Origin of the sequence: Brevibacterium sp. NPDC056726 (genome assembly GCF_042790515.1) — a bacterium.
In the GTDB taxonomy this organism is placed as follows: domain Bacteria; phylum Actinomycetota; class Actinomycetes; order Actinomycetales; family Brevibacteriaceae; genus Brevibacterium; species Brevibacterium sanguinis.
The window spans coordinates 57,672-115,342 of record NZ_JBHTYZ010000006.1 but is presented as its reverse complement, the minus strand read 5'-3'; the positions used below and the strand labels follow the sequence as shown (position 1 = coordinate 115,342).

46 protein-coding genes (2 of these 46 cut by a window edge) are annotated in these 57,671 nt (G+C 64.1%); 33 read left to right on the top strand and 13 right to left on the bottom strand.

Annotation, left to right across the window (positions count from 1 at the left end; all coding sequences use genetic code 11):
• The 6 genes from ACFQ91_RS13590 to ACFQ91_RS13565 all read right to left on the bottom strand — a co-directional run.
• Positions 1 to 1,133, bottom strand: the 5' portion of a protein-coding gene (locus ACFQ91_RS13590) for an FAD-dependent oxidoreductase (protein WP_198500411.1). 427 nt of this gene lie to the left of the window's left edge; 1,133 of the gene's 1,560 nt are visible here — the first part of the coding sequence; its start codon is at positions 1,131 to 1,133; its stop codon lies off the left edge, out of view.
• The gene (locus tag ACFQ91_RS13585; RefSeq protein ID WP_376870181.1) at positions 1,130 to 1,477 is read right to left on the bottom strand and encodes a (2Fe-2S)-binding protein; all 348 of its coding nucleotides are present in this window, start codon (positions 1,475 to 1,477) and stop codon (positions 1,130 to 1,132) included. Before ACFQ91_RS13585 ends, ACFQ91_RS13590 begins: the two co-directional genes overlap by 4 nt.
• Positions 1,474 to 2,811, bottom strand: a complete 1,338-nt coding sequence (locus ACFQ91_RS13580) for an NAD(P)/FAD-dependent oxidoreductase (RefSeq protein WP_376870179.1) — start codon at positions 2,809 to 2,811, stop codon at positions 1,474 to 1,476. Before ACFQ91_RS13580 ends, ACFQ91_RS13585 begins: the two co-directional genes overlap by 4 nt.
• A gap of 13 nt (positions 2,812 to 2,824) precedes the next feature.
• A complete protein-coding gene (locus ACFQ91_RS13575) occupies positions 2,825 to 3,607 on the bottom strand; it encodes a GntR family transcriptional regulator (RefSeq protein WP_376870177.1) in 783 nt (260 codons plus the stop codon).
• A gap of 35 nt (positions 3,608 to 3,642) precedes the next feature.
• Positions 3,643 to 4,650, bottom strand: a complete 1,008-nt coding sequence (locus tag ACFQ91_RS13570) for a proline racemase family protein (protein WP_137827052.1) — start codon at positions 4,648 to 4,650, stop codon at positions 3,643 to 3,645.
• A 72-nt stretch (positions 4,651 to 4,722) separates the two neighbouring features.
• Positions 4,723 to 5,655 carry a dihydrodipicolinate synthase family protein gene (locus tag ACFQ91_RS13565; RefSeq protein WP_137827053.1) on the bottom strand — a complete coding sequence of 311 codons (933 nt, stop codon included), beginning with the start codon at positions 5,653 to 5,655 and terminating at the stop codon, positions 4,723 to 4,725.
• A 110-nt stretch (positions 5,656 to 5,765) separates the two neighbouring features.
• Here ACFQ91_RS13565 and ACFQ91_RS13560 point away from each other — a divergent pair, with 110 nt between their 5' ends.
• From ACFQ91_RS13560 to ACFQ91_RS13545, 4 genes are all read left to right on the top strand, one after another.
• Positions 5,766 to 7,280 carry a sodium:alanine symporter family protein gene (locus tag ACFQ91_RS13560; protein WP_137827054.1) on the top strand — a complete coding sequence of 505 codons (1,515 nt, stop codon included), beginning with the start codon at positions 5,766 to 5,768 and terminating at the stop codon, positions 7,278 to 7,280.
• Between the two features lie 390 nt (positions 7,281 to 7,670).
• Positions 7,671 to 8,999: an FAD-dependent oxidoreductase gene (locus ACFQ91_RS13555; RefSeq protein WP_137824752.1), complete on the top strand. Its 1,329-nt coding sequence runs from the start codon at positions 7,671 to 7,673 to the stop codon at positions 8,997 to 8,999.
• Positions 9,000 to 9,070: 71 nt separating this feature from the next.
• Entirely contained in the window at positions 9,071 to 9,928 is an 858-nt protein-coding gene (locus ACFQ91_RS13550) for an ABC transporter permease (protein ID WP_137824753.1), read from the top strand.
• Positions 9,921 to 10,691 (top strand): ABC transporter ATP-binding protein, encoded by a 771-nt coding sequence (locus tag ACFQ91_RS13545; protein WP_137824754.1) that lies wholly within the window; start codon positions 9,921 to 9,923, stop codon positions 10,689 to 10,691. Before ACFQ91_RS13550 ends, ACFQ91_RS13545 begins: the two co-directional genes overlap by 8 nt.
• 90 nt (positions 10,692 to 10,781) lie before the next feature.
• On the opposite strand, the gene wecC is transcribed toward ACFQ91_RS13545, so the two are convergent.
• A complete protein-coding gene (gene wecC, locus ACFQ91_RS13540) occupies positions 10,782 to 12,041 on the bottom strand; it encodes a UDP-N-acetyl-D-mannosamine dehydrogenase (protein ID WP_137824755.1) in 1,260 nt (419 codons plus the stop codon).
• Between the two features lie 352 nt (positions 12,042 to 12,393).
• On the opposite strand from wecC, the gene wecB reads away from it, so the two are divergent.
• The gene (wecB, locus tag ACFQ91_RS13535; RefSeq protein WP_249356664.1) at positions 12,394 to 13,533 is read left to right on the top strand and encodes a non-hydrolyzing UDP-N-acetylglucosamine 2-epimerase; all 1,140 of its coding nucleotides are present in this window, start codon (positions 12,394 to 12,396) and stop codon (positions 13,531 to 13,533) included.
• A 32-nt stretch (positions 13,534 to 13,565) separates the two neighbouring features.
• On the opposite strand, the gene ACFQ91_RS13530 is transcribed toward wecB, so the two are convergent.
• Positions 13,566 to 15,458 (bottom strand): glycosyltransferase, encoded by a 1,893-nt coding sequence (locus ACFQ91_RS13530; RefSeq protein WP_137824756.1) that lies wholly within the window; start codon positions 15,456 to 15,458, stop codon positions 13,566 to 13,568.
• Between the two features lie 373 nt (positions 15,459 to 15,831).
• Between ACFQ91_RS13530 and ACFQ91_RS13525 the strand changes: the two genes are divergently transcribed.
• The 11 genes from ACFQ91_RS13525 to ACFQ91_RS13475 all read left to right on the top strand — a co-directional run bounded on the left by ACFQ91_RS13525 (position 15,832) and on the right by ACFQ91_RS13475 (position 33,567).
• Entirely contained in the window at positions 15,832 to 17,748 is a 1,917-nt protein-coding gene (locus tag ACFQ91_RS13525; RefSeq protein WP_171006982.1) for a polysaccharide biosynthesis protein, read from the top strand.
• 128 nt (positions 17,749 to 17,876) lie between these two features.
• Entirely contained in the window at positions 17,877 to 18,782 is a 906-nt protein-coding gene (locus ACFQ91_RS13520; RefSeq protein WP_376870174.1) for a hypothetical protein, read from the top strand.
• A complete protein-coding gene (locus ACFQ91_RS13515; protein ID WP_171006984.1) occupies positions 18,779 to 20,047 on the top strand; it encodes a glycosyltransferase family 4 protein in 1,269 nt (422 codons plus the stop codon). The genes ACFQ91_RS13520 and ACFQ91_RS13515 overlap by 4 nt, the downstream gene beginning before the upstream one ends.
• Positions 20,038 to 21,786 (top strand): glycosyltransferase family 4 protein, encoded by a 1,749-nt coding sequence (locus ACFQ91_RS13510; RefSeq protein ID WP_376904160.1) that lies wholly within the window; start codon positions 20,038 to 20,040, stop codon positions 21,784 to 21,786. The genes ACFQ91_RS13515 and ACFQ91_RS13510 overlap by 10 nt, the downstream gene beginning before the upstream one ends.
• Positions 21,787 to 21,794: 8 nt before the next feature.
• Positions 21,795 to 22,667 carry an ABC transporter permease gene (locus tag ACFQ91_RS13505; RefSeq protein ID WP_137824761.1) on the top strand — a complete coding sequence of 291 codons (873 nt, stop codon included), beginning with the start codon at positions 21,795 to 21,797 and terminating at the stop codon, positions 22,665 to 22,667.
• Positions 22,654 to 23,919 carry an ABC transporter ATP-binding protein gene (locus tag ACFQ91_RS13500; protein WP_137824762.1) on the top strand — a complete coding sequence of 422 codons (1,266 nt, stop codon included), beginning with the start codon at positions 22,654 to 22,656 and terminating at the stop codon, positions 23,917 to 23,919. Before ACFQ91_RS13505 ends, ACFQ91_RS13500 begins: the two co-directional genes overlap by 14 nt.
• Positions 23,916 to 24,782, top strand: a complete 867-nt coding sequence (locus ACFQ91_RS13495; RefSeq protein WP_249356666.1) for a DUF6270 domain-containing protein — start codon at positions 23,916 to 23,918, stop codon at positions 24,780 to 24,782. The genes ACFQ91_RS13500 and ACFQ91_RS13495 overlap by 4 nt, the downstream gene beginning before the upstream one ends.
• A 169-nt stretch (positions 24,783 to 24,951) precedes the next feature.
• Positions 24,952 to 26,886 carry a hypothetical protein gene (locus ACFQ91_RS13490; protein WP_137824764.1) on the top strand — a complete coding sequence of 645 codons (1,935 nt, stop codon included), beginning with the start codon at positions 24,952 to 24,954 and terminating at the stop codon, positions 26,884 to 26,886.
• A gap of 343 nt (positions 26,887 to 27,229) precedes the next feature.
• The gene (locus ACFQ91_RS13485; protein ID WP_376870173.1) at positions 27,230 to 30,106 is read left to right on the top strand and encodes a polysaccharide pyruvyl transferase family protein; all 2,877 of its coding nucleotides are present in this window, start codon (positions 27,230 to 27,232) and stop codon (positions 30,104 to 30,106) included.
• Positions 30,107 to 30,110: 4 nt separating this feature from the next.
• Positions 30,111 to 31,919, top strand: a complete 1,809-nt coding sequence (locus ACFQ91_RS13480; protein WP_137824766.1) for an FAD-dependent oxidoreductase — start codon at positions 30,111 to 30,113, stop codon at positions 31,917 to 31,919.
• A 193-nt stretch (positions 31,920 to 32,112) separates the two neighbouring features.
• The gene (locus tag ACFQ91_RS13475) at positions 32,113 to 33,567 is read left to right on the top strand and encodes a hypothetical protein (protein WP_249356667.1); all 1,455 of its coding nucleotides are present in this window, start codon (positions 32,113 to 32,115) and stop codon (positions 33,565 to 33,567) included.
• Between the two features lie 70 nt (positions 33,568 to 33,637).
• Here the strand turns inward: ACFQ91_RS13475 and ACFQ91_RS13470 are convergent, their stop codons facing one another.
• Positions 33,638 to 34,540, bottom strand: coding sequence for an LCP family protein (locus tag ACFQ91_RS13470; protein WP_137824767.1), 903 nt, complete (start codon positions 34,538 to 34,540; stop codon positions 33,638 to 33,640).
• A gap of 272 nt (positions 34,541 to 34,812) precedes the next feature.
• Entirely contained in the window at positions 34,813 to 36,336 is a 1,524-nt protein-coding gene (locus ACFQ91_RS13465) for a cation:dicarboxylate symporter family transporter (RefSeq protein ID WP_376870172.1), read from the bottom strand.
• 166 nt (positions 36,337 to 36,502) lie between these two features.
• Between ACFQ91_RS13465 and ACFQ91_RS13460 the strand changes: the two genes are divergently transcribed.
• Together ACFQ91_RS13460 and ACFQ91_RS13455 are read left to right on the top strand one after the other, a co-directional pair.
• Positions 36,503 to 38,269, top strand: a complete 1,767-nt coding sequence (locus ACFQ91_RS13460; RefSeq protein ID WP_376870171.1) for an ATP-binding protein — start codon at positions 36,503 to 36,505, stop codon at positions 38,267 to 38,269.
• Entirely contained in the window at positions 38,253 to 38,963 is a 711-nt protein-coding gene (locus ACFQ91_RS13455; protein WP_137824769.1) for a response regulator, read from the top strand. The genes ACFQ91_RS13460 and ACFQ91_RS13455 overlap by 17 nt, the downstream gene beginning before the upstream one ends.
• A 58-nt stretch (positions 38,964 to 39,021) precedes the next feature.
• Here the strand turns inward: ACFQ91_RS13455 and ACFQ91_RS13450 are convergent, their stop codons facing one another.
• Complete coding sequence (locus ACFQ91_RS13450) at positions 39,022 to 40,464, bottom strand: trehalose-6-phosphate synthase (RefSeq protein ID WP_376870170.1); 1,443 nt, start codon at positions 40,462 to 40,464, stop codon at positions 39,022 to 39,024.
• Positions 40,465 to 40,834: 370 nt separating this feature from the next.
• Here ACFQ91_RS13450 and ACFQ91_RS13445 point away from each other — a divergent pair, with 370 nt between their 5' ends.
• The 6 genes from ACFQ91_RS13445 to ACFQ91_RS13420 all read left to right on the top strand — a co-directional run bounded on the left by ACFQ91_RS13445 (position 40,835) and on the right by ACFQ91_RS13420 (position 46,713).
• Positions 40,835 to 41,107 (top strand): GlsB/YeaQ/YmgE family stress response membrane protein, encoded by a 273-nt coding sequence (locus tag ACFQ91_RS13445; RefSeq protein ID WP_137824771.1) that lies wholly within the window; start codon positions 40,835 to 40,837, stop codon positions 41,105 to 41,107.
• 285 nt (positions 41,108 to 41,392) lie between these two features.
• Complete coding sequence (locus ACFQ91_RS13440; protein WP_376870169.1) at positions 41,393 to 41,953, top strand: TetR-like C-terminal domain-containing protein; 561 nt, start codon at positions 41,393 to 41,395, stop codon at positions 41,951 to 41,953.
• Between the two features lie 141 nt (positions 41,954 to 42,094).
• Positions 42,095 to 43,147 carry a hypothetical protein gene (locus ACFQ91_RS13435; RefSeq protein ID WP_137824773.1) on the top strand — a complete coding sequence of 351 codons (1,053 nt, stop codon included), beginning with the start codon at positions 42,095 to 42,097 and terminating at the stop codon, positions 43,145 to 43,147.
• Positions 43,147 to 44,523, top strand: coding sequence for a PIG-L family deacetylase (locus ACFQ91_RS13430; protein ID WP_376870168.1), 1,377 nt, complete (start codon positions 43,147 to 43,149; stop codon positions 44,521 to 44,523). Before ACFQ91_RS13435 ends, ACFQ91_RS13430 begins: the two co-directional genes overlap by 1 nt.
• Entirely contained in the window at positions 44,523 to 45,287 is a 765-nt protein-coding gene (locus tag ACFQ91_RS13425; RefSeq protein ID WP_232623824.1) for a glycosyltransferase family 2 protein, read from the top strand. The genes ACFQ91_RS13430 and ACFQ91_RS13425 overlap by 1 nt, the downstream gene beginning before the upstream one ends.
• Before the next feature lie 229 nt (positions 45,288 to 45,516).
• Positions 45,517 to 46,713, top strand: coding sequence for an NADP-dependent malic enzyme (locus tag ACFQ91_RS13420; RefSeq protein WP_198500448.1), 1,197 nt, complete (start codon positions 45,517 to 45,519; stop codon positions 46,711 to 46,713).
• 131 nt (positions 46,714 to 46,844) lie between these two features.
• Here ACFQ91_RS13420 and ACFQ91_RS13415 read toward each other — a convergent pair whose 3' ends face one another.
• On the bottom strand, positions 46,845 to 47,267 hold the full coding sequence (locus tag ACFQ91_RS13415) for an organic hydroperoxide resistance protein (RefSeq protein ID WP_198500449.1): 423 nt from the start codon (positions 47,265 to 47,267) through the stop codon (positions 46,845 to 46,847).
• Between the two features lie 379 nt (positions 47,268 to 47,646).
• On the opposite strand from ACFQ91_RS13415, the gene ACFQ91_RS13410 reads away from it, so the two are divergent.
• From ACFQ91_RS13410 to ACFQ91_RS13370, 9 genes are all read left to right on the top strand, one after another.
• On the top strand, positions 47,647 to 49,281 hold the full coding sequence (locus ACFQ91_RS13410) for a hypothetical protein (protein WP_376870167.1): 1,635 nt from the start codon (positions 47,647 to 47,649) through the stop codon (positions 49,279 to 49,281).
• Positions 49,282 to 49,614: 333 nt separating this feature from the next.
• Positions 49,615 to 50,529, top strand: coding sequence for a SpaA isopeptide-forming pilin-related protein (locus ACFQ91_RS13405; protein WP_376870166.1), 915 nt, complete (start codon positions 49,615 to 49,617; stop codon positions 50,527 to 50,529).
• Between the two features lie 110 nt (positions 50,530 to 50,639).
• Positions 50,640 to 52,028, top strand: coding sequence for a SpaH/EbpB family LPXTG-anchored major pilin (locus tag ACFQ91_RS13400; protein ID WP_198500451.1), 1,389 nt, complete (start codon positions 50,640 to 50,642; stop codon positions 52,026 to 52,028).
• Between the two features lie 119 nt (positions 52,029 to 52,147).
• Positions 52,148 to 53,104 (top strand): class C sortase, encoded by a 957-nt coding sequence (locus ACFQ91_RS13395; RefSeq protein WP_198500452.1) that lies wholly within the window; start codon positions 52,148 to 52,150, stop codon positions 53,102 to 53,104.
• A gap of 51 nt (positions 53,105 to 53,155) precedes the next feature.
• The gene (locus tag ACFQ91_RS13390; RefSeq protein ID WP_198500453.1) at positions 53,156 to 54,235 is read left to right on the top strand and encodes a glycosyltransferase family 2 protein; all 1,080 of its coding nucleotides are present in this window, start codon (positions 53,156 to 53,158) and stop codon (positions 54,233 to 54,235) included.
• Positions 54,232 to 55,152 (top strand): hypothetical protein, encoded by a 921-nt coding sequence (locus tag ACFQ91_RS13385; RefSeq protein WP_232623826.1) that lies wholly within the window; start codon positions 54,232 to 54,234, stop codon positions 55,150 to 55,152. Before ACFQ91_RS13390 ends, ACFQ91_RS13385 begins: the two co-directional genes overlap by 4 nt.
• 103 nt (positions 55,153 to 55,255) lie before the next feature.
• Complete coding sequence (locus ACFQ91_RS13380; RefSeq protein ID WP_198500454.1) at positions 55,256 to 55,717, top strand: DUF3151 domain-containing protein; 462 nt, start codon at positions 55,256 to 55,258, stop codon at positions 55,715 to 55,717.
• A gap of 289 nt (positions 55,718 to 56,006) precedes the next feature.
• Complete coding sequence (locus tag ACFQ91_RS13375; protein ID WP_198500455.1) at positions 56,007 to 56,678, top strand: DUF998 domain-containing protein; 672 nt, start codon at positions 56,007 to 56,009, stop codon at positions 56,676 to 56,678.
• Positions 56,679 to 56,744: 66 nt separating this feature from the next.
• A complete protein-coding gene (locus ACFQ91_RS13370; RefSeq protein WP_198500456.1) occupies positions 56,745 to 57,320 on the top strand; it encodes a MarR family winged helix-turn-helix transcriptional regulator in 576 nt (191 codons plus the stop codon).
• A 71-nt stretch (positions 57,321 to 57,391) separates the two neighbouring features.
• On the opposite strand, the gene ACFQ91_RS13365 is transcribed toward ACFQ91_RS13370, so the two are convergent.
• Positions 57,392 to 57,671, bottom strand: partial view of an efflux RND transporter permease subunit gene (locus ACFQ91_RS13365; protein ID WP_344258442.1) — the 3' portion only. Its footprint extends 1,955 nt past the window's final position; the window shows 280 of its 2,235 coding nt (coding positions 1,956–2,235); its start codon lies off the right edge, out of view; its stop codon occupies positions 57,392 to 57,394.

Below are 57,671 nucleotides of genomic sequence, written 5' to 3'. Positions count from 1 at the left end.
ATCTCGGCGGCGGCCTGGGCACCGGCGAGGCGCCCCTCGGCCGCGGCGAGCACGGCACCCCCGACCCCGGTGACCTCACCGGCGAGGAAGAGCCCGGGCACCGACGACCGCTGGGACTCGTCGACGACGGCGACGAGCGAGCCGTCGACGTCGACGCGAGTGCGCGCCCCGAGCGCGACCGGCAGCTCGAGCTGCGGAGTGAACCCCCAGCCCAGACCGACAGCGTCGATGTTCTCAAGCGTCGCCTCGGTGCCGGGGACGACCGCGCCGAGGCGGTCGATCCGAGCCGTGGTCACCGCCTCGACCCGGCCGTCGCCGAGGATCTCGGTGACGACCGTGCGCGTCCGATAGGGGATGCGGTGGCGGAGGAAGGCCCACGCGTACTCGGCTCCCTCGAGCGCTTTGGCGGGGACCCCGGCCGCCCGGTGGGCGTGAGCCAGCCAGCCGGTGAGGGACGAGGATTCGAGGACGGCGGCGACGTCGCCGCCGAGGTCGGTGATGTTCGCGGCGACGGGCAGGAGGAACGGTCCGGTGCCGGCGATGACGAAGCGCGAACCCGGCAGCATCCCGTTCTGCTTCGCGAACCCCTGGATGCCGCCGGCGGCCATGACTCCGGGCAGATCCCACCCGGGGATCGGCAGCTGCCGGTCGTAGCCGCCGGTGGCGATGATGAGGCGGCGGGCGTGCAGAACGGGGGACCGGTCGCCGGGCTCCGAGGCGGTGGGGCCGTGGCTCGGGGTCGTGCAGACGGTGAACCCGGCGCGTGTCCGGTCGGGTGGTGCCTCGACCATCCACACCGAGGTGGCCGGCCGATAGTCGATGATGCCAGCGGCGATGCCCGCATCGAACCCGGCCCGCAGGGCGAGGTAGTCGTCCCATCCGTGGTGAAGGCGACCGTCGTCGGTGCCGGCGGTCTCCGTGCGGTGGCGCCAGAACTGGCCGCCGGGCTGGTCAGCGGAATCGATGACGACGATGCGCGGGCCTGAACCGTCCCCACGCTGACCCGCTCCCGCACTGCGTCGGGTCGAGACGAAGCGCGGTTCCGCGGCGAGCTCATGGAGTGCGGCCTCGGCGGCGGCGAGGCCGGCGGGACCTGCGCCGATGATGACGAGGTCGACGGTCGGGACACTCATGAGCGCTCGCCTCCGACAGCCGCCCCACCGGTCTCATGGGCTCCCGCCCCACTGGCTCCCGCCCCACTGGCTCCCGCCGCACCGGCCTCGCCGGCACCGCGGTGGCTGCGGACGTCCATCCCGTCGGCGAGCGTGACCAGGCACGCGCGCTGCCCGGTCTGCCCGTCGATCTCGACGAGGCAGTCGAAGCACACTCCGATCCCGCAGAACAGTCCGCGCGGCCGGCCGGTGCGGGTCGTCCGCCAGCTCGTGCGACCGGAGGCGAGGAGCGCGGCGGCGACACTGGCTCCGGCCGGGGCGGTGAGCGGCGCGTCATCGAAGCGCGCGGTGACGGTTTCGCTCATGCTGATTCCTCCTGGGCGGCTGGGGTGAGATGGACAGGGTCGCCCTCGCGAGCGGGGGCCGGGGCAGGTTCAGTCGCGGGCCGCCCCGGCGCGAATCGCTCCGGGGCGAACGGCGTGAGGTCGAGGTCCGCCTCGGCGCCGGTCATCGCCTGGGCGAGCAGTTTGCCCGTGCCCACCGACAGCCCGATGCCCGCCCCTTCGTGACCGCACGCGTGCCAGAGCCCCGGTGCCCGGGGATCGGGGCCGATGACGGGCAGATGGTCGGGGCTGTACGGGCGGAATCCGTGGTAGTGGCGCAGGATGCGGGTGGTCGCGAGGAACGGGAAGAGCGCGGCGGCGTTGCGGGCGATGAGGCCGAGCGCCTCCGTGCTCACGGTCGCATCGAAGCCGACGCGCTCCCGGCTCGAGCCGATGAGGATCGTGCCGGCCGGGGTGCCCTCGACGACGGGGCTCGCCTGGAGGCCGTCGCTCGAGGAGCCGACGTTGTCGATGTACTCGGCGGCGTAGACTTTGTGGCCGATCATCGGCGGCAGCGGTTCGGTGACCATGACGAAGCCGCGGCGCGGCAGGACGGGCACGTCGACATGTGCGAGGGCCGCCACCTTGGGGGCCCAGGTGCCGGCGGCGTTGACGACGTGCGCGGCGGCGAAGTCCCCGGCCGGGGTGCGGACTCCGGTGACCCGGTCGCCGATGCGGACCACCTCGGTGACGGGGGCGCCGGTGACGACGGCGGCCCCGCGGTCGACGGCGAGGGCGAGGAGATGCCCGGCGGCGAGCATCGGTTGGACCTGGGAGTCCTCGGGATAGTACGCGGCCCCGAGTGCGGCCGGGGTGATGTGGGGTTCGTACTCGCGCAGCTGGTCGGGGTCGAGGGCGATCGCGTTGATGCCGAAGGACCGCTGGGCGCCGGTGACCCGGTTCAGGGAGGCGACACTGGACTCCTGGGAGGCGACGATGATCCCGCCCTTGGCTTCGAACTCCCAGCGGGCGGCGAATTCGGCGAGCTCGCCCGTCCACAGTCCCAGCGAGTACTGGGTGAGAGCGAGTTCGGGGCCGAGCTCCTTGTCGGAGACGAGGAGGTTGCCCTCGCAGCGCGACGACGTTCCCGAGGCGGGCAGGTCGCGGTCGATGACGGTGACGCTCAAGCCCGCCGTGGCCGCGAAGTAGGCGACCGCGCAGCCGACGATGCCGGCGCCGATGACGATGACATCGGAGGTCCGCACCGAGGTGGTCCGCGCCGAGGTGGCTCGTGACCGAGCGCTGCCGGCCGCAGTCGCCGAGGTGGTCCCTGCCGAGGTCTTCCGCGCTGATGCAGTGGCCGTCGCCGCGCTCACGTGCCCACACCTGTCATGTCGCCCCGGAACTGCTGGTTGCAGACGACCCACCAGCTGCAGACGACCCACCAGCCGCCCCGGACCCACCAGCCGCAGACGACCCACCGGCCGCTGCCGAATCGTGCGCCCCAGCCGCCTCGGTGCTCCCGGTCGCCCAGATCGAGCGGGCATGGCCGATGTGGGCGCGCAGGAGCGCCTCGGCGCCGGCCCCGTCGCGGTCGCGCAGCAGCCGGATGAGCTCATGGTGCTCCTGGGCGGAGTCGACGAGCTTGCCCTCCTTGGCAAGACCCGCGATGCCGTAGAGGCGGGTGCGCTGGCGCAGCGAGGTCGCGAGCTCCGTGAGCTGCGGGTTGTCGGCGAAGGCGAGCACCTGGGCGTGGAACTCCCGGTCGTTGGCGAGGTAGGCGGTGAGGTCCTCCTCGGCGGCACCGCGGGTGCACGCATCGGCGATGCGCATGAGCTCGGGGAAGGCCTCCTCGGTGATGTTCGCGGCCACCGCGTGCATGACCGGGGGCTCGACGAGGAGGCGGATCTGGGCGAGGTCGTCGAGGTCCTTCTCCGTCATCGTCGTGACACGGAATCCCTTGTTCTTCACGGTCTCGACGAGACCCTCGCGCGAGAGGTCCATCATCGCCTCGCGGACCGGGGTCGCCGAGACCCCGAGCTGTTCGCCGAGGACCGGTGCGGAGACAAGCTGCCCTTCAGCGAGCTCACCGGTGATGATGGCTGTCCGCAGGCTGTTGAGCACGGACTGGCGCAGGTTCTGGGGACGGTCGAGGCGGGGGAGGGAGGCCATGGGGGATTCCTTTCGTGGGCTGCCTATGAGGATACTCATAGCAGGAATCCCGCCGGGAAGGGATCGCTCGGATCAAGAAAGTACTGTGCCGTGCCCGTCACCCACGCCCGACCCTGGACGGTGGGCACGACGGCGGGCCGGCCCGCGACGGTCGTCTCGGCGACGAGGCGGCCGACGAACCGGGACCCGATGTAGGACTCGTTGACGAAGTCCGTCTCCAGCGTCAGTTCGCCGCGGGCGTGGAGCTGAGCCATCCGCGCGCTCGTGCCCGTCCCGCACGGGGACCGGTCGAACCAGCCGGGATGGATCGCCATCGCATGCCGGGACCGTGCCGCCGTCGACCCGGGAGCCTTGAGGTAGACATGGTGGCAGCCGACGATGTCGGGCCGCTCCGGGTGGACGGGCTCATCCGCGGCGTTGATCGCGTCCATGATCGCCAGGCCCGCGCCGAGGAGGTCGTCCTTGTTGCTCCGATCCTCCCTGAACTCGAGGCCGAGGTCGGCGACGTCGACGATCGCATATAAGTTGCCCCCGAACGCGAGATCGTAGGTCACGGTCCCGAGTCGGGGCACGTCCACCTCGGCGCCGAGGCGGTCGACGAACGCGGGGACGTTCGTGATCGTCACGGAATCGGCATGACCGTCACTGACGGCCACCTCGGCGATGACGAGCCCGGCGGGAGTGTCGAGGCGCACGGTGGTCACGGGTTCGTGCACCTCGACCATGCCGGTCTCGACAAGGACGGTGGCGACGCCGATCGTGCCGTGGCCGCACATCGGCAGGCACCCGGAGACCTCGATGAAGAGGACGCCCCAGTCCGCGTCGGGGCGGGTGGGCGGTTGGAGGATCGCCCCGGACATCGACGCGTGCCCGCGGGGTTCGGTCATGAGCAGGGTGCGGACGTGATCGGAGTTCTCGATGAACCACGTCCGGCGCTCGGCCATCGTCGCCCCCGGCAGCTCGCCGACCCCGCCGGTGATGACGCGGGTGGGCATCCCCTCGGTGTGGGAGTCGACGGCGTGATAGACGCGTGACGTGCGCATGGTGTCCTCCTCATTGAGTGACCGGGGCGACCTCGCTGCCGACGGGTCGTCCCGGTCAGAATACTGCCGGGCTCAGACGGCGGCGACGGCGGGCTTCGTCTCGCTCGCATACCCCTTGTCCGCGGCGGCCTCGGTGTCGGCGACGATGCGGTCGACGAGCGGCTGGGACAGGGGCAGGCGCGGGGGCCGGCAGATGCCGCCGCGCAGGCCGAGGACATCCATCGAGAGCTTGATCGCCTGGACGAACTCGGTCTTCGAGTCCCAGCGCAGCAGGGAGTGGAGGTCGCGGTAGATCTCCTGGGCCCGGACGAGGTCGGCGGTGTCACCGGAGGTGCAGAGCTCGAAGAGCTCGATGCAGGCGCCGGGGATCGCGTTCGGGTAGCCCGACACCCAGCCGACGGCGCCGGCGAGCCCGACCTCGAGGACGGTGTCGTCGGTGCCGATGAGGATGTCCATCGTCGGCGCGAGCTCGGCGATCTCGTAGATCCGGCGCGGGTCGCCGGAGAACTCCTTGACCCCGACCATGTTCCCCGCCGCATGGATCTCGGCGATGAGCTCGGGGACGAGGTCGACCTTCGTGTCGATCGGGTTGTTGTAGCCGACGACGGGCAGACCGACCGAGGCGACGGTCGCGTAGTGGTCCTTGACGGTCTCCCAATCGGCTCGGTAGGTGTTCGGGGGCAGCTGCATCACCGAGGTGGCCCCCGCGTTCGCTGCCTGCTCCGCCCAGTGCGCGGACTGCAGTGCCCCGTAGGCGCCGGTGCCGGCCATGACGTGGAATCCGGCGGGCGCGGCCTCGACGGCGGTGGTGATGACCTGGGCGCGTTCGACGTCCGAGAGCGTCTGGTACTCACCGAGCGAGCCGTTGGGGGCCACGCCGTCGCAGCCGTTGGCGGCGAGCCAGGCGACGTGATCGGCGAAGGCGTCGTAGTCGACGGCGTAGTCCTCGGTGAAGGGCAGGGCGGTGGCGACGATGACTCCGTGCCAGGGCTTCTTCTCCGACATGGGCTTCCCTTTCGTTCGGCCCGGATTCCTCCGGGGCTGTGCCACTACTGTGTGACATGTTACTGTGCAATGGTACACAAAAGAGGTCCATGTCACAAAGGAGTCGACAAATGGACGAGCTGCTTGAGCTCATCGGCACCATCAACACAGGAATCTGGAACCCCATGGCCTATATGGCCCTCGGTCTCGGACTGCTCTACACGATCTGGACCGGCGCCGTGCAGATCCGCAGGCTTCCCGATCTCGTGACGATCCTCAAGGAGAGCTCGGGCGGGGAGGACGGAGGGATCTCGAGCTTCCAGGCGCTCGCGCTCACCCTCTCGAGCCGCGTCGGCGTCGGCAACATCGCCGGCGTCGCCACAGCCATCGCCGTCGCCGGACCCGGAGCCCTGTTCTGGATGATCGTCATGGGCATCCTCGGCGGGGCGACGGCGTTCGCGGAGTCGACGCTCGCGCAGGTGTTCAAGCGCAAGGTCGACGGCGAGTACCGCGGCGGCATCCCCTATTACATCGAGAAGGGGCTGGGCCAGAAGTGGCTGGCCGTCATCGCCGCGGTCGCGACGATGATCCTCTACGCGGTGCTCGCGCCCGGGGTGCAGACGTTCAACATCGCCAACAGCGCCAATGTCGCGTTCGGGGCGCCGGAGTGGGTGACCGGACTCATCGTCGCCGCCCTCTTCGGCATCATCGTCATCGGCGGGACGAAGCGGATCACCGCGGTCGCGGACAAGGCGGTGCCGTTCATGGCCGCCGGCTACATCCTGCTCGCGATCGTCGTCATCTGCGTCAACCTCGACCAGGTCCCGGCCGTCCTCGCGCTCGTCTTCTCCTCGGCCTTCGGCGTCAACGAGGTCTTCGGCGGGATCATCGGCGCGGCGATCGCATGGGGTGTGCGCCGTGCCGTGTTCTCCAACGTCGCCGGCGTCGGTGAGGGCACCTACGCCTCGGCGGCGGCGTCCGTGTCCCACCCGGCGAAGCAGGGGATCGTCCAGGCGTTCTCGATCTACGTCGATACGGTCCTCGTGTGCACGGCGACGGGGGTGATGATCCTCATGACCGACAGCTACAACGTCATCACCGAGGCGGGGCGCACGCTCGTCGAACACCTCCCCGGTCTCGAGCCGGGCACCGAGAATACGCAGATCGCCCTCGACTCGGTCTTCCCCGGGTTCGGTCCGGTCTTCGTCGCGCTCGCGCTCTTCCTCTTCGCGTTCACGACGCTCATCGCGTTCAACTACATCGCCACCTCGGCGGCGGCCTACCTCTTCGACGGGAAGCGTCTGGGCGTGGTCAAGCGCCTCATCCAGGGCGTCATGATCGTCATCGCCTTCGTCTCTGCGATCGCCCCGGCCGATCTCATCTGGGGCATCGGCGACATCGGGTACGGCTCGCTGGGCTGGATCAACATGATCTGCCTCGTCTTCCTCGCCCCCCTCGTGGCGAAGGTGCTGCGCGACTACACGGCGCAGAAGAGGATGGGCCTCGACCCCGTCTTCGATCCGACGAAGCTCGGGATCCGCGGGGCGACCGCCTGGACCGGCGACAACCCGCCGGCCGCTGTGCTCGTCGCGCGCCGGCACAACGCAGCGCTGGCCGAGGAGGAGGCGGACACGACTCAGCGGTAGGAGCCGGGCACGCCCCGGCGATGCGGGGCGGGGGCGGAACGCAGCCCCCGCCCCGCGCCCCCTCGACCCCGGACCCATCCCCTCCCCTCGACCCCGGAACCATCCCCGACCGTCGATTCCCCAATCCCCGACTCCCGAACCCGAACCCATCCCTGAGAGTCGATTCCCCGATCCCCGGCTCTCGATCAAGCGGCAGCGCGGATAGCGGCGCGTGCACCGCCCGCTATCCGCGCTCCCGCTTGATCGAGCCGTGCGGGCCGCCCCTCGGTGCCTCTCCACAGCCGTGGCCTGCCCCGCCAAGCATCCCTGACAATGCGGCTGATATCCCCGCTGCCCCGCCTGCTCGTCGGGTGAGGAAACAGCTCCCGGACCCCGACTAGCATGGGGACCATGGGCAAACAGATCGTCATCATCGGTGCCGGCCTCGCCGGAACCACCGCTGCCAGGGAGCTGAGCCAGCGCGGCCAGCCCGTCACCCTCATCGATCCGGAGGCCGGGGACACGTACGAGCGTCCGCCCCTGTCCAAGCACCTCTTCGACGATTCGCGCTACCACCTTCCCTATCATCTCGAGGACAGTGAGCTCATCACGTTCGTCCGCGACCGGGCCGTTTCGATCACCCTCGCCGAGGCTAGTCCTGAGTCCCAGCCGGAAGCCCTCTTCCAGCCCGGTTCCGAGCGCCTCGCCGGCACCGTCCACCTTGGGTCGGGGGAGACGCTCGACTTCACGCACTGCATCCTCGCGACGGGGATGGAGGCCAACCGCCCGGAGATCCCCGGGTACCCGGACGCGCTGCCGGTCTACAACCTCGGCGAGGCGGAGTGGATCCGCGATTTCGTCGCCGAGGCGACCGACCCTCTCAACGTCGGTGTCCTCGGTTCGGGGTACCTCGGGATGGAGGTCGCGACCGCCGCGGTCGCCGCCGGACATGAGGCGACGGTGTACCTGCGCGGGGACGAGCCGCTGCGACGGCAGCTCTCGGCGCCGGTGCGACTTGCGCTGTTCGAGAAGCACAAGGCCGCGGGAGTCCGCTTCGTCACCGACCACACCGACAACGCGGACATCCCGGCCGGTGAGCACACGCTCTTCGTCACGAGCGTGGGCGCCCGGCCCGTGCGCATCCCCATCAACGGGGCGCTGCCGACGACGGACGAGCATTCCGCCGACCCGGAAGGCCCGGCCCCGGGTGAGGTGCCGACGTTCGCCTGGGACGTCGATGAACACCTCGCGACGGCCTACCCGGGCGTATGGGCGGCAGGTGATTGTGCCCACATCACCGGCGGACGGTTCGCGATCGATCACCCGTGGGCGTGCGAACCGGTCGCGGAGAGTCACGGGAAGTACCTGGCCGAGCACATCCTCGGCGAAGACGACGACCTCACGCCGAGTGCCGACGGCCCCGCTCCCAGTCAGCCCGCACCGTGGTCCGACGTTCCCTGGCACTGGAGCTTCCAGGGCCCGGAGAAGGTCTTCACTGCCGGTCTGACCAGCCCTGATGCACAGGACACGGTGCAGCGCAGCGACCCGAGCGGAACGAAGTTCCAGGTGTTCCACTTCGCCGGGCCCGAGCCGGAGGCTGCGCTCATCGGGGTCGAGACGCTCAACTGGCCGCCCATGCAGGCGGCAGCTCGGCGGGTGCTCGGCGCTGATCGGCCGATGCCGACGAGAGCGCAGCTCGAGGACCCCGAATTCGACTTCAAGGCTCACAGTCGCTTGTGAGTTCCAGCAGGGGTCATCGCGTAGACTTCCTGTGTTCCGTCCCAGTTTCCGACGAGAGAATCTTCACCTACATGGACATGGCCAAGCTTGCTGCCGAGCATGGACTCGACAGAGTGGGTGGGCGTCCGTCGCTCCCTGCGTACCTCAAGCAGCTGTGGAAGCGAAGCGACTTCACGCTCACGCTCGCCCGGTATCGCATTCAGAGTGAGAACGAACGCAACCGCCTCGGCATGCTCTGGGTCGTGCTGCGACCGACGTTCTCGGCGATCATCTACGGCGTGATCTTCGGCGTCATCCTCGGAGGCGCTGGAATGCGACCGGACGACTTCGTGCCGTTCGTCGTCATCGGCGTCTTCATGCTCGAGTTCTTCAACTCGTCGATGAACGGCGGTGCGAAGTCGATCATCTCGAACGCCTCGCTCGTCCAATCCCTGCCGTTCCCGCGCATCGTGCTGCCGATCGCGACGGTCATGCAGAACCTGCTCAACTTCATGCCGACGATGGCGCTGATGATCATTCTCGCGGTGATCTATGGGGCCAGACCGTCGTGGGAGTGGCTGCTCTTCATCCCGCTCATCATCCTCTTCTGGATCTTCTGCCAGGGAATTGCGTTCATCTTCGCGCGCATCACCGTCCACTTCAGGGACCTCAGTCAGGTCACGCCGTTCATCTCGCGGATGATCTTCTACACGTCCGGTGTCTTCTTCTCCCTCAATGAGATGATCGCGAAGACCTATCCGTCGCTGCAGCCCTTCGCCGACTGGCACCCGCTCAACGAGGTGCTCTCGATCAGTCGCGGCATCCTCATGAACGGCTACGAGATCCCGTATGAGTACTTCGGCTACTTCGCGATCTGGGCGTTCGCGATCTTCGCCTTCGGCTTCGTCTTCTTCTGGCTGGCAGAGGAAAGGTATGGTCGCGATGAGTGAAACAGAGAAGGTCCCCGCCGAGGTGACCGAAACGACCCCGCCCGTCGTCATCGCCGATAACGTCCACGTTCGGTACAAGACGCTCGCCACGGGCAAGCGGCTCAAGCTCGGCGCCGGTGGTGGGCTGCTGCAGAAGACCCGCGGACTGCGCGAGGTGCATGCGCTCAAGGGCGTGAGCTTCATCGCGCACGCGAATGAGTCGATCGGCGTCATCGGCAGCAACGGCTCCGGCAAGTCGACGCTCATGCGGGCGATCACCGGTCTCACCCCGACCTCGGAGGGCGCGGTCTATGCGAGCGCGAGGCCGAATCTCCTCGGAGTCGGTGCCGCGCTCATCCCGGATCTCTCCGGTGCCCGCAACATCATCCTCGGTGGTCTGGCGCTGGGTCTGTCTCGGTCGCAGGTCGAGGAGAAGTTCGACGACATCGTCGATTTCACCGGCCTCGGTGACTTCATCGATATGCCCATGCGCACGTACTCCTCAGGGATGTCGCAGAGGCTGAAGTTCGCGATCGCCACGGCTGTCCAGCATGAGATCCTCATCGTCGACGAGGCGCTTGCCGTGGGTGACAAGAAGTTCCAGCAGCGTAGCGAAGGCCGGATCCGTGAGATCCGTGAGAACGCGGGAACGGTGTTCCTCGTGTCGCACTCGATGCGATCGATTCGCGACACGTGCAACCGCACGATCTGGATCGAGAAGGGCGTCCTGCGCGCCGACGGCCCCACCGACGACGTCGTCAACGAGTACGAGTCGTTCAAGTAGGCACTGCCGCGTTCAGAGCAGAACTCTGAATGCTCAAACAGCGGAGGCCGCCCGGCTGAACCGGGCGGCCTCCGCTGTCTCTCACCAGTGTCAGTTCCAGACCCCGCGGGTGTCGTGGACGATCTTCTGCGCGAGCAGAGTGCGATCGATGCGGGCGAACTCGTTGTGGTCGACGAGCAGGAGCACGATGTCTGCTTCCTTCACTGCCTCGTTGAGTTCGGTGAGGGTGACGTTCGCACGTGCCGAGAGGTCAGAGGGCAGTTCGTCGATGTTCGGCTCGACTGCCATGATCGTCGCGTCCGGCAGCTCGTCGGAGAGCTGGTTGACGATCTGCCGGGCGGGGCTCTCGCGCAGGTCGTCGATGTTCGGCTTGAAGGCGAGTCCGAGTGCCGCGATCTTCACGTCCGAGATCCGCTTCGCCTGGGGGAGGAGCTTGTCGAGGACGAACTGCGGCTTCGAGTCGTTGACCTCGCGCGCGGTCTTGATGAGTGACGAGTGCTCGGGGGCGGTTGCGACGATGAACCACGGGTCGACGGCGATGCAGTGGCCGCCGACGCCGGGACCCGGCTGGAGGATGTTGACGCGCGGGTGATGGTTAGCGAGGTCGATGAGCTCCCAGACATTGATGTCGAGGTTGTCGGCGATCATCGACAGTTCGTTGGCGAACGCGATGTTGACGTCGCGGTAGGCGTTCTCGGTGAGCTTGGACAGCTCAGCCGTGCAGGCATCGGTCATGAGGAACTCGCCCTCACAGAAGAGCTGGTAGAGGTCGCGGGCACGTTCGCCGGCGTTGCCGTTGAGCGTCCCGACGATGCGGTCGTTCGTCCGCAGCTCGATCATGATGCGACCGGGAAGCACGCGTTCGGGGCAGTGCGCGAAGTACACCGACTGCGAGGTCCCCGGCTTGAGAGTGAGATCAGGACGCGCGGCGAGGATCGTGTCGGCGAGGAACTCGGTGGCACCGGGAGGTGACGTCGACTCGAGGATGATGAGCTCGTTGCCTTCGAGGAGCGGCGCGATCTGCTTGCCCGCAGTCTCGATGTAGGACAGATCCGGCTTGTGCCCGTCGGTGAACGGCGTCGGTACCGCGACGATGTAGTTATCAGCGTGGGGCGTCTCGGTCGTTGCCCGGAGGAATCCCTGCGAGACGACGCCGGCCACGGTGGTCGCCATATCGGGCTCGACGAACGGAATGTTGCCCGCGTTGATGACATCGACATTGTTCCGATTGATGTCGACACCGACGACATCCGCGCCTGTGCTGGCCAAGATCGCTGCAGTCGGCAGGCCAATGTAGCCGAGACCGATGACGGCGACGGAGGGGCGAATGCCGTAGTTGGGCGCATTCATGAACGGTGGCTCCAAGCTGTCAAAACGAAGTAAATTTCCCACCGGGCCGCTCGCCAGGTGCCTCCATCCGTCGCACGCTTCTGACTGAGAACGTCATCGTCAGACCAGAGGATGACGATGCGACCGGATTCAGGCTTAACTATAGCAACCTGTTCCGTGCTCATTGGGTGACCCTGAAAGGAACGAGCATGTGTCGCGCGGAAATGACTTTAGCAATGATATATTCTCGCGGGGAGTACCGAGTTTCCTCCATGGTCAGGAAACGCCTTGGAAGGTGCTGAACCAGGCTCAAGTAAGCTCAACGCCATCAGCTAATTGACGACGTACGCAACGTCCGGATGAAGGAGTTCCTATGAACGGTGCCGAAGCGGCAGCGAAACCCACGGTTATGGTCGTGTACGGTACTAGGCCGGAGGCTATCAAGGTTGCGCCTGTGATCAAGGCTTTGGAAGACGATCCGGATCTGACGCCGATTGTCGTTGTTACTGCGCAGCATCGAGAGATGCTCGATCAAGTCAATGAAGTGTTCAAGATCACACCCAATATTGATCTTAACCTGATGGCGCATGGTCAGACACTCAATGGTATTGCCAGTACAGTGATTAAGAAGATCGACGAAGTGCTTGAAGCTCAGCGTCCCGACGCTGTCATTGTGCAAGGTGACACCACGACTGTGATGGGCGCGGCAGTCGCCGCTTTCAATCGAGAAATCCCCGTAGTGCATCTCGAAGCGGGTCTTCGCAGCGGGGACATAAGCTCACCGTTCCCAGAAGAGGCGAACCGCAAGATAGTATCGCAGATTGCTCGGGTCCATCTGGCGCCGACAGAAGTTTCTCGAGCGAATCTACTCGCCGATGGGGTGCAGGACGAGAACATCCACGTCATTGGGAATACTGTCATCGACGCTCTTCACTGGGCTGTATCTCATCCATCCGTTGGCTCGATTCCCGAACTTATCGACATCGATACCGAGAAAAAGAGAATACTCCTGGTGACAACACATCGCCGCGAGAATCTTGGTGAGAACATGGTCAATATCGGACAGGCCATGAGGCAGCTAGCTCTGCGATATACCGACCTTGTCATCGTCTGGCCAGCACATAAGAATCCCAAGGTCAGGGCGTCGATTGCACCCCAGATTGAGGATCTCGACAATGTCATTTCGATTGAGCCTGTTGAATACGGCGAGTTCTCTCACCTCATCGCTCGATCAGATATTGTTCTCACTGACTCAGGCGGAATCCAGGAAGAGGCGCCTAGCCTGGGAAAGCCCGTCCTTGTGCTGCGCGAGAATACGGAGCGGCCGGAGGCGGTTGACGCAGGAACAGTCAAGTTGATAGGCACGGCAAGAGACAGAATTGTTGCCGAAGTGTCAGCATTACTCGACAACGAAGGTGCCTACCGAGAAATGGCGAACGCAGTGAACCCTTACGGCGATGGATTGTCTGCAGGGCGGAGTGTTGCCATCGTCAAGAAGCTTCTCGAGAAATAGCCCTTCCGTATCCGAGTTCGTGGCACAGGGCCTCAAAAGAGATAGTGGTCTGGCGCGAACCCGAACGAGTGAACTTCGCTATTGGCGAGCAACAGGTTGTCGTGTACTGACCAAGTGTGCGCATGATCAGTTCTGACTTGGACAAAATTGAACCGGTCTGCAGAGTAGATTTGAATTCCTGCCGCCACCAGTCGACGTAAGAGGTCTGTATCCTCACCGACTGTTCGTTCAGCGAATGGGTATTCAAGGAATAGCTCTCGACGACCGAGGAGAGTCGGTCCCATGACGAGGTCGGTGAAACGATGCTCACGGTCGGGAAAACGGCACATGACGATATTGCGGTTCTTCAGGTACAGGTAGTGGGCTTGCTTACCGACCAGCTCCGCTCCCGAATATCGCAGAGCGGCCAACTGATCCGCCAGATAGTTCTGCCCGTAGATGTCGTCATCGTCCATTTTAGCGACGACATCCCCATCGGCCGCCGCGATACCAAGGTTTAAGCACGTCCCTAACGATTCATCGGCGTCGACATGAACGATCTCGAGTTCGTCGATTCCCGCATCCTTGGCGCGAGCGGCGATGTCCGCGGGCAAGGTAAACCCGTGAGCGACGAGTACGAGTTGCTTGGCAACCGAAGCTTGTTGCGAGTGAGTTTCGAGAATCGTTGCCACGAGTTTGGGGCGGTTGGTCGAAACGATTGCCGATACGGAAGCATCTGATGGGTCTGCATATTGAATGTCCAGAGAGTCCATCACAGTCATGGCCCGATGGCTGTATGTATGTTCCCTCCAGATTCGTCGTTGCGCCTTGTGAACAGTGCGGTCTCTGAGCTCACGGCTTCTGACTAGGGCTCTAAGCGTCCACTCGGCGTCCTCTTCCGTCGCTGGTTGTGGAACTTCGTCTGGCGGGAAGAATACTTTTGTGGCAGCACTCGGCGTTGTGACGACCGGGGTGCCGGTTGCTGTGATCTCGAAGATTCTCCGGGCACACATGCTTGGAGAATCAATGACCGAGTTGACGTTGAGGAAGACTTTGTAGTGTTTGTATGCGGTTAGGAGGTTTCGATACGGAAGAGACCCTACGACATGGTCAGCCAATTCTCCAGGAAATTGGTACCGCTCATCGTTACCGAGGAATCGAGAGAAGATCTCGAGCCCGTGCGCCATGCGCCCTGAGACTTTGGCTGCGGCACCAAGGAGCAAGTCCATCTGTTTGCGTCGTTCTGGAAACTTGTGAGCGAAGTACATGCCGGCAAACGCGATGTCGCGAGCAGCGAAGTTTTTGGAGGGTCTCGTGGGTGAGTGTATTGCGGGCTGCGCCGCGAACGGTAACACATCGACACGCCCGTGTCCGAGCTCCATTTGATATTTTGGAACTAGTCGCACGTCGCTCGTGAAAATGACATCGCATAGTCGTGCAAGCGGGAGGAAGTCGTTGAAGTGCGGTGGATCCTCTTTGTTCCAGAACACCACGGGTAAACCTCTACGTTTGCACTCCTCCAACAGCGCGACTGCGTCGGGCTTGATACCAGATGTCCCGGTCAGCTGGTATTGCCATTCCCCCTGATTGCCGTTCCACGCCGATTCGAGGAAGACGAAGTCGAGATCGTCCAGCTGGCGGCTCCACGTGCCGCGCTTCAGTGCCACCAGCTCCCACTCGTAACCGAAGCTCTCCATCGAAAACTCGTCGAGGATCACTCCGACACGCACGTGCTCAAAGACTGGCTGTCGAGCAGAGGTCGGCAGGGGAGGGAACAAGTCGGTCAGCGAGGAGGACTGAAGGCGCGCCGAGGGGATTGTTGGGGAAGCATCGGTACTGGCTTGTTGGATGTTGCGCCTGCGCTGCCATGTTCGTACTTGGGACAGGCCTCCCTGGCGCAGGTGCCAAAGAGCAGTCCTGAAAGTGCGCAGTAGCGTCGCGCTCAAAGTAGTAGTCCTTTCCGAGGCAGTTGACGCTTCGTGGTTGCAGGTGCGATCTGACCCCAGCGCGAACCTCTCACCCTGAAACCGATCGATTGAACATAATGATGTCAAAATGCCCTAGTCGTTACCTGTCGGCATTCGAGCTGAGGCGTATGGGCCTCGGCATGAGCGAGGTAAATATCGGCCTGCCGGGATCAATAGTACAATCGTGGAGTTGATCGGCGCTGACCAGCGCTCCGTGGGCACTTCGGTCTGTTGGAGGAGTTAATGGGTACAGCTGCATGGGCTGAGTGAGATGAGGATTGTGGGAAGCAGGACTGGCCCGGGAGCCTCGCGCACACGTTTCGCCAAAGACCTCGTAGCTCTCGTCCGGTCATTGGCAGACGGACTGATCTTCGCAATTGTCGTTTGCGCGATGATGCTGTTTCGATTCGACTTTCAGGTCACCCGGTTGAGTCTGATGGGCATGCTCGTTTGCGCGGGGATCGGGATCGTCGTATTCCTCTTCTGCGGGCCCCTTGCCATCTACCGTGGTCGATATCACGATGGATCGCCCGACCAGTTCGCCGCGATCGCCGGTACAACAGCTCTTGCCGTGGGTCTGATGTGGGTCGCCGAATTCGCGTTTGTCTCCCACCTTCTCATTCCCACGAGCGTGCCCATCGCAGCAGGTGCGATGATGCTAGTGGTCAAGAGCTTGGAGAACTGGGTCCGACGGAACTATAGACAGAGATCACGGTCCGGGTCGAGGTCATCCAAGTTGGCATTGATTATCGGTGCGGGGACTCAGGGCATGCGGGCGTTGGACATGATCGCTGAGGATCGCAATAGTGAGTATTCTGCTGCCGGGCTCCTCGACGACGATCCGCACAAACGTCACCTCCGATACAACGGAATCCGGGTGCTCGGCCAAATCTCCGACGTCGCAGAACAGGTAGACAGGACCGGGGCAACCGTAGTCATCATCGCCATCGCGGACCTTCCTCCGGAGCATCTTCAGCGAATTGCATCCAGCCTCGATGAACGTCCTGTGAAGATCAAGCTTCTGCCCACGCTGGCTGAATCAGATCTCGGCCGCCAAGAATTGCAATCCCTAGCCGTGTCGGACCTCCGTTCCAGGAGTTTCCGCGACGTCAGTCTTGAAGACCTCATCGGACGGAAGCCGATTTCGACCAATGTCGAAGAGATCTCATCGGCCATCACTGGACGCGTTGTCCTCGTGACCGGAGCCGGTGGATCGATCGGCTCTCAGCTTTGTCGACAGGTTGCGAGATTTACACCTGAACGGTTAGTGATGACCGACCGGGATGAATCTGGTTTGCACGCAACCCAGCTCGGTCTTGAAGGGTCGGCGCTCCTCACCAGCGACGATCTTGTGCTCGGGGATCTGCGCGACCAGGCGTTCATCGATTCACTTGTGGCTAAGGTCAAACCCGACATCATCTTCCACGCGGCCGCGCTCAAGCATCTAACGTTCCTCGAGCGTTTTCCCGAAGAGGCTATCCGCACGAATGTCGGGGCGAGCTTGGACCTGCTCAACGCGGCGATCACGAATAATGTTGAGTCGTTTATTCACATTTCGACCGATAAAGCGGCGAACGCGATGTCCGTGCTTGGCCGTACGAAATTCTCGATCGAACGCGCTGTTGCGACGGTCGCCGCAGAGTCTGGTCGTCGCTACATGTCTGTCCGCTTTGGGAACGTCCTCGGTTCACGAGGATCCGTGCTCGAGACGTTTGTAGCTCAGGTCGCCGCTGGCGATCCGGTCACGGTGACTGATCCCGAGGTCACCAGATACTTCATGACTGCCGACGAAGCCTGTGAGTTGGTACTGCAGGCGGCGGCAATCGGAGAACCAGGCGAGACATTGGTCCTCGACATGGGAGTTCCCATTAAGATCGATGATTTGGCCCGACGAGTTATCGCGCTCAGCGGCCGTTCCGATGCGCGCATCGTCTACACAGGTCTACGTCCGGGCGAGAAGCTTGCAGAAGCTTTGCTCTCTCCGGGCGAAGGTGACAATCGCCCGGTACATCCACTAATTACCCAGGTCAAGATCGAGCCTGTCGATATCCCGGCCCTGCGCGCCTTAGTCGCTTCCGCTCGCGATACCACTGCATACGGCCGTCGAACAGAGTTGGCTATTGAGCTTGTGAGCGTCCTCGCAGACCGAGAGCTTCCATCGGATGACACAATCTCTCGCTCTCTGCCCCTGTCGGCCTCCCCACTGACAGGCATCGCCGCACTTTCTGCTTCCGACGAGATCCCCGGTTCGGGGGACGCGCGCGGATGATTGTGCTTTCCGTTGCTGTCCTCATCATTGCGGCAGCAACGACGGTTGGCACCGCAATCGCGGTGTTCCCGCTGCTCAAACGAGAAGGTATAGTCGACGTGCCATCGCATCGGTCCTCCCATGCGGAGGTGACCGTGCGTGGAGGAGGGGTTGCCATAGGTAGCGGCGTCACCGTTGCCACAATCGTCGCCACCGTCTGGAACATTTTTGAGAACGGTGCCTTCGGTCTCGGCGGCATCCTCATGTCGGTGGGCTTTCTCGTCCTCACCTGGTGCTATTCGGTCATCGGAATGAGCGACGATCTCGATTCTCTCCAGCCAGTGGCACGTCTCATCGGACAAGTGGCGCTGGCCCTCGTGTTCAGCGGCTGCATCGCCCTGGTCTCAGAGCACGGAATCTCTCAAGTGATCGTCTTCGCCGTCATCGGAGTGACCCTCGTCAATGCGGTGAACTTCGTCGACGGGCTCAACGGCTACGTCACCGGTTGGGCGATCGTCACCGGGGCCTGGTACGCCTTCGTCGCTTCCTGGACCGGACAGGACGACGTCATGATCCTCGCCCTGGCGCTGACCGGGTCCGCATGCGGCTTCCTGCCCTTCAACGTCGGGAAGGCGCGAGCATTCCTCGGCGACACCGGAAGCTACGGGATCGGAGCCGCAGTCTTCGCTCTCGCCGTGTGGCTCTTCGTCTCGGGCGTGCCCATCGTCGTCGTCATCGCTCCACTCGTCTTCGTGCTCTTCGACGTCGGTTCCACGATCGTGTGGCGGCTGTTCCAGGGAGAGAACATCCTTCTGGCCCATCGGAAGCACATCTATCAAAGGATTCAGCAGGCGGGCTGGTCCCACGGGACGGTGTCGCTCTTCCACGCCGCGCTCACCGTGCTGGCCTGTGTGCTCGCCGTTCCGACTCTCATCTCCGGGAACACGGCGTCGACCTATCCGGCCCACGTGTTCTGGGTGGGACTCCTCGCGCTCTACGCACTCGTTCCGCTGTGGCTGCGACGCCGCGATTTGGTGCGGGCGGTGCCGGCATGAGAATCCTCCTGCTCTCGCACTACTACTGGCCGGAGGTCGGAGCGCCGCAGCGTCGATGGGGCACCATGGTCGGTCATCTCACCGCAAGAGGCCATGAGATCGTCGTCGCCGCCCCACACCCTCACTACCCCTACACCCGGCGTGACGAATTCTTCGGGTCGTCGGTCGGGCACCGGCGAACCCGTGTCCGAGCCCGTCTGGGCGGCAGCTGGGACACCGGTGAATTCGGTGAACGGATCATCCGCGTGCCCTATCTCCACAGTGGAACATCGATGGCCCGGCAGCTGCTCGACCAGTCGGTTGCCGCGACCGGGGCGATCAGCGCTTCGCTGCGCACCATGGCCGGAGCACATCGCCCTGACGTCATCATCTCGACGACACCGGCGCTGCCGACGCTGCTGGCGGGGGACTTCGTGTCCCGACTTCTCCGCGTGCCCCATATCGCCGAGGTGCGCGATGCGTGGCCGGATCTCATCCACGAACTTTCCCTGGTGACCAATGCGACGGGACGGTTCCTCCCGACGACGCTGACCGGGAGACTCGAAGACTCCGTGCTGCCCGGATACCTCACTCGCGCACAGCGCCGCGCCGCAGCCGTCGTCGTGACCACCGAGAGCTTCGCCCGTCGTCTGCGTGAGCGGGGGATCAACGCGACAGTGGTGCGCAGCGGGGTGAGCCGTGCGGAGATCGACTCCGGCTCATTTGACATCGTCGAACCGCTGCAGGGCCGCGAGCGCGTGAATCTCCTCTACGTCGGCACCGTCGGCCGGTCACAGGATCTGGGATCTGCCATCCGCGCCTCGGTACTGGTGCCCGGCGTCCGCCTGCGGATCGTCGGAGACGGCGCGGACAAGCCCGCCCTCGTCGCACTCGCTGAGGAGCTCGGTGCCCCGGTGGACTTCTTCCCGCAGACGACGGGCACCGAACTGGCAGCGCACTGGGAGTGGGCGGACGCCGGCCTCGTCAGCCTCGGCGACGTTCCCGCACATACGCGCACCGTGCCGTCGAAGCTCTATTCGCTCATGGTGCGCGGCGTCCCCGTGCTCGGCATCGTCGCCGGCGAGGCTGCGGAGATCATAACGGTCAACGGTGCCGGAGCCGTCGCACATCCTGGTGACGTTGCGTCGATCGCCGAGGCGATGCGGCTCTTCTCCACCTCCGTCGTCGAACCGAGCCACCGGGCACGCCAGTGGGCGATCGACCACGCCTCGGTCGAGGTCATGGGCCGTGCCTACGAGGCTCTGCTGGAGGATGTGTGTCTGTGAATCCGCTCTTTCTCGGCCGCCAGATCGTCAATGCGATCGCCACAACCACGGCTCATGTCCGTGAGGACAGGGTGTTCTTCGGCATGCAGCTCGCCCGGCGTCTGCCCTCCTCGGCATCGCGAACGGTCGGCCGACTGCTCAATCGTCTGCCCGGTCCTGCGTCGCGCACAGCGGCGGCATGGCTGCTCGGGCAGGAGTCTCACGCCCGCGAACTCGTCTGCGAGTACGAAGAGGCGCGACCTTCGCGTCTCCTCGGCGAGATCGCGCTCAACCTCGGACAGCTTGAGCCGGCGGCGCGGATAGCGGATCGCATCGCCAACGGCTCGTCACTGCGCTCACGCATCCTCTGGAGCGATGGTCACATCGATGATGCGATCTCAGCACTGTCCAAGGGCGGCCGGCGCCGGCGTCTCGTCGCGGAGAAGCAGTCCCTTGAGCCCGGTTGGTGGCCGGAGGTGCCAAGTGGTGCGCTGCCGGACCGCAGCCTGAACGGCCATGGCTCCGCGCTCCCGACGTCGCTGCACGTACTGACGAATTCCCTGCCGCACACACGCTCGGGCTATGCCTACCGGAGCCACCTCATTCTCAGGACCCTGCGTGATGCCGGTCATTCCGTCGTGGCCGCGACCCGTCCGTCGTACCCGATGACGATCGGCCGGCTCAGTCCGACTCCCGTCGAGTCTGTGGACGGAGTCGACTATCTTCGCCACGTTCCGCTGCTGCCGACGGACACACCCACTGCGCGGCTGAGCGAGCAGGCGAGCTGGATCGCCGGACAAGTCTCCGAGCGCGGAGTCGAAGTCCTGCACACCACCACGCATTACGTCAACGGGCTGGCCACCGGCGCCGCAGCGCGCGCCATGGGCATTCCCTGGGTCTACGAAGTCAGGGGAGTTCTCGAAGAGACCTGGGCAGCAGCTGGCGGCGGAGACGCGGCGCGCGCGGCCCGACGCGCCAGCCAGCGCTTCGCCATGATGCGAGAGAAGGAGATCGAGGTCGCCCGCGCCGCCGATGCCGTCATCACATTGGGAGAGACCATGCGTGAGCATCTCATCGCCAATGGCGTTCCCGCGGACACGATCACTCTGATCCCCAACTCGGTTTCGGAGACCGTGGTCGGCGCCGACGTCACACGGTCCCCCGCAGAGGTGAGAGCCGAACTCGGACTGCCCACAGACGGCATCTGGGTCGGAACGGCAGCCTCGATCGTCGGATACGAAGGTCTCGACGACCTCGTCGAGGCAGTGGCCATCGCTCGGAACCAGGGAGTCGACCTCCGGCTCCTCATCGCCGGAGACGGTGTCGCGCTTCCCACCCTGCGCGAACGGGCCGCTGTGCTCGGGGACAGCGCCGTGTTCACAGGTCGCGTGTCACAGACCTCTGCGATCGAGTACCAATTGGCCCTCGATGCCATCGTCGTGCCGCGGAAGAACGAACCGGTGTGCAGGCTAGTGACACCGATCAAGCCTATTGAAGCGATGGGTCTCGGGCGGCCGATCATATTCTCAGATCTCCCTGCACTGCGGGAGCTGGTCCCTTGCAACGCAGGAGTCGTGGTTCCTGCAGAGGATCCGGAGAGCCTAGCGCTAGAATTGATGGGGATCGCCGGGAATGAGCAGTTGAGAAGAGCGATGGGTGCCGCCGGGCGCACTCATGTGCTGGAGAACCGACGGTGGAAGACGGTTGGGTCTCGCTACAGTAACCTCTACAGTAATTTGCTCGCACAGGTGCCACAGTGAAGGACAGCATGAAGAACCCATTGGGGCTAACGACGATCCCGTCAGTCAAGCTCGACGGCCTAACTCCGGTTGGTCGCCGCACCCGGTTCGACGTCTACCTGAAAAGGCTCTGGGAACGGCGCCACTTCATCATTGCCGACTCCAGGGCCAAAGCCAGCGGTTCCACTAGGTCAAATATCCTAGGATACGCCTGGCTCTTTCTCAATCCGATTCTGTCCGTGCTTGCTTTCTATGCGATCTTCGGTCTAGTACTTGGAACCTCGCGAGGAGTCGACAATTTCATTGGCTTCCTCGTCATCGGAGTGTTCTTCTTCCAGTACACCTCCCGAACAATGACGCGAGGAATCGCCTCAGTTCGCGCCGGTTCATCGATGATTCGCGCGTTCCAATTCCCTCGCGTCGCGGTTCCGATCTCGACAGTCGTGCGGAATCTACTCGACTTCATTCCGTCGCTTGCGGTCATGGTTGTTCTCTTGGCGATCATCCCCCCACTGGAGGTGGTCACATGGAGAGTGGTCCTGATCATTCCTGTGGTCGTGCTGCAGACAGCATTCAACATTGGATTGGCATGTCTGCTCGCACGGCTTGGACACGCTGTCCCTGATCTAACCAATGTCGCAAGCGTTTTAAGCAGATTCTGGCTCTATGGCTCAGGTGTGTTCTTCTCAATCGATGATCGTCTCGCGGCTTTCCCCACAGTGCTCTCGATCATGCAGTTCAATCCCATGTATGCCTTTCTCACAATCGCGCGTAACTCTCTGCTCTACGGTGTGGATACGCCCATGCATCTCTGGCTGATAGCAATCGGTTGGTCGATTGGTCTCCTTGTTGTCGGCTTTGTATTCTTCTGGCAGGGGGAGGAGAAGTATGGACGCGCGTGAGAGGGGCGTCCCCACCGTAGTCGCTGAGAATGTGCAGGTGAGATATACGGTGGGAACGAACGACCCGTCGTTCAGGTCGAGTGGGCTGCAACGTATCGGTGATCGCCTCCTTGGTCGACAGGGCAGGACAACAGTGCGAGCCTTGCGGGGGGTCAGCATCGTCGCCAACGAGGGTGAGATGATCGGAGTCGTCGGCGCGAACGGTTCAGGCAAGTCAACGTTTCTACGCACTCTCGCCGGGGTCGAACAACCTGATCGAGGCCGGATACTAGCTCGATATCAGCCGGTCCTTCTCGGAGTCCATGCGTCTCTTCAGCAGACACTTTCCGGGAGCGAGAATGTTCGCCTGGGATGCTTGGCCATGGGTCTCGCTCCCAACCAACTGGATGCCGCTTACCAGTTCGTCGTCGAGCTGTCCGCGTTGGGCTCAGCGATTCACCGCCCGATGGAAACCTACTCCTCCGGGATGTCCTCGCGGTTGCGTTTTGCAATTGCGCTTGCAGCGCGACCTCGAATACTGCTCATTGACGAGGCTCTGTCCACCGGCGATGCGACATTTGCCGAGCGAAGCTCGAGCGCAATGAACGATATGCTAGACGACGCGGGGACAGTCTTCCTCGTCAACCATGCGGCAAAGGTCATTCAAGAGATGTGTTCACGAGCGGTATGGATGCACAGGGGCGAACTCATTATGGACGGACCTGCTGAATCGGTGGCAGAGAAGTACCGATGGTGGGCTTGGAACGTTGCGAAGAACAAGTCTTCCGTTGCCGACAAGCTTCTCGCTGACGTCGTCAGGACGGCACAGTTCGACGAAATCAACGTGCTGGATCCTGACGTAGAGGCAGTGGCAGCTCCACGGCACGCCACCCGTCTTCGACCAAATCGCAAGCGGCGTGAGTACAGATTGTCTAAGCGTATGACCGCCGAACAGATTCGTTCTGACGATCTTGGATCGAGAACATCGGAAGCCCCGCCCACTGGCTTTGAGCCCGGCTCTGAGGAACTGGAACAAGCGCCGGTCAGGACTCCTGCGTTGCCCAAACCAGCCTTCGACCAGGTCGCCGCTGGCACGATGTCGACGGCGAACCCGGTGCGATATCGTCCAGGCTCTCGACCGATCATTCTTCGGCCCGCTGATATCAGAGACTCAGCAATCGCAGCCGCAAGTAGAAATCGTCCACGTTTGAGGGTTCCACAAGGCAGATATCACGGATCATTAGATGATTCCAGCAGAAATACCGCCGAATGAACATCGCGATATTTGGAAGTTGCGTGAGTCGGGATACAGCCGAGTTCGTTAATGAATCAAATGTAAATGTATATGTAGCACGCCAGTCGGTAGTCAGTCTGGACGCTCCGCATGGTACAGCCGACAGCATTGTCCAAGGATTGAACTCGGAGTTTCAGAGGAGAATGGTTGAAGGCGACCTGAATGGCGATGGACTCGAGCGCTTACTCGGATGCGCGACAGGGATCGATGCTTTGTTGATCGATCTGGTGGACGAACGACGTGGATTCTGGATGTGGCCCGACGGCTCATCTATGACAAACTCGATCGAAGTTGAGGCCTGTGGGGCGGCACGGAACGCCCAGAATAGTGGTGCCGAACTTGTCAACTTCGGGACCGACCTGCATTTTCGCCGGTGGCTCGTAGGATTCAATCGTCTAATTGTCGGCTTGCATCAGTCTGGATTAATCGCCAGAACAATATTCCTCGATCTTGAATGGGCGCGCGCTCTTGAGGGAAACTCACATCCGTTTAGCGCTGCGACGTCTAAGTTCTCTCGCGCATTCAGGCGAACGCAGCGCGGATTCAGGGACATTAGGAACTCGGGTTCGAACTATCCCACTGTGAAATCGCGAATCGAGGCCGTATTTACACAGCAGCCGACAGAGGCAGAAAACTTCAATCTGAGAGCTACTGTCGCGAACAAGAGTTTTACGCGTTACCGTCAAATTGTCAGCGCAGCCGTTCCTCATTCAATCAGTCGTAAAAGCAGTGAGCTTCGGATCGGAAAGAACCATAAGTGGGGTCCGCAGCCGTTCCATTACAGGGACAGAGATTATATTTCCGTTGCGGCACGTATTGAGGGCATCGTCGGTGATTTATGAGGCTTCGCTTTGCATGCTCAAGATGAAGTGGCGTGATTAATACATGAAATTTTGGTTACATGATGACATCAGCGAGCACCACGTGCAGCGTTCGCTCGCTCGCGCTCTTCGAGCTCACGGACATGAAGTCCATATGACAGGGAAGTTCTCCCACCTTACGGACTTTCCTATGAGCGCAGAGCAGTACGAAGTCTGCAGGTCAGAGGTCGAATTACTCGAAAGAGAAGGTTGCGACGTCTTCTTGGCCTTCCGGCCCGCTAGTGTCCCACTCCCGCTTCTTCAGCGCGTGAAAGCGGTTGCCGGGATGACGATCACATGGTTCTCGGACGACCCGGTGTATTTCTCAACAGTTTATGCAACGGTCGCCCCGCACTACGATTTGGTTCTCCACACGGGAGGGCCGGACAATCTTCGTATCTACAGTGAGGCGCTCGGCCTAGGTAACGGTGTCGAGTTTCCTTTCTGGACTGACCAGATCGAACATCCCCGAGCAGACTTCGCGTTCGAGCCATCTTACGACTGGCTGTTCTACGGAAATCTTCATGATCGATTTCGCAGAGACCGAGTTGATTATCTACGCGAATTAGGATCTCGAGCGGCAGTTTTCGGAAAACCTCCTGATGCCCGCGAAACGGTGAATCACCTCGGAATTTTAACTCGCGAGGGTGAACTGAGAGCAATTGCAGGGAAGTGCCGATTCGGGCTGAGCTTTTCACAGAGGCTGAGTTCATATGCAGGAACGAAGTTCGAATCGGTCGCCACCCGCGCTGTGCGTGAGTTTCCGATGCCAAGTCGGCTGATTCAATATCTGGCGATTGGGTTGCCAGTGATGAGTAGAGACCAATCGCCCTACACCAAAAGGATGCTTCCCGGCGTCATGCATGCTGAGACTTCGCGGGCCGCTGTGCGATTGTCCCAGGAATTTGACGACAGTGACTGGGCCCACGCTTCGAACCAGGCAAGTCAGCTGTTTGAGGAATCTTTCACGGCTGAAAGCAGGGCGGCGTTCCTTCTCGAGCTCGTCTCGGAATTCAGCTGGAGACGATGGTCGATTACCGATAGGTCGGTAGCATTCGCAGGCAAGGGTTCTTCCCATGCCGCAGATTGCTCATTCGAGTCAAGCACGGTGGACCATGGTCGCGCGGCCCTCAATGTCCGCGGATCATCGGCAAGTGTTCCGCAAAGGTCGTTTGCCTTAATCGGGAAAGGGTGGACCAACGAGCAGTCAGTCCTTTCACGGATCAAGCGCGCATTGCATAGCAGCGGGCACCAAGTCGTCGACGTCAACCCGTTCTCTTACGCGGACCGGATCACAGACGATGTCCTAGGACATTTTTCCGGGGTTCTTGACGTTCGGGCTGTGCTGAGCGGTACGAAAGTTGATGCCATCATCGCAGTTGGCGACGACTATCTCGTTCGTCATGCTGGGGACTTGCCGGTAATCGCGATGCTCGATAACTCGTCGACATTATCTCGGCGGGTCGCACGGAAAGCCGAGACGTATTCGGCTCTCGTGGTGGCGAATGAGGAGCTCCGCGACAACCTTAGCCGGCTCGGATATGCGAACGTGTACCACCTGCCGTTCATCCTGGCCACAACCGAAGTGGCGCGACCTGAGCCGCAAATGATCCCGGATACTGTGCGCATTGCCTTCGCCGCCGATCGACCTTCTGATGTCACAGATTCCGCTCCCTGGATGCGTGATTCGCACACTGCGTCCGCGCTTGACTTCCAGCTTTGTTCGCTTGACGAGGAACCGCACGTCGTCGTTATCATCCCCGACCTATCGGGAGTTGCACCACGACTTCCGCAGGTCTACGCACCAATGATTGAGGCAGAAGTTCCCCTACATTCGCTGGCGCGGTTCGGGAACATGCCATGGGCGCAGTCATTACCGTTCCTTCCAGAGTTCGGATCCTTTGGCGAAGCCCGCATGAAGATCGACCTGTATCGGACCATTGGCGCGCTCGGAAAAGATTACGCGAACGCATACAGTGACTCGATGGCTGCTTTCTCATTCACTGATACGATTCACGGTGTGCTTCTGAGGACTACGCCGAACAGCAACTCGGTTCCGCAGTGTGAGCGCAGGGCTACTCAATGAGGTGGCTCGGTCATGGAACGGCGTCGGTCGTACCGAGTGCTAGGTCAAGAAACTGTTCGTATGGAAGGTTCAAAAGCTTTGAGATGCACAAGCTCGACAACTCAACCTACCCCCCTCCACCATCCAAGTCTGTTGAAAGGTCTCTACGGTGACCTCTGAATCTTTCGATCTTCCCAGCGTCGACGAGCAGAGGGAAGAGTGACGGACAGCCGTCTTCGAAGCACCGCGGAAGTACCGCATTGTCTTCGTCGGAAACTTCTTCCAAGGCCCGACGGGAATCGTTGCGTCACTGCATCGTGGCCTAGTGAACGTTGGTCATACCGTCTTCAAGTTTGACACCGCCGTGCACAAGAACTTCCTTGACAAGTCGAGTGGGGCGAAAGGTGGCTACGGGCCAGTATTCTTCCGCCCTCATGCTGTCGAACGTATCTTCGAGGTGTTCGCGCCGCAGGTGATTGTTTTTTGTGCCGGCGGAATTGTGCTCGATTCGGATGCGGCCGAGTATTTTCGTGACCGCGATGTTTTAACTATAGGATTGACGCTGTCCGATCCTGATGTTCAAGATTCGGTGATCGATTACGTCGGAAATTACGACGTACATACTACAAACGCAAAGCTTTCGCTCGAACGGTATCGGAGGGAGGGCCACACTAATACTGTACTTATGCCATTCGGCATCGATCGAAGCTTTGTCCTGCGCGACGTTGCGCCTGCACCAGAGCTACGAGCAGATGCCATCTGTATCGGGCATGCCGAGGGACGACCGGATCGACACGAAGTGATGGTGCCTCTTGCCGAGAGGGTCGCTGTCCGAACCTATGGTTCTGGATGGCCCTTACCGAACTCTGAGTCAGTGTCGGGTGACAAGTTGCTTCAGGCCGCGAAAGCAGGCTCAGTCCATGTCAACTTCCCCGCGACGAGAGCCGGATTCACGAACGTCAAGTGTGGTGTGTTCGAGACCATCGGCGCCGGTGCGATCCTCGCTACCACGCGTTTCGACGAGATGGCCGACCTGTTTTCCTACGGTGACGAGATCATTGGATATACGGGTGCAGAGGACCTCGGTGACACTTTGGTAAGTTTGATCGCCGATCCTGATCGGATGGAGCAGATACGTCGTCGTGGTTTCAAAAGGCTTGTGACTGAACACCTCTACGAACAGCGTTGGTTATCACTTTTCGAAGAGATCGAAACATCTTTGTCTGGGAAATCTAGCCTAATCGAAACTCGATCGGCGCAACGATTCACTAAAATGCTCGAAGGGACGCGCGACCGACCGCGCAATATCATCATCAGCGGATACTTCGGTGCCCGCAACAGAGGGGACGATATCCTCCTCGACGCGCTTGCAAATCGAATCACGGCAGCAGTTCCTGACGCGAAAATCGTCGCTGCAGCGGTCAACCAGCAAGTCGTCGAACGCGAGCAGGGCATCCAAGCGTTCAAACGGACTGACCTCTGGGTGTCGGAACACTACGCCTCCGAAGCAACTGGGCTGATCCTCGGTCCCGGGGGTCTTTGGCACGATTACACTATCCAGGCGGCTGGCGGAGTGGCCGGAATCTTCACTGGAGCAACTTTGTCACCCGCTCATCTTGCGCAACTTCCGCTCATGGTGAAAGCGCACGGCGGAAGATTCCACATCCATGGCATGGGGGTTGGACCTCTTGCCGACCCAGCGGCGAAAGCGGCGATCCGACTCACCGGAAGTTTGGCGGATTCCACTACCGTTCGAGATCAGGGATCCCTCGACTTATTGAACGAGGTCGCTACGGACTGGCCGAATCCCCCGAGTATCTCCCCTGATGTGGCTTATTCACTCCCTTTACCTGAGGCGGAAACAACCAGTACTCCTCGGTCTGAACAGCACGATCGCTACATCGTCGTAAACGTCAGACCGTTTCGCGATGACGCTGATTCGCTCGAGACCATTCGGTCTGTCGTCTTCGGGGCCGCCGCTGCTCGCAATTGGCGAGTGGTGGGCGTACCGATGCAACCCATCGACGAAACAACTATGGCGCAATGGGCAGAGCACTCACCGGTGCCGTTCTCGATACTTCCGCAGGACGTTCCCTACGAGAAATTCCTTGAAGTCCTTCGCGATGCCAGCGCTATCGTGTCTATGCGGCTGCATCTAAACCTCTTCGCTCACAGGCTGGGGAAGAATCCGGTAGGAATTGCATACGACCCCAAATTGGTTGGACACTTTGAACAGCTTGGTCGAGAAGCCGCCGTTGTTCCTATGCCAGTTCAGGCTGAAACTCTTACACGAATCGTCAATCAGGGAATCGATCATCCTGCACAAACTGCCAGGGTAAGCGAGCGAGTGCGCCGTGCCGAAGACGATGCGATTGCCAGTCTCGATGCTCTCTGCCGTGATCTCGCGTCGGCACCGGTGAGGGTACCGGACTCGAGCTCAATGGTTCACGAACCTTCACGCGCGTCCAATGCGGCTAAACCACGAAGTGCCTGGCCGCAAGAGGAGGGTCTGGCGTTAACCAAGGCCGAGGTGTCTGGGCGGAATTCACTGGACTCGAGCAGAGAAGTTCCGGTGTCTCATCGGGTTGGTCACACGGGGTCGACCTTCTTCATGGACGTTCGAGCACCTGTTGCGGGAGACTCCGCCGAGTGGAGGTATTCAGTACCGTTCGGTGACAATCCAGGATTGCGTATTGAACTTTGGATCAAACAAAAATACGCGGAAAAACGTCGATTTGCGGGCAGGATTGCCTATGAAGTTCTCGTCAACGGTACGTTATTGTTCGCCCAAGATGTCACTGATTGGCAGCCACGGAACTCTGTGTGGATCGCGGCGAGGAGGCCCACTGTAGACGCCGGTGCCAATGAGCCTACGGTCGAGATCACCATAAGGCTGAAAGCGATGCGAAACTGCGAGGACTGGAACTGGGGGAAGGCCACTGCTCTGACGATTGAAGCCGCCAGGGCACTGCGGTGGGAGCCAACTGGAGATCTTCTTTGGGGCGCATCAAGCCCGTTTGCGAATGTCGACAGGCCGTTGGCGAATGTACGTACTTTCGAATCCGACAATTCGCAGAACGATGTGGACAGCACGTTGACGGGCCCGCAAAAAGAAATCGATGCTGTTGTGGTAAATGACGCAAGAGTCGCTTCCTCGCACATCGAGAAACCGACTTCGGGCGAAGACGTAAACGAGAGCGCGGTCGTTGCTCCTCAGCGACCCTGGTGGAAGTTCTGGTGACTAAATGAATTCGACCGGTGCGGAACATTGGAACCCGGATCCCGGAGCGAGAATTCATGCTTCGGAGAAGCAGGTAACCGCATGGGACTATGGTGCCGCGACGCAAAATCGTGAGTGCGCGGTGCTCATAGTCGGGGGTGGATTGTCGGGCCTCGCTGCGGGGATCGCTGCATCAAGACGCGGCGTTCGGGTTCTCGTCGTTGAGGAATCTCACATGTTGGGTGGTCAAGCGACAACGTCTGGCGTCTGCGCATTCGATCTCACCTTCGGATTCGAACGATTGATCAATGGATACGGTCTGTGGGGAGAATTGGTATCCGAACTCAGAGCGGAGTATCGCTCACGGGGACTGAATCCGAATACGTGTCGATACCGTAATGACTCGTTGGCGGCCAATCCTGTGGTCACAGATCTCGTCCTCTCGAGAATGGCAAAACAGTCCAATGTGTCGGTTTTGCGCAGAACGGCTGTGCTCAGTGGTACGATCCAAGCTGGGCGAGTTTCTCTGGCAACTTCGCGAGGCATCATCACCGGTCAGATCGCTATTGACGCGACTGAGGACGGTAGCTTGTTGAGCACATTGCGTGTCCGACATCGTGCTGGTCGGTTGAAGTTTGATGGCGAGAACTACGTCGGTTCCGATCCTGAACGATGTGGTATTCAAGACATCACTCAGGTTGCGTGCCTACAGTATTACGAAGGTGGAGTGCCCAGCGAGCTTCTCGTTGACGAACCGCCCAACTACAGACTTCATCGGAGGCTTTTCGCCCGTAGCTACCCCTCGGACCCTAACGGCAGCCGTGACCACCCGCGTGGTTTCGCGGGATATCGGGCTACTCCGGATTTAACCGACGGCGCCTACCCCTATATGGGCTCCGAATGGGAGAAAGTGACGCGCACGGCGCTCAATTTCAGAAACGACCACGCCATTACTGCCTCATATCTCATCAATCCTTCGCGACGTGATTTTGAGGATCAGCAGGCGGCGGAGAAAACATTGGCGCTCATTCATTTCCTTCAGAAGGAATGCGGTCAGCCTTGGAGTGTGGCAACAGACGAAGGGTTCGCCGCAGTGCGGCGGCCACGCAGATTCCCGGATCTGCGAGCTTTTGACGCTGTACTTTGCCATTTTCCCCCGAAACCGTATATTCGTGAGTCGCTCCGAGGTATCGGCCTCACCACGCTCACTGCGAAAGATATTTTCCGGATGTCCAACCGGGGAACGGCGCGATGGAACAGCGATGCGATCGCAGTCGGCACCTATCCGCCCGACCTCCATGGAGGACGTGAAGAGTCGGATTTGGAACCGGATCTAAATGAGAGTCTCTCTGACAAGCCTGCAACGTGGCGCGAAGGACCATTTGCGATACCAATGGGCACTCTCATCCACGCTGATTATCCAAATCTACTCTTGGCCGAGAAGAATATCTCGGTGTCAAGGATCGCCAGCGGGGCTGTTCGCTTGCATCCGACCGTCGTAGCCATCGGTGAGGCAGCAGGCACTCTTGCTGCGATTAGCGTGCGCAAGAAGATCGACACCAGCGACGTGCCGGCGACGGCTGTTCAGGCGAGCCTGACCCGCGGTGGAGCATTGCCCGCTCAGCACGCGATACTCGGCGTATCCCGTGACGATGAGGACTTTCCTGACATTGCCTTAGCGCTCGCCCGAAGCGTTGCGATATCGACGCCGTCCAGAATCGAAAGCAGCGAACCTGTCTTCGAGGTCAATCGCGAAATTTCGGCACGAATTGGGCGCGAGTTGATGAATTCGGTCAGAGACTTCACTGTCTCTCCGTTGGCAAAGCATTCCTAGTTCTGGTGTTGTCAGCAACTTCATCCCGCAGGAACTCCAGAACGGCACAGATCGTAGTGTACTCATGAATCGCATATATGGCGTAATTGTAGCTGCCTGTGTTTTTGCGACTAGTGCCGGTTGCGCAATCCGTTTAGATGACAGTTCCGATCCAACTAGGCTTCAGGAGCGTAGTCCCCTGAAATTCACTCCAGTGTATTCCGGCGAGGTCGTCGGCTCGAACTCAAGAATCGTCATCGAAATGGGCGGGAGTGCCGAACATAAGTTTGGAGCTGAAAACCTCGGCATCTCGTTTGAGGCGACGGACCTCGCCGATCCGCGGCTGGACCCCGATACCTCGAACCTCGACGATCTGCTCAACTCGATCGGATCGCCGGCACTGCGCTTCGGCGGCAATGGCCTCGATCGTCGAACGTTCTGGACCTCGACGGGGGAGCGGCCGCCCAAGGCCGAACAGGTCGCCGTCACCCCCGACGACCTCCGCCGTCTCAAGAAACTCCTCGACCGCACCGGCTCAACGGCCACCATCGGCATTCCGCTCGGCACCTACGACCCGGAACGCGGAGCCGACATGGCCGTCAATGCGATCGACATCCTCGGCGATTCCCTGGTCGGTCTCGCCATCGGCAACGAACCGAACGGATACACCGTCAAGGACGTCCCCAACGGCGCGGTCCGCGGGGACGACTGGAACCGCGCCGAATACGTCACTCAGCTCGAAGCCTATGCCGACGCCATCCACGCCCAGCGGCCCGATGCCCCCATCATCGGCCCCGACGCCTACGACGGCGCCTGGATGGACGCCTTCCTCAACTCCGACGTGAGCAACAAGACCGCGCTCTCCCAACACTGGTACCAGCTCTACGAATGCGACTCGACCCAGATCCCCGGCCGCGGGCCCTACGCAGAGAACCTCGTCGATCCGCTCGCCAAACAGGCCGCGAAGGACAACATCGAGATCGGACTCGCCAAAGCCGACGCCGCAGGACTGCCCCTCTGGATGGAGGAGACCGGCCCGACGAGCTGCGCCGGCACCAACGACACCTCGCTGACCAACGCCGTCTCCCTCTGGGCCGCCGACTACACCCTCTACGCCGCATCGCTCGGCGTCGAACGCATGGCGATGCACTCGATGCTCGGAGCCTGCAACGGCGGGGCACCGATGTCACTCGTCTGCGACCCTGCCGACCTCGGTCAGACCTCGAACACCTTCGAAGGCCGACCCCAGTTCGCCGCGCTCCGCCTCCTCGTCCCCAGCATCGGCGGCACTTTCACGACGACATCCGTCGACGGCGGCGACGACATGAGCGCCTACACCGTGACCAAGGACGACAGCCGGACCCTCGTGACGACGATCATCAACGCCAACGACGCCGCCGCCATCAGCGCCAACCCCGTCACGCTCGAGATTCCCGACGGATACTCCGTCGACAAGGCCTCACAGATCTACGGACCATCGAACGACGCGAAGAGCGCCACCTCGGTCATCCCATCCAGCCCGCTGCCCGATGACGTTCCCTTCAGCGGCCCCACCCCGACTTCCAATGCCAGCGATGGCACGGCCGCAGCGGGGGAGGGTCCCGACAACGACCTGCGGATCGACCTCGCGGCGAGCTCGGCCACCGTCTTCATCATGACGAAGGACTGACCGCGGCCGGAGCGGGCGCGAATGGGTGAACCGCGTCCACAGTGGGCGCGATCGGGGCAATCCGCGCCGCTCAGTACCCCAGTGACGCGAGGTAGTGGAGGAACTCCTTGAGGTCCGTTCCCGCCAGGGCCTGACGCAGGGCCGGAACCGCCTCGGCGTCGAAGGTCACCTGCACGGTCCCATCGTCGAGGCGCTCCGACTTCGACGGCACGGTCACCGTGACGACATCATCCTGGGGGATCTGCCGGATCGCATTCGCCACCTTGCCGAGTTCGACCGTCGTCAGCCCCGCATCGGTGAGCACCCCGGCAGACACCGTCCCGAGCACCGTCGTCAGCTTCGCCGGATCCTTGACCAGGCCACCCTGCCGCAGCGCCTGAACGAGCGCCCGCAGCAGGGCGCGCTGATTCCGGGTGCGCGTCTGACCGGCATCGTCGACCGCCTCGGCGGCGGCGAACGACATCGCCGAGGCGCCGCCGAGGGTGTTCGTGCCCTCGGTGAACGTCGCGTCCCCGGCACTGAACGCCGACCGGCTGTAGACCGCGACGGACCCGAGCTCATCGATGACCCCGGCCAGCGCCGTCGCCGTGAGCTCGATGATGTGGTCGATGCGGATGCCGAGCACCTCCTCGGCGATCGCGACGAACACCGGCCACCCGCCCTCGTCGACGAGAGCGGCCAGCGTCAGCCCCGATTCGACCTGGACGGCGGGGTTGAGGACGAGGATCGCCGCGATGTCACCGGCGGCGGCGACATGGATGATCGCGAACGTGTCGCCCTGGCTCGTGGTCGCATCATCGGTCGTGATCCGCACGGCGATCGTCTGCGCCTCCGAGGCGACCGGGCGGATGTCGGCTGGCGGGAACGCGCGGTCGTCGGTGTACTTGCGGGCGGCGTCGTCGAACTCGCTGCGAGCCCTGTTGAGTCCGCCGAGCGACCCGAGCGCCGACGCCACCGTCTTGAGCTTGACCATTGCGCTGCCTCTTCCTCTGTCGCGTCCGCCGATTCGCCTGCCTCACCCCGCGCCGGAGGGCACCGCGGCCATCGACGTCAGCACCCGCGGCACTGCAGGTGAGAGGTTCACAGGGTCTTCTCAAACTCTATCGCCAATGGTCGTCCGGCTCCATCTCCCCACACCCCGAAGAGTCCGCTAATCCGGAGGAGAAGAGACTCGGGGCGGGTGCTCGCGCTGCACCCGCCCCGAGAGTTCATCGGCTGTTCGGTCTCACGCCGAACAGCAGCCCATCACGGCCGCGACATGGCCGCGGTCCGGTCTGTCGCCTCGGCGCCGGGGGCCGCAGGGGAACCCGCACCCGCACCCGCCGAGGAATCAGCCGCAGAACCCGCGCGGGCAACGGAACCGGCACCCGAGCCGGAATCGGCACCCGCGTCACCCGCGTCGCCCGCCACCGGGTGACCGTGGTTCTCCGGGTCGAGGCTGAGCTCATCGAACGGGCTCGCGCCGTTGAGCGCCGCCCGGGCCTGGTCGAGGTCGATCTCCTTCGTCCACTTGCCGATGAGCAGGGTCGCCACCGCGTTGCCGGTGAAGTTCGTCAGGGCCCGGGCCTCGGACATGAACTTGTCGATGCCGACGATGACGCCCATGCCGTCGAGCAGCTCGGGCCGGTGCGCCTGGAGGCCGGCGGCCAGCGTCGCAAGTCCCGCGCCGGTGACACCGGCGGCGCCCTTCGAGGCGATGATCATGAACACGAGCAGGGAGATCTGCTGGCCGAGGTCCATCGGCATGCCCATCGCGGTGGAGACGAAGAGCGCGGCCATCGTCAGGTAGATCGCGGTGCCGTCGAGGTTGAACGAGTACCCGGTGGGCACGGTGATGCCGACGACCGGCTTCGACACTCCCGCGTGCTCCATCTTCGCGAGCAGACGCGGCAGCGCGGACTCCGACGACGAGGTCGAGAAGATGAGCAGGTACTCCCGGGCCAGGTACTTCATGAGCTTGAAGATGTTGAGGCCGGTGACGATCTTGAGCAGCCCGCCGAGGACGATGACGATGAAGAGCGCACACGTGAGGTAGAAGGCGCCCATGAGCACGGCCATCGACCCGATCGCGGCCCACCCGGTGGCACCGACGACCGCGGCGATCGCACCGAACGCGCCGATCGGGGCGACCCACATGATCATCATCATGATCTTGAAGACGACGGCCTGGATGTGGCGGATGCCGGTGATGACCGGCTCGCCGGCCTTGCCCATCGACTGGAGCGCGAACCCGACGAGGAGCGCGAGGACGAGGGTCGGCAGGACGGGGATGTCCCCGGGGATGAGGCTGAGGAGGAACGCGACGGTGGCATTCGACTCCCCGCCCGCGGCATCCTCGTAGGGCCGCAGCTGCAGGCCGTCACCGGGGTGGATGAGGTTGCCGACGACGAGCCCGATGATGAGGGCGAAGGTCGCCATGCAGAGGAAGTAGATCATCGCGAGACCGCCGACCTTGCCGACCGTCGCGGCCTTCGCGACCGATCCGACGCCGAGGACGATCGTGCAGAAGATGATCGGGGCGATGATCATCTTGATGAGCGCGACGAACGCGGTGCCCAGCGGTTTGAGCGCGATGCCCACCTCGGGGGTGATGAGGCCGATCGCGGCACCGGCGAACACGGCGGTGATGACCATGATGTAGAGCCAGTGGGTGCGGTCCTTCTTCTTCGCAGGGGCCTGCCCGGTGGTCTCGTGGGCGGTGGCGCCGGCGGGAGCGGTCCCTGCCGCTCCGTGGTGGGCCCCGGTCGGTGTGGTGTTCTCAGGCGGCATTGCCTTCCCTCCTCATTGAGTGGTGGACTCGGTGATGATGGTCGAGTCGTGGTGCGTGTCCCCGGCGACCGTGCACCGGATGGGTGGTCAGTGCACCAAGAGTGGCAAGATTCGTTATCTGAGTCACGGTTGCGTTCATAGTGTTCATGGAGAGAGGAGGAGTGCGATGCGAGCAGGACTGCGCGCCGGTCGCCGCGGCCCCCGGCACCTGCCGCTGGCCCGTCGGCTCTTCGTCTCCCAGCTCGTCCTCATCGTCATCGTCTGCGCGGTGCTGAGCATCACGAGCTACGCCTCGACGCGCAGTGCGGCCCGTGACGCCGCCGGTGACCGGGTGCTCAGCATCGCCGAAACGCTCGCCCACGACCCCTACGTCACCGAGGCGGTCGCCGGCCCCGATCCCTCCGCGGCCCTCCAGCCGTATGCGGAGACCGTTGTGAGCACCGCCGACGTCGACTTCGTGACGATCATGGACCGCGACCGCACCCGCTACACCCATCCCGACCCCAGCGAGCTCGGCAAGGACTACCTCGGCACGATCGACACCGCCCTGAGCGGGCAGAGTCAGACCGAAGAGTACGTCGGCACGCTCGGCCCCTCGATCCGGGCGATCGTCCCGATCGTCGACGACTCCGGCGAGGTCACCGCGATGGTCGCCGTCGGCGTCACGCTCACGGCGATCTCCGTCGCCCAGGCCGCGGCCGTGCCCCAGATCATCATCGTCGCGGCCGTCGCGATCGCCCTCGGAGGGCTCGGGTCGTGGATCCTCGCCCGCTACCTGCGCCGGGTCACCCTCGGCTACGGTCCCGAACAGCTCAAGCGCCTCTTCGCGTTCTACGACTCCGCCCTCCACTCCCTGCGCGAGGGGCTCATCCTCATCGACGATTCGGGCCACCTCGTCCTCTACAACGATGAGGCGGCAAGCCTCCTCGACCTGCCCGCGCCCGATGAGCGGCAGCCGGTTCCCCTCGCCGAGGTGGCCCTCCCGGCCTCTGTCCGTGCCCTTGTCGAATCCGGTCGGGTCGCCGTCGACGAGACCCACCTCACCGCTGACCGTGTCCTCGTCATCAGCCAGAAGCCCGCGACCCAACCCGATGACCGCGACCCCGAGGCGACCGGCGGCACCGTCGTCACCCTGCGCGACCGCACGGACTTCTCGGAGCTCGCCGGGGAGCTCGAGACCCTGCGCACCCTCTCCGACGCTCTGCGGGCGCAGACCCACGAGCACGCCAACCGGCTCCACACGGTCTCCACCCTCATCGAGCTCGGCCGCCTCGACGAGGCGCTCGAGTTCGCCGTCCGCGACGAGCAGGAATCCCAGCGGCTGACGGACACGTTCGTCGACTCCCTCGACGAACCGTTCATCACCGCGCTGATGATCGGCAAGGCCGCGCAGGCCCATGAGCGCGGCATCGAGTTCACCGTCACCGCCGCCGGCGAACTGCCGCCGGGCAGCCTCGATGCCCGCGACCTCGTGACGATCGCCGGGAACCTCGTCGACAATGCCCTCGACGCCGCCGCGGACTCGGCCGAGCGGCACGTGTGGGCCGACTTCGTCGCCACCGGGGCCGGCGGCGAGCTCATCATCACGATCGCCGACACCGGTCCGGGCATCGCCACCGCCGAGGTCGACGCGCTCTTCCGGCTCGGGGCCACAGACAAGGAGGCCCCACCGGACGCGGGCGGTCGGGGATTCGGACTCGCGCTCGTCAGGCAGGCGGTGGGCCGCCTCGGCGGGGAGCTCACCGTCGACTCCGACGCGGGGGCGATCATCACGGTCACCCTGCCGCTGACGGCGGCGACGGACGACGCAGCGGCTGGTGGCGGGCAGGCTGTGGACGAAGAAGACGGTGGCGCGGCGGCTGCCGGCGATGTTGCGGCGGACGACGCAGCCGCCGACGATGACAGGGGAGGACGCGATGGTCGAGAGGTCTGAGGAGCGGGAGCTCACCGTGCTCATCGTCGAGGACGACCCCCTCACCGCCGAGGCGCACGCGGACTTCGTGCGCCGGGTGCCGGGGTTCGCCGTGGCCGGGATCGCACTCGGCGGCGTCGAGGCGCTCGCCCGCTACGACGAGTTCGTCGCCGCCGGTCAGCCCGTCGACATCGTCCTCCTCGACATGAACCTCGTCGACGCCCACGGTCTCGACGTCGCGAAGCGGATGAACAGCCGCAACGTCGGCACCGACATCATCGCGATCACCGCGGTGCGGCACCTCCAGGTCATCCGCGCGGCGATCTCGACGGGGATCACGCAGTACCTCATCAAGCCGTTCGCGTTCGCGGCGTTCCGGGACAAGCTCGAGAACCAGCGGGCCTTCCGGCAGGGACTGACGGGGGAGGGGGCGCTCGCGACGCAGGAGGCCGTCGACAATGCGCTGAGCGCCCTGCGCTCGGTGCCCCGCGGCCGGCTGCCGAAGGGCCTCATCGAGGAGACCCTCGAAGCGGTCTCGACCGCGGTGCGCACGGCCGACTCACCCGTCTCGGCGACCGAGGTCGGCACGCGCCTCGACCTCTCCCGGGTCACGGTGCGCCGCTACCTCGAACACCTCGTGACGACGAAGCAGGCGATCAAGCAGCCCCGCCACGGCACCCCGGGCCGGCCGGAGTACGAATACCGCTGGGCGTGACCATCAGCGCTCTGGGTCTGACTGTCTCGACCCGGAGCACCGGCGCAGGGGCCGACGTTCAGATCATCCACTGGGCCGGTGCCGCTGCGGGCGCGGGAGATGCGGCGCTCGGGGTCGGGGTCGAAGCAGCCGCAGCGTCCGCCGGATCCTCCGCCGCCACCTCGGCGAGGTCGCCGGTGAACCGGTTCGCCCACGCATAGACGTCATGGTCGGCGACGACTTCGGCCATCGCGTCGATGCGGGCACGCGCCGCAGCGGGATCCATCGCCACCGCCTCGGCGATCGCCTGGACCATCGCCTCCCGGTCATGGGGGTTGACGATGAGGGCATCGGTGAGCTCGTCGGCGGCCCCGGCGAACTCCGAGAGCACGAGCGCCCCACCCCGGCCGGCCCGCGCGGTGACGTACTCCTTCGCGACGAGGTTCATGCCGTCGCGCATCGACGTCGCCAGGAGGACGTCGGCGGCGATGTACCACGCGATGACCGACTCGAACGCGTAGTCGCGGTGGAGGTAGTGGATCGTCGTCCCGGCGAGCCCCGCGAACTTCCCGTTGATCCGCCCCACGGTGCGCTCGATGTCCTCACGCAGCTGCCGGTACGCCGGGATCCTCTCCCGCGAGGGCACCGCCACCTGGACCATCCGCGTCGTCCGCGGATCGAGCGTGCCGTTGTCGAAGAGCTCCTCGAGGGCGAGCAGGCGTTCGAGGATGCCCTTCGTGTGATCGAGCCGGTCGATCCCGAGCAGGAGGGTCGCAGGTTCCCCGAGGTCGGCCCGGATGCGCGTGGCCTCCGCCTGCGCTTGCCCGCTGCCGGCGATGTCCCGGATGTGGCCGACGTCGACGGAGACGGGGTAGGCGTCGACGACCGTCGCCGAGGCGGTCGATGCGGGGCCGAGGAGGGCCGCGCAGGCGGCCTCGAAGTTCCGCACGTCCCGCCGACGCTGGAAGCCGATGACATCGGCGCCGAGGATGCCGCGGAGGATCTCCGTGCGCCACGGCAGCTGGGCGAAGAGATCGACGGACGGGAACGGAATGTGGGAGAAGAATCCGATGCGCACATCGGGACGCAGCTCCCGCAGCAGCCGGGGAACGAGCTGGAGGTGGTAGTCGTGGATCCAGACCGTGGCACCGGGCGCGCAGACCTCAGCGGTCACCTCGGCGAAGCGGCGGTTGACCGCGACATAGGCCTCCCACCACGACCGGCGGAACTGCGGGGTCGAGACATTGGCGTGGTAGAGCGGCCAGAGCGTCGCGTTCGCGAACCCCTCATAGTAGGCGTCGATCTCCGCTGAGCCCAGCGCCACGGGGATGAGCGGCATTCCGTGGTGCGTGCGCGGCTCTTCGGCGGTCTCCCCGCCGGCCCAGCCGACCCACGCGCCGAGACTGTGCTCGGTGACCGGCGTCAGTGCTGTGACCACACCGCCGGGCGATGCCCGCCAGGCATCGGCGGCGCGTTCGCACGGCAGCCTGTTGGCCACCACGACATAGGGATGTGTGTTCATGCCTACCCACGACCTCGTCTGTTCGAAACGCGCGCGCCGGGCGCGGCGCAGCGCTCGTCGCGACGAGAATACGCCTCTATTTTTACGTTGTAAAAGTATGAAATAAAACAGCTGGTGGACGCCCGGTTTCCACCCGCCTCTACGGCGTAAGATGGAGTTTGTTGGTTAATGGTCTGAACATGGATTACAGTGTAAGCAAGCGGTCAGGTTCAGCGCCTGATTGCGGTGACGCTGACCGTCCCTGCGCCTCTGCGCTCCGGGTGCTGCGGCACGTCGCGCGCACCCGCGCGACGCATCGCGCCGATACCCCGGAAGCGGGCATCGGGCACGGTCGGCACCGTGCTGGACAACAACATAAGGAAATAAGCTCATGGGTTTCATTGCATACCTCATCCTCGGCCTCATCGCCGGCGCCATCGCCAAGGCGATCCTGCCGGGTCGTCAGGGCGGCGGCTGGATCGCCACCCTCATCCTCGGCGTCCTCGGCGCCCTCGTGGGCGGCTGGCTCGGCGGGATGATCTTCGGAGTCGAGATGGACGCGTTCTTCTCGCTCTCGTCGTGGCTGTGCGCGATCGGCGGATCGCTCATCGTCCTCGTCATCTGGGGCCTGATCACCGGTCGTTCGCGCGCGGCGCGGGACTGAATCAGTCACCTGTGATGATCGCTTGATCAGCCCTGCCGGAGGGCGCGTTCTGTGGACTAAACTGAGCCGAGAACGCGTCCGCCGGTCACGGGTCGGGCGCGGTCGCACGTGAAGTGCAGGACCTCGCGACAGATGGAGGGACGGGGCAGCCCCTCGCACCTCTGATCAGTGATTCCAGGAGTAGTCATGGCCCGCCAGCGTTTGCGCCAAGAGGACATTGTCAAGGCAGCGATTGCCTACATCGATGAATTCGGCGTCCAATCGCTCTCTATGCGGAGGTTGGGAATGTCGCTCGACGTCGAGGCGATGGCACTGTACAACTACGTTTCCGGACGCGAACAGCTCGTGTCCCTCGCCGTCGACGAGCTCATCGACGACCTCTTCGACGAAGAGCTCATGCAGGAGCAGCCCGAATCCTGGGAGGCATTCCTGCGCTTCGTCGCCACCGCGATGCGCGATCTCGCACTCGGCCATCCGCGGATGTTCCCCCTGATGATCACGCAGCCGCCGGAAGCGCCCTGGCTGCGCCCGCCGCTGCGCAGCGTGCGCTGGGTCGACTACTTCCTCACCGCGCTCACCGAGTACGGCTTCTCCGACGACCGCGTCGTCGACACCTACAAGGCGTTCACGAGCTTCCTCCTCGGCCAGCTCGTCCTCGAGGTCTCGGCGATGGGCATCGACATCGCCTCGGCCGTCGATGAGGATGCCGATGCCGACAGCGACGAGGACGAGGGACTCTCCGAGTACCCGACGCTCAAGCGGCTGCAGGGCGACCACTCGGACCGCGAATTCGACGACGGCCTCGACGATCTCATCGAGCGCATCCGCGCGATCAAGGACACGTAAGCACCAGCACTGCCTTCCGCCGTCGCACTTCCGCGCGCCGCGCGGCACCGCAGTCGACCCGTCACCCACCCCTCGCGACCCCCGACGGGGCGCGAGGCGACCCCGAACCTGTGACCCCTGCTTCCCAAGGACGGTCTCCTCATGCACACCTCCACCACCGCCTCACCGTTCACTCTCATCGCCGATCCGCTCACCCCGTGGTGGGAGCCGGACCTCGCCTCCGACCGCGGCACCGCACTCGTCAGCTGCGTGAACACCAGCGCGCCGGTGCGCAAGCGGATCACCGGGCTGCAGGAGTTCTGGGGCCTGAGCGGGACCTCGACCCAGCTCGAGCAGTGGGACGCACTCGCCGCGACCGCGGCGATCGACGTCGCGGCGGCCCGCATGCTCGAACCACATGTCGACGCCCTCGGCATCCTCGCCGAGGCGGGCGCCGGCACGCCTGAACCCGGCACGACGTGGGGTGTCTTCGCCGCCGAGGCGCCGGGCACCGTCCTCAGCGCCATCGACCTCGACGAGGGGACGGTCCATCTCATCGGGGAGAAGCCGTGGTGCTCCCTGGCCTCCCAGCTGTCCCACGCCATCGTCACCGCCTACCACGGGCAGATGTCCCGGGCCTTCGCCGTGAGCCTCACCGATCCCGGCGTGCACCCGTCGACGGCGCCGTGGCCGAGCCTCGGGCTCAGCGAGATCCCGAGCGGCGCGGTGACCTTCGACTACGCGCAGGCCACCGTCGTCGGGCCCACCGGCTGGTATCTCGACCGACCGTCGTTCGCGTGGGGCGGGATCCGGGTCGCCGCGTGCTGGTTCGGCGGTGCCCTGGGCCTGGCCCGCAGTGCCGCACAGCGCCACTTCGCCCGCCCGCAGCCCTTACCGCTGGGCAACCTCACGCTCGGACAGCTCGACGCGGAGATCTTCGCCGCCCGCTCGGCTCTCGCTCAGGCGGCCCAGGCCGCCGACGGCTCCGAGGCCTACACCCGCGACGAGGCCTGGGAGCTGGCCCTGCGCGTGCGCAACATCGTCTATCGCGCGTCCCAGCGGATCGCGCAGCTCGCCCGCGAACTCGCCGGTCCCGCAGCGCTGACCGGCGATCGGAGCTTCGCGAAGGCCGATGCCGACCTCACCGTCTACCTCAGCCAGCATCACGGGGCCCGCGACGAGGCGGCGCTCGGCGACGCGATCGTCACTGGCTGATGTTCACCCACCTCGAGACCGGCACCTCGGAAGACGCGTGGATCCGAGCCGGGGTCCGTGACCTTCCGCGCCTGCAGGAGTGCGGCGGATCCGTCGTCGTGCTCCTCGCCCACCCCGATGACGAGGCGATCGGCTGTGCGGCACTGCTGCGCCGCCTCGGCGAGACCGACGCCCACGTCACCGTCCTCCTCTTCACGGCGGGGGAGAACTCCCACCCGGGGTCCCCGACGCACACCCCGGACGACCTCAGGACGATCCGCCTCGACGAGTTCGATGCGGCGCTCTCCGAACTCAACCCGACCGCGGCGAGCACCCTCTTCGACCTCGGCGACGGGGCGCTGGCGGCCCACCAGGAGACGATCCTCGCCGAGGTGATGACCGCGACCGCGGACCTGCCCGGTCCGCTCACCATCGTCGCCCCGCACCACGCGGACGGTCACAGCGATCATGACGCCGTCGGCGAGGTCGCCCGCGAGGTCGGGCGGCTGCGGGCGGCGACGGTGCTCGAGTTCCCGATCTGGTACTGGCATTGGGCCGACCCCGACGATGCCGCGTGGCGGTCGTGGCGCTTCCTGCCCGACCCGGACGGCCTCGACCGGGAGGCGCTGTGGGCGCACTATCCGTCCCAGATGGAGGATCTCTCGGACGCTCCCGGCGACGAGGCGATCCTCCCGCCGGATGTCCTCGCGCACTTCGCCCGTGGGGGAGACACGTTCGCCGTGACCCGATTCGCCGGCGAGGAGCAGGAGCCGCCGGAGGCCGCCGAGGCGGTCGCCGAGGCGGTGGCGAACGATGCGCGGACGGCCGAGGCCGTCTTCGACCGCGTCCACACCGAGCGGGTCGATCCGTGGGAGCTGCGCTCATCGGACTACGAGATCGCGAAGCGCGCGGCACTGCTGCGGGCGCTGCCGGGCGGCCGGTTCTCCCACGTCCTCGAGATCGGCAGTTCGATCGGGGCGCTGAGCCGGGAGCTCGCCGACCGTGCCGAGCGCGTTACCGCGATCGACGCGAGCGCCCGGGCGCTCGCGACGGCACGCGGACTCTACCCCGACGTCGCCAACCTCGACTTCACGCGGATGACGATCCCCGACGACTGGCCGGCCGGCCGCTTCGACTGCGTCGTCCTCGCCGAGACCGGCTACTACCTTTCCCGGGAACAGCTGCGCCGCACAATGAAAAGGATCGAGTCCAGCACGACGGCGGACTTCACCCTCGTCCTCTGCCACTGGCGCGGCGAGATCACCGACTGGCCGCTCGACGCTGAGAGCGTCCACGAGATGTGCCTCGCGTACTGGCCCGACGCCGCCCTCGTCCACCACCCGGCCGCGGAGTACCGACTCGACGTCCTGACGATCGCGGCGAAGGAACGCGCCTGATGACGGTGCCTGAGCACGTCGTCGTCATCGTTCCCGCGCACAACGAGGCAGCGGAGATCGAAGGCTGTCTGCGCTCGATCCTCGCCGCGGCCGACGCCGGTGCAAGCCCTGGCCTGTCCGTGCGCATCATCGCCGTCGCCGATGACTGCACGGACGCGACCCTGAGCATCATCGACCGCGTCGCCGCCGACCGGCCTGAGGTCATCCCCCTCGTCGTGCCCTACGGCAACGTCGGCCGGGCCCGCAATGCCGCCGGACAGCTCGCCCTCGAGTGGGCGGCCGAGGGATCCGGGGACCCGGGCGCTGCCGATCTGTGGCTCGCTTTCACCGATGCCGACAGCCGGGTGCCGACCAACTGGCTGGTCTCCCATCTCGCGCATGCCCGCCGCGGCGCCGACTGCGTCGTCGGCACCGTCGCACCCCGCTCCGAGCCGGGCAATGCCGACCTCGTCTCCGCGTGGTACTCACTCCACCGGCTCGCCGACGACCACGACCACGTCTTCGGGGCGAACCTCGGCATCCGCGGCTCCGTCTTCGCCGCGGTCGGGGGCTGCCCTCCCGACAGCGTGGGGGAGGATGAGGCCCTCGTCGCCGCCGTCACCTCGGCGGGCAGGGTCGTCCACCGGACCGATGACTGTCGGGTGATCACCTCGGCGAGACTCCAGGGCCGCTGCCACGGCGGGTTCGCCGCCTACCTGCGCGACCTCGTGCGCGACGGTCACTCCGAACGTCACCTGACGGTCACCTCGGCGAGGGAGGAATAGGCGCTGCCATGGGTTATGCTGGCACGACGCATGACCGATCCTGCCCACTCGCGGGGATGGTCGTGCGCCGCGTCGGCCACGCCCCGCACCCGGGACGGGACGCCGCGCGCAGCCGTCACCATCCACCCTCCCGGCGACCGCACCGCAGCTCCGACGATGTGGAGCGCGCTTCGATGACCACGACGACGGCCACCTCGGTGGCCCGCTCACCCGATCGCGAGGAAGAACGATGACGACACCGACCGACGACTCCGCTGCCGGCACGAAGGAACGGACCCCGGCCTCCGCCATCACCGACGATGAGATCTTCGCCGGACACCACGGCGGCAAACTCGACGTCGAGCTCTCCCGCCCGCTCCAGACCCAGCGCGACCTCTCGATCGCCTACACCCCCGGCGTCGCCAAGGTCTGCACCGCGATCGCCGAGGAGCCGGAGCGGGCGAAGGAGCTGACGTGGACCGGCCGCCTCGTCGCCGTCATCTCCGACGGCTCGGCAGTGCTCGGCCTCGGCGACATCGGGGCGACCTCCTCGCTGCCGGTGATGGAGGGCAAGTGCGCGCTGTTCAAGCGCTTCGCCGGCCTCAACGCGATCCCCATCGTCATCGACACGAACGACGTCGACGAGATCGTCCAGACGATCGAGCGGATCTCACCGACCTTCGGGGCGATCAACCTCGAGGACATCTCCGCGCCCCGCTGCTTCGAGATCGAAGACCGGGTCAAGGCCGCCCTCGACATCCCCGTCATGCACGATGACCAGCACGGCACCGCCATCGTCGTCCTCGCGGCGCTGATGAACGCGGCCAAGGTCGTCGGCAAGGACATCGAGCAGCTCAAGGTCGTCATCTCCGGCTCCGGCGCGGCAGGTGTCGCGGTGACGAAGATCCTCCACGAGGCGGGTGTCTCCGACATCGTCGTCCTCGACTCGAATGGCGTCGTCGAATCCGGACGCGAGGACCTCACCCCGACGAAGCAGGCGATCGCTGAGAACTCGAATCCGCGCGGTGTGAGCGGGGGAATGGAGGCATCGCTCGACGGTGCCGATGTGTTCATCGGCCTGTCCTCGGGCACGGTCGATCCGCGGCTGCTCGCGGGAATGGCCGATGACGCGATCATCTTCGCGCTCTCGAACCCCAACCCCGAGGTGGCCCCCGACGTCGCCGCCCAGTACGCGACCGTCGTCGCCACCGGCCGCAGCGACTTCCCGAACCAGATCAACAACGTCCTCGCGTTCCCCGGTGTCTTCCGCGGTGCGCTCGACGCCGACGCCACCTACATCACCGAGGAGATGAAGCTCGCGGCCGCGAGCGCGATCGCCGCCCTCGTCGGCGACGACCTCGCCCCGGACTATGTGGTCCCCGGCGCGATGGACGAACGTGTGGCCCCCGCGGTGGCCGCAGCGGTGGAGGCTGTGGCGCGGGGGTGAGGGGCATGGTGCGCGGGTGACGACTCAGTGCTGACCGCGATGTGAGATCTGTTCAACACATCGGCTCGCGTGTCCTCACGTCGGTGAGGACACGCGGGCCGATCGCTCTTCAGGGTGGGGAATCGGCGAGTTCAGTCGTCGGTGATGGTGAGTGTCACGTCGATATTGTTCCGCGTCGCATTCGAGTACGGGCACACCTGGTGGGCCTTCTCGGCGATCGACTGAGCCTCGGCCGGGTCGAGGTGGGGGAGGGTGATCTCGAGTTCGACGGCGAGCTGGAATCCGCCGTCGCCGTTGTCGCCGATGCTCACCTTCGCGCCCACTGCGGAGTCGTCGACGTTCGCGCCTTCCCGGCGGGCGACGACCCGCATTGCCGAATGGAAGCACGCGGCGTAGCCGACGGCGAAGAGCTGTTCGGGGTTCGTGCCCGCGCTCGAACCGCCCATCTCGGTGGGAACCGCGAGGTCGACGTCGAGCTTGCCATCGCTCGTGCGCCCGTGCCCGTCGCGTCCTTCGCCCGTGGCGAGTGCTTCTGCTGTGTAGATGGCCTTCATCAAGTGTCCTTTCAACGCTGGTTCGACGCCGTGCTCGACAGGGGTCTGCACCGGCAGACCGCCCGACGAAGACGGTGATGGGAGCCTATTCCGTTGTCAAGACGTGACCTATGCCATTACCGCTCGATGCAGATTCCGGACAGCGACATCACAGGGAATCTTGCAAAAGTTATCGTTTCGTTACCGAAATCATCCTTCTGCATAGTAAATTATTGAACTATCGGCCTGACCTAAGCGTGAGCTTCACACAGTCCGAGTTTCTGCAGTGAATCTGCTCAGCCCTCCCATGGCTTCTCTGTCCCCGCTTGCAACACGATTTAGGAACGATATGGCGTCGAACAAGCCCATATTCCCCGTGGCATCTCGCCGTCTCCGAACCATGGCCGCTCCCGCTCGGGTGATCCTTGCCATGCTCGCGGTCCTCATCGCGCTCGCGGTCATGGGTGGAGTGGTCACCGCGCCGACTGCTGCGCACGCAGCAAACACCGGTTCGAGCCTGGGGTCAGGACCGTCGAGCAGCGCGCCGAAGACCGAGGACTCAGAGCCTAAGGACAGCGGCATGTCCTCCGAGCCGGGCCTCGGTGAGCAGGAGCCGACACCGTCGAAGTCGGAATCCGTGGATACCGACCCTGGATCTGACGGTACAGAGCCGACGCAAATGCCCAGAGTGGATGCTCAAGCCGTGATCGCCTGCGCGCCGGGTAACGTGTACTCGGTCAATAGAGGCGGAGAACTGAGCCATATTGCGTCAAACGGCAACGTGACCCGTGTCGGTGGACCTTCATCGGGCACGACATTCACTCAACTCAACGGGGTGGGTATCAGCTCCGGGGGAACTGGTATATACGCTTTCGACCGGACGAGCAACACCGTCGCAGCGTTCCAGAAGTTTGATCTGACGAACGATGTTTGGCGACCATTTGGGCAGAGTTTCAACGCGGCAAGTTCCCCCGGAAACTTCGCCGGCTCTCTTGTGGCGGGCGCCGTCGACCTGAAAACTGGCAACTACTTCTTCGGAGGGTACGAGCAGAATGCTCAGGTCTTCAAGCTCTGGCGGTTGAACACCACCAATGGAGCCGTCACGTATCTGGGGGCTGTATCGACTCCGGGCGCCGGAACAGGAGCCAACGGCGACATTGCTTTCGACAGCTCCGGAAATCTCTACATTCTGCGGAACGAGAACCGTAATGCGACCACCGTGGAAACCAAGATCTTCAGCGTGAAGGACGACGCCCTCGCGGCTGCCAACGGGACGTCTCTTGCTGCCTCGGCGAGTGCGTCACTAAGTACTGTCGCGGGGGTCAACGGGGTTGCGTTCGATGCGAATGGTAAGGCGTATGTCGGGGCCGGAAACAACGTCACGACATATGACACTCCGGCATGGACTGCGGCTGGAACACTGACCACCCAGTTGCCGGGCACAACTGATCTCGCTTCGTGCTCTTCGCCAGCGTCGATTACGCTCGAGAAGGATGTCAAGAACCGCGTCAACTCAGGGGATCAGTTCAACCTTCGTCTCGACCAGGGCACGACCAACCTCGGGACGGCGACGACCACTGGCAGTGCGCGAGGCGTCCAGTCGGAGAGGGTCGGACCGCTTCCGGCTGCACGCAATTCGACGATCAGGTTCTCAGAGACCGGTTCGGGTTCAGCAGATTTGAGTCGATATTCGTCTACCTACCAGTGTTTTTCCGACGGTCGGGAGATCAGTGGAGCGTCCGGAACGGGGACGTCAGGAACGATCACGATTCCGGCAACCGGCAACGAGATCGTCTGTCGCATCTCGAATACGCCTCTGACTGCCAACGTCACGATCAACAAGAAGACCCAGAATGCATCGGGCGGTAACGAGCAGAACGCTCAAGGGTGGACCGTGGGCTCTCGCGCAATTGCGACCACGGGAAGTGTGACTCAGGCACCGACGGGCACCACGCAGACGACTGATGCAAGCGGCAACGCAAGGTGGACTCTGACATTCGGTTCGGCCGCGTCGCGTGCGAACATTGCGATCTAGGAGACGCAACAAGGCAATTATCGTTTCGTCAGTGGTACGTGTCGCATCACGCGACTTGACGGAAGTACGCAGACGACGACTCTCACGAATGAGAACGCGCAGAATCTCGGTTCCATTGTTCAGCCCGGCGATGACGTCCAATGCAATTACGTCAACCGAATCAAGGACGCCACCGTCAAGGTCGACAAGTCCTGGAACATCAACGGCCAGACCTATGCCAACGGCAGTCAGCCCGAGGGGATCAGTGCGAAGCTGCTCCTCGACCCCGCGGGTCAGCCAGCCAGTGACCCTGCCTTCGGGCAGACGCGTACTGGCTTCGGTTTCGGTGACTCCGTGAAGATCGGCGAAACCACGACGATCGATGCGGCGAGGTTCCCCGGCTGCGCTCTCAAGTCGAAGACAATTAGCGGTACGGGCATCACCGGCACGGTGCCGCTGACGGACAACTTCAGCACGACGCTGGCGGCAGCGGCGAACTCCTACACGGTAACGAACACCGTCGAATGTCAGACACTGACGATCGTCAAGGATGTGAAGAACGACAACGGCGGCACTCTCACTTCTGCCGATTGGAACCAGAACCTCTTCGCGAGCCCGGGCAGCGGCAGTCGCCTGACCTACAACTCGGGAGAACGGAAGTTCGTTCCCACTGGTTCGTACACCATTTCGGAGACCACCCTGGCCGGCTACGACCAGGAGTCCATCCGCTGCACCGGGGGCACCTACAATGACGCCACGAAGACCGTGGCGATCGCAGCCGGTCAGAACGCGACGTGCACCGTGACGAACAACGACTCCGGTGGAACCGTTGCGTGGGAGAAGGTCAACGGCAGCGGAGATTTCCTCGACGGCTCCGAATGGACCCTGCGCGGTCCCGGCGGCTCCGAAGTCGCGATTCAGGACTGTGCCGCGAACTCGGTCGATCAGTGCACCGGACGCGACCGCAACCCGGCTGCAGGCAAGTTCCGCATCGAGGAACTCGCTTGGGGCGACTACACCCTCGTTGAGACGCGTTCCCCTGCCGGCTACGTCCTCGACGAGACCGAACAGACGTTCTCCATTACTCGCGAACGACTCGACCACCAGTTCGGTGAGCCGTTCGTCAACGAGCAAGCCGAATCTCCGACGCTGCCCCTCACAGGTGGCACCGGAACCCTCGGCTACATCATCGGCGGGGCGGTTCTCGTCCTGAGCTGCGCAGCGGGCGCGTACTGGCTCCAACGCCGACGGTCACAGGGAAGGAGCTGACTCTTCATCCCAGCACCTTCACGGTGCATGGCTGAGGCGCCCCTCAGCCCCCATGCACCACCAAACAACAACCACGCGATCTGCGAACACACCGAAAGGAACAACCACTCATGAAGGCGTCTCTGTTCAAGCGCGTACGGTGGATCCCCGCCATTGCCGCAGCTGCTGCGCTGAGCCTCGTCGGCATCTCCGCTCCGGCTCAGGCTCAGGGTGCGGGAAACATCAACCCGAACACCCCCTCTTCCCTGACGATCCACAAGTACGACGGTGATCAGGGACCCCGCGGTGACGGCACCGAGCTCGGTGATACGTCGAATCTGGGCAACCCGCTCTCCGGCGTTGAGTTCACCATCACTCCCATCACCGAGCGCAACGGTCAGCCGATCGACCTCGACACCGATGCCGGTTGGAACCTCATCGACGGCGCCACAGTCGACCAGGTCAACGGCGGCAACGGCTACGTCAAAGGAACTCCGCAGCAGGTTGTCACCGGTGCTGACGGCACCGTGACAACCGGCCTGCCTCACGGTCTCTACCTTGTGGAAGAGACCGATCCGGGCGACAACAACATCGTTTCCCCGGCTCAGCCGTTCCTCGTCACCCTGCCCTTGCCGCAGACTGGCGGCAAGTGGCTCTACGACGTTCACGTCTACCCGAAGAACAAGATCAACGAGACGACTCCGACCAAGGAAGTCGAGCGCCCGAACGCTCTTGTGATCGGCAGCCAGGTGACGTGGACGATCACGGCCCCCGTTCCGCCGAAGGCCGCTGACGACACGTACCGGACGTTCACGATCACGGATAGGCTCGACCCGCGTCTGACTTGCGAGAGCGTCACACTCGAGGGCTTCGACCCCGCGGATTACACAGTCACGTGTAACGGTCAGACAGCGAACATCTCGATGAACGCATCAGGTCTGGCGAAGCTCAACGCTGGCGACAACGTCGTCATGAAGGTCGTCACCACCGTCGATTCCCTCGGCGATAACGGAGTCATCGAGAACGAGGCCGTTGTCAACACCAATGGTTCCTCGGTCACGACGAACAAGCCCTCGACGAACTGGGGTCCGCTCGAGATCCTCAAGTATGCGGATAATGATGAGTCGGCGACCCTGGCTGGTGCGGTCTTCGAGATCTACGAAGAGCGCGATGGCACGACCCCCGTCGGAACCATCACCACCGGCGACAACGGTCGTGCGTCGATCACCCTGTGGGTCGGCAGCAACGATGTCCAGTCCAAGGAATACTGGATAAAGGAGACCAAGGCGCCTGCCGGCTACACCCTGCCTCAGGATCCGTGGACCTCGGTCAATGTTGAAGCCAACGGTGAAGCCACTCCGACTCTAGTGAAGATCTCGAACAAGCAGAAGGACCGTGGCGAACTGCCGTTCACGGGTGCCAATGGTCAGCTCATGCTCACCATCCTCGGCATCGCTCTACTGATGCTCGCGATCGGTGCGGGAATCGTCCGCTACACCCGCCGGGCTCGCCAGAGCTGAGTGCGACGTCGCCTCTGACCGGCGGAGATGATCCGCCGCGTCAGCGGTGACACCCCGAGGCCGGGTGACGTTCACGTCACCCGGCCTCGAACCATAAGAACCAAGAGATACGTGGAGCCATGACCGCAACCCTCACCGAACCCGCACCCTCGGGCCCTCCGCCGCAGAAGCAGAAGTGGAAGCTGTCCGTCCCGGCAGCGATCATCGCTGTGCTCGGCCTCCTCGGCGCGTGCGTGTGGACCTATCCGATGATGGCGGCATGGATCACCCAGCTCGACCAGTCCGAGGTCATTCAGAACGCGACGACGACCGAAGACCCCAACGCTCCGCACAACGCGAAGCAGCTCAAGCTCGCCGAGGAGTACAACGCGAAGCTCGAAGCCGGCGGCGCCTCCGTGCAGGCCAATGAGCGCATTCCTCAGTGGCAGGGTGATGACGGCATCACCGATCTCAACTACAACGAGATCCTCACGAGCCCGAAGACGGATGTGATGTCGCGCATCCAGATTCCCAAGATCGACCTCGACCTGCCGATCTACCACGGCACCTCCGATGAGACGCTGCTGCGCGGCATCGGCCACCTCGAGGGCACCGCACTGCCGGTGGGCGGAGTCGGCAACAACTCGGTCGTCACCGGGCACCGTGGGCTCGCAGAAGCGGAGATGTTCACGAACCTCAACAAGATCGACAAGGGCGACTACTTCACGTTCAACACCTTCGGTCGGATCATCACCTACAAGGTCATCGAGACCAAGATCGTCGATCCTGACCAGACGGAGACCCTCGACGCGATCCCCGGCAAGGACCTGGCCACCCTCGTCACCTGCACCCCGTTGGGCATCAATACGCAGCGGATCCTCGTCATCGGCGAACGTGTCATCCCGACACCACCCGACGCCCTCGAAGACGCCCAGAACCCGCCCGACATCCCCGGCTTCCCGTGGTGGGCGGTCATCATGGGCGGAGCGGCTGTCGCCGCCGGTGGCTACATCTGGTTCGCAGGACGCCCCGTCAAGCCGCGCAAGGGACCGACCGACACCGACGCCGAACCGGACTTCGCCGGCCCCAAGCACTGATCCTCAACCGTCTGAGCGCCGTTGGCACGCGCATATGGGAGGATTGAGGGCGTGGCAAAAGTTCTCCAGATCCTCACCCCCGACGGCCTTCCTCCCCTCGCAGACCAGCCCGGTGTCTCGTTCATCATGCCGGTGCTCAACGAGGCCGAACACATCGAACAGGCGATCACGACGATCCTCTCCCAGGACTACGACGGGCAGAAGGAGATCGTCCTGGCGCTTGGCCCCTCGACGGATGAGACGAACGCGATAATCACGCGCATGGCCGCCACCGACCCGCGCATCCAGACCGTCGACAACCCCGATGCCGCCACCCCCCTCGGTCTCAATCGGGCCTTCGCCCACACGCGGCACCCAGTGATCATCCGCGTCGACGCACATTCGGGACTCGAGCCCGATTACACGCGACAGGCGATCGAGACCCTGCGGGCGACACGCGCCGCGAACTGCGGCGGTCTCATGCGCGCCCGCGGGAAGACGGCCTTCCAGAAGGCCGTGGCCCGCGCCTACATGTCGCCCATCGGCCTCGGCGGACCGGCCTACCACTCCGGGGACGAGGCCGGTGAGGCGGAGTCGGCCTACCTCGGCGTCTATCGACGAGAGGTCTTCGAAGCACTCGGCGGCTTCGACGAGGACATCAAACGCGGACAGGACTGGGAGCTCAACCTCCGCATCCGCTCGGCCGGGGGCCGGATCTGGTTCAACCCCGATATGGAGGTCACGTACTGGCCGCGCGGATCGTGGTCGAAGATCGCCCGCCAGTTCTGGGCCACGGGCATCTGGCGGGCCGAACTCATCCGCCGCTACGGGTCGAAGAACTCGCTGCGCTACTTCGCGCCGCCGCTGCTCGTCCTCGGCATGACCGCGAGCGTCATCGAGGCCCTCCTGCAGCTGAGCGGCCGGACGAAGACGTGGCCGAAGTTCCTGCGCCGCTTCACCTCCCTCGTCCACGTCCCGAGCTTCACCTATGTCGCGGGCATCATCGCAGCCGCGGGTGCGGCGAAGGACTGCGGGATTCGGGAGCGCTTCTGGTTCGGCATCGTCCTGCCCACCATGCACCTGAGCTGGGGGGCGGGCTTCCTCCGCGGCCTCGTCACCGGTGCCGGAGCGACGAAGGACGGCAGCCGATGAGCCGTCGGAAGCGGAGCAACTCGGCCGATCACGGGAAGGACAAGGATAACCTCGCGGAGGGCCGCCTCGGCGAGGATGACATGAGCAACGATCGCATCCCGATGCCCGAGCGGCCGGAGCCGAGGACATTCAACGCTCCGCTGTGGGCCGGTGCCGTGGTCGTCATCGCTGTCGTCGCCGTTCTCCTCGTCAACGTCTTCGGACACAAGGAGACGCTCACCGTCGACGCCCTCAACCCGCCCGCGGTCGCCGCACTCGACGGCGGTTCCGAGGTCTACCCCGCGAACTCCGAGCTCGCATTCACGGAGAACGTCAAGTTCGGGTACCTGCCCGCGCCCACGCTCGCCGTCCTCGGTGACGGCACCGTCGTCGCCGCCGACCCGGAGACCGCGGCCGAGACGATGGGCCTGAGCAACGGACTCGAGGGGCTGACGTCCGCGCAGTTCCTCGACCGCACGATCACGCCGCCGCGAGAGGACACCGAACTGGGCATACCGGTGACGTGGGACAAGCTCGTCGGCGACGTCGCCGGCAGCACCGTCATCCTCCCGCTCATCTCCGACTCCGCCACCGCGGGTCCGGCGCTGGAGACGATCGCCGAGGCGGATATGGCGGCCTCGGCGATCGTGCGCACCGCCGATCCGACCGTGGCGCGCGCGGCCGCGGATGCCGGGATCGACGCGATGTTCGTCGGGGACACGTCGACGGCGAACCCGGAGGACCTCACCGCTGCGGGGTACACGATGATCGCTGTGCCGAGCGACGCCGTGGTGAGGTGGAACGAGTCCGACCTCACGGTGTGGGCCACCGACATCGCCGACAAGCAGCAGCTCGACGCGCTCGCCGACCAGGGGATCCTCGGGGCGCTGAGCACGAACCCGTATGCGATCCAACCTTCGGCGGTGAAGACGGACTGACCGACGACCAGACTGAGGACACACTGATCTGACCGCGCACCGATCCGACACCGCACTGATCTGACACTGACACCGACCATCCGATCGACGACCAGGAGAGACCATGACGCAGCCCATCGGCAACCCCTCGCACATCGGCAACCTCAACGCCGGACAGCTCGGCCCGCAGCCGACGTTCCTGCCCGATGACCACCCCGACGTCGAGGCGAAGCGCCGTCTCGACGCCGGTGAGGAGGCCCTCGACATCGTCGCCGACCTGCCCGCCTCGTCGCTGGCCTGGGCCGTGCTCGCCGACGAAGCTCGCGGCGAGGGCCGCATGGTCGACTCCTACGCCTACGCCCGCGTCGGCTACCACCGCGGACTCGACGCTCTGCGCTCCGCCGGCTGGCGCGGCGCCGGACCGATTCCGTGGTCGCACGAGGTCAACCGCGGATTCCTCCGCGCGCTCTACGCCCTCGGTCGCGCCTCGGCCGGCATCGGGGAGAGCGAAGAGGCCGCACGCATCGAGGAGTTCCTCCGCTCCTCCGACCCGACGGCGATCGACGCGATCACCGCGGGGAAGTGAGCTGGGGTTTCGCGCGAGGGTGGGGCGCGATCACTGCGGGAGTGAGGCGAGGCGTTCCCGCCGACGCCCGTGGCCGCCGAATCGTGGCCGCCGAGCATTGCCCGCGCCCCCACCTGCTCCATCCGCGCGGGGTCACCGTCGTCTGCCTCCTGCGCACCGTCATCCGGGGGGTGACCGGCTTCACGCTTGAGCGCTGTGGCGCCCGGTTGCGCGCGTCCCATGACCTCATCGGATCCAAGGGCTCGTTCATCGCTCACCCGACCTGGCACATCTTTCAGGTGCGGAAGCGGTGACCGGGGTCGACGAGAACCGAGGGTGGTCGCTGCTGCCGACAGGGGTCCTCTGGATCATCGCCCCTCTGTGGTACCTCCTGTGCGAGGCGATCACCGCACGTGCCTTCCCCGGATACAGCTACGCCACGTTCTACATCAGCGACCTCGGGGTTCCGGGCAGAGCGACTTTCCAAGGACGCGAACTCGCCTCGCAGATTCCGCAGGTGATGGACGCCGGGTTCATTGGCCAGGGTCTGCTCTTCTTCCTGGGCCTTGTTCTCGCGATGCCTGCGCTGAGACCCGGGATCGGGCGAATCGCCTTCGTCGTCGTCGGATGCCTCCATGCTGCGGGCATCGTGCTCGTCGGCCTCGTGCCGGGTTCGCCGGAGAACGTCGCGAACGGTCTCATCGTCGTCCACGTCCTCGGTGCGGTCGCTGCGATCCTCGGTGGCAACTGTGCAGCGATCCTTTCGGTCGGGCCGCTGCGGGATCTGGGGCGGGTGCGCTGGAGCGGTCCGGGGCTCGGGGCACTGGGCATCCTCAGCGGGCTTCTGCTCACGGCCCTTGTGCTCATGCCCGACGGAGTATGGGAGCGCGGGTCGGTGTATGCGTTCCTCGCCTGGGAGCTCATCATCGGGTCGGTGATCTGTCTGTCGTCGCCGCGCTTGCGCAGGGGCCGTGAGCGATGAGGCGATAGGATTGTCCGGTATACGCAGGGTTCGGCAGAGAGCCGAGGCAAGTGTGAGAGGCAGGCGATGGAAAGCGACGCCGTGGAGCGGTCGGCCGTCTACGACGTCGACGCGAGCGATCCGCAGGCCAGGCTCGTCGATCGAGCAGGGATGGAGCCGGTCGACATCGAGCAGATCACTGAACTCATGACCGCATTCGGCGAACTCCGCGACGCCGAACAGGCGCTCTCGGAAGCCTCGCGCCGCTACATGCACCTCAACGCTACGGACATGAGGGCCCTCCACTACCTCATCATCTGCCGACACCGTGATGTTCTCGGCACCCCGCGCGGCATCGCCGACCATCTGGCGATCACGCCGGCGGCAACGACAAAGCTGCTCGACCGGCTTGAGCGGGGAGGCCACATCACCCGCGCCCCGCATCCGCACGACCGCCGCGCCCAGGCGATCTCGATCACCCTGGAGACCTACACCTCGGCGATGGAGACCGTGGGCCGTGCCCAGTCGCAGCGATTCCACGCCGCCGCCCGGCTCTCCCGAGACGAACGAGAGACCGTCATCCGCTTCCTCCGCGACACGAAGGACGAGATCACCTCCGCCGGCGAGTCGTGGACTGCCGAGGCGGACGACTCCGCGACCTGAGATCGCCACGGCGAGAGCGACGGTATCCTGCGGCGGCCCGGGACGTCGCTGCCGGACAGCTGCGGCGAGTCTCAATGCTGTGTCAGCAGCCTCGTCGCTGACCTCTGCGAGACGCGGCGCGGACTGAAAGACGGGTCGTCGGTGTCGGAGGGCCGACCGCGATGGAACCGCCCGGCCAAGCGTGAGGGCCACCAGATGCAGTCGCCGATCCAGATCGCCAGGGCGGGAACAAGGAGCGTGCGCACGATGAGCGCATCGAGGAGCACGCCGAGGGAGACGATGATCGCCAGTTGCAGGAGGAACTGGATCGGGATGACGATGAGAGCGGCGAACGTCGCGGCCAGGACGACC

Bases quoted from the DNA above. Each gene is read 5' to 3' on its own strand.
- ACFQ91_RS13440 (WP_376870169.1), top strand. From the start codon at position 41,393: ATGTCGCTCGACGTCGAGGCGATGGCACTGTACAACTACGTTTCCGGA.
- ACFQ91_RS13400 (WP_198500451.1), top strand. From the start codon at position 50,640: ATGAAGGCGTCTCTGTTCAAGCGCGTACGGTGGATCCCCGCCATTGCC.
- ACFQ91_RS13385 (WP_232623826.1), top strand. From the start codon at position 54,232: ATGAGCCGTCGGAAGCGGAGCAACTCGGCCGATCACGGGAAGGACAAG.
- ACFQ91_RS13570 (WP_137827052.1), bottom strand. From the start codon at position 4,650: ATGCGCACGTCACGCGTCTATCACGCCGTCGACTCCCACACCGAGGGG.
- ACFQ91_RS13490 (WP_137824764.1), top strand. From the start codon at position 24,952: ATGAGCGCAGAGCAGTACGAAGTCTGCAGGTCAGAGGTCGAATTACTC.
- wecB (WP_249356664.1), top strand. From the start codon at position 12,394: ATGAACGGTGCCGAAGCGGCAGCGAAACCCACGGTTATGGTCGTGTAC.
- ACFQ91_RS13460 (WP_376870171.1), top strand. From the start codon at position 36,503: ATGCGAGCAGGACTGCGCGCCGGTCGCCGCGGCCCCCGGCACCTGCCG.
- ACFQ91_RS13555 (WP_137824752.1), top strand. From the start codon at position 7,671: ATGGGCAAACAGATCGTCATCATCGGTGCCGGCCTCGCCGGAACCACC.
- ACFQ91_RS13550 (WP_137824753.1), top strand. From the start codon at position 9,071: ATGGACATGGCCAAGCTTGCTGCCGAGCATGGACTCGACAGAGTGGGT.
- ACFQ91_RS13560 (WP_137827054.1), top strand. From the start codon at position 5,766: ATGGACGAGCTGCTTGAGCTCATCGGCACCATCAACACAGGAATCTGG.
- ACFQ91_RS13545 (WP_137824754.1), top strand. From the start codon at position 9,921: ATGAGTGAAACAGAGAAGGTCCCCGCCGAGGTGACCGAAACGACCCCG.
- ACFQ91_RS13480 (WP_137824766.1), top strand. From the start codon at position 30,111: ATGAATTCGACCGGTGCGGAACATTGGAACCCGGATCCCGGAGCGAGA.
- ACFQ91_RS13415 (WP_198500449.1), bottom strand. From the start codon at position 47,267: ATGAAGGCCATCTACACAGCAGAAGCACTCGCCACGGGCGAAGGACGC.
- ACFQ91_RS13410 (WP_376870167.1), top strand. From the start codon at position 47,647: ATGGCCGCTCCCGCTCGGGTGATCCTTGCCATGCTCGCGGTCCTCATC.
- ACFQ91_RS13565 (WP_137827053.1), bottom strand. From the start codon at position 5,655: ATGTCGGAGAAGAAGCCCTGGCACGGAGTCATCGTCGCCACCGCCCTG.
- ACFQ91_RS13425 (WP_232623824.1), top strand. From the start codon at position 44,523: ATGACGGTGCCTGAGCACGTCGTCGTCATCGTTCCCGCGCACAACGAG.
- ACFQ91_RS13395 (WP_198500452.1), top strand. From the start codon at position 52,148: ATGACCGCAACCCTCACCGAACCCGCACCCTCGGGCCCTCCGCCGCAG.
- ACFQ91_RS13500 (WP_137824762.1), top strand. From the start codon at position 22,654: ATGGACGCGCGTGAGAGGGGCGTCCCCACCGTAGTCGCTGAGAATGTG.
- ACFQ91_RS13430 (WP_376870168.1), top strand. From the start codon at position 43,147: ATGTTCACCCACCTCGAGACCGGCACCTCGGAAGACGCGTGGATCCGA.
- wecC (WP_137824755.1), bottom strand. From the start codon at position 12,041: ATGAATGCGCCCAACTACGGCATTCGCCCCTCCGTCGCCGTCATCGGT.
- ACFQ91_RS13505 (WP_137824761.1), top strand. From the start codon at position 21,795: ATGAAGAACCCATTGGGGCTAACGACGATCCCGTCAGTCAAGCTCGAC.
- ACFQ91_RS13465 (WP_376870172.1), bottom strand. From the start codon at position 36,336: ATGCCGCCTGAGAACACCACACCGACCGGGGCCCACCACGGAGCGGCA.
- ACFQ91_RS13470 (WP_137824767.1), bottom strand. From the start codon at position 34,540: ATGGTCAAGCTCAAGACGGTGGCGTCGGCGCTCGGGTCGCTCGGCGGA.
- ACFQ91_RS13585 (WP_376870181.1), bottom strand. From the start codon at position 1,477: ATGAGCGAAACCGTCACCGCGCGCTTCGATGACGCGCCGCTCACCGCC.
- ACFQ91_RS13420 (WP_198500448.1), top strand. From the start codon at position 45,517: ATGACGACACCGACCGACGACTCCGCTGCCGGCACGAAGGAACGGACC.
- ACFQ91_RS13370 (WP_198500456.1), top strand. From the start codon at position 56,745: ATGGAAAGCGACGCCGTGGAGCGGTCGGCCGTCTACGACGTCGACGCG.
- ACFQ91_RS13455 (WP_137824769.1), top strand. From the start codon at position 38,253: ATGGTCGAGAGGTCTGAGGAGCGGGAGCTCACCGTGCTCATCGTCGAG.
- ACFQ91_RS13495 (WP_249356666.1), top strand. From the start codon at position 23,916: ATGAACATCGCGATATTTGGAAGTTGCGTGAGTCGGGATACAGCCGAG.
- ACFQ91_RS13450 (WP_376870170.1), bottom strand. From the start codon at position 40,464: ATGAACACACATCCCTATGTCGTGGTGGCCAACAGGCTGCCGTGCGAA.
- ACFQ91_RS13380 (WP_198500454.1), top strand. From the start codon at position 55,256: ATGACGCAGCCCATCGGCAACCCCTCGCACATCGGCAACCTCAACGCC.
- ACFQ91_RS13515 (WP_171006984.1), top strand. From the start codon at position 18,779: ATGAGAATCCTCCTGCTCTCGCACTACTACTGGCCGGAGGTCGGAGCG.
- ACFQ91_RS13435 (WP_137824773.1), top strand. From the start codon at position 42,095: ATGCACACCTCCACCACCGCCTCACCGTTCACTCTCATCGCCGATCCG.
- ACFQ91_RS13575 (WP_376870177.1), bottom strand. From the start codon at position 3,607: ATGGCCTCCCTCCCCCGCCTCGACCGTCCCCAGAACCTGCGCCAGTCC.
- ACFQ91_RS13445 (WP_137824771.1), top strand. From the start codon at position 40,835: ATGGGTTTCATTGCATACCTCATCCTCGGCCTCATCGCCGGCGCCATC.